Below are 45,134 nucleotides of genomic sequence, written 5' to 3'. Positions count from 1 at the left end.
GGTCGTTAACGATGACGCGTATTTACCGAGTAAATGAGGCGTTCTGAAGACCATCGCGAGCAAGCCCGCTCCCACTCTTGAGCAGTGTTGCTCTTAAGTGAACAGCAGGGCCTTAGTATCGGGGACTGACCAAGGCCGGGGCAATGGCGGGGTGGTGGGCAGATTCTGCATTGACAAATAAACTGTGATCACATATCACTGTATTCGCATTTTTCAGCAGAACGCCCACACAACAATAAGACAGGTAAAACGCTATGAGCATTGTGAAACGACTCACGCCTTATTCCGGGTTGAAGGTGCTGATTTCCGGGGGCGCGGCCGGTATTGGTGAGGTGATTGCTGCGGCCTATCTGGAGACCGGGGCCAAGGTGCATGTGTGTGATGTCAGCGAGCAGGCGGTGTTGGCCTTCCGCGAGCGCTACCCGCAAGCGCTCGCCACCCTAGCCGACGTGTCAAACCCGGCCGAGGTCAAGCGGGTGTTTGAACTTCAGCGCGAGTGGGTCAACGGCCTCGATGTGCTGATCAACAACGCCGGCATCGCCGGGCCCACCACCGGCATTGAAAAAATCACCGAGGACGAGTGGGAGCAGTCGATCAATATCAACCTCAATGCCCAGTACCGTTTCGCGCATCATGCGGTGCCGCTGCTGGCTGAGTCGGCGCATGCACACATCATTCATATTTCGTCGGTGGCCGGGCGCCTGGGGTATGCCTGGCGCACACCGTATGCGGCGACCAAGTGGGCCATTATCGGGCTGATGAAATCGTTGGCGGCGGAGTTGGGCGACCGGGATATCCGGGTCAATGCGCTGCTGCCCGGCATCATTGAAGGCCCGCGCCAGGATCGGGTTATCCGCGACCGCGCCAAGCAATTAGGCATCTCCGAACCCGAGATGCTGAAGCAAACATTGAACAAAATCTCCCTAGGGCGCATGACGCCCCCGGACGATGTGGCCGCCATGGCGCTGTTCCTCTGCTCGCCCGCTGCGCAGAACATCACTGGCCAAGCCATCAGCATCGACGGCAACGTCGAGTACCTCTGAGCCCGCCTTGCACGGCTTGCCAGCAACCCGCTGGCGAGCCGTGTTTAAGGGTCTTTGAAACCTGTTTTATGCCCCTGCGGCCAATTGTCTGACAATCACCAAAATAGCCTTGTGATCTGTGATCACAACTAATACCATCCGTTTCAAACCACACCGGCATCGACGAGATACGCGGTGTGGATGCGCCAGCTAAAAGCGCAACTCCTGACCATAAATACAAAAATGTGGAGAACAGCATGCAACGTACCTCCCCACCTGAGCGTGGCCCCGTCGCCATTGTCGGCGCCGGATTGATTGGCAGAGCCTGGGCCATCGTGTTTGCGCGGGCGGGCCACCCCGTGCGCCTGCACGATATGGACCTGCACACCCTGCACAGCAGCCATGCGTACATCGAAGCGCGGCTCGGTGAACTCGCAGAATTTGAACTGATTGATGAAGCCCCCGGCACCGTGCTGGCGCGCATTACCTGCGTTGCGGACTTGGCAGAAGCGCTGCGTGACGTGGTGCTCGTGCAGGAAAACGTGCGGGAAACCGTCGAGGCCAAAATCGAGATTTTCAGCCAACTGGACGCGCTGGCCCCCAAGGACGCGCTTCTGGCCAGTTCGACCTCATGGCTACCGGCGTCGGAGTTCACTAAAGACCTGCCGGGGCGGGCCCGCTGCCTGGTGGCGCACCCGACCAACCCGCCCTACCTCATCCCGCTGGTAGAACTGTGCCCGGCGCCCTGGACCTCGGCGGATGTGATGCTCCGCGCCCACGCGCTGTACAGCGCAGCCGGGCAAAGCCCCGTGACGTTGTCACGTGAGATCTACGGCTTTTTGCTCAACCGGGTTCAGGCCGCAGTGCTCAACGAGTGCTTCAACTTGCATGAAGACGGCCTGGCCAGCGCGGCAGACATTGACCGCGTGCTTAAAGAAGGACTGGCCCTGCGCTGGTCGTTTATGGGCCCCTTCGAAACCATCGACCTCAACGCCCCGGCGGGCGTGCAGGATTACGCCCGGCGCTACGGCCAGCAGTACCGGCACACCGCAGCGTCGCAACAGACATTCAGTTGGTCGGACGAAGCGGTTGCCCGAGTGGACGAAGAGCGCCGCCGCACCCTTGAGCTTGAAGACATCAACCAGCGCTCAGCCTGGCGCGACAGACGCCTGATGGCCCTGGCCGCGCACAAGCGTCACGCCCCGGACGCTTGATCGCGGCTTGATCCTGAACAACAAAACCAAGACACCCAGGAGATCCCCATGGCTCGTAAAGTCATCATTACCTGCGCTGTGACCGGCGCCATTCACACCCCGTCCATGTCCCCTTACCTGCCGGTGACACCGGGGCAGATTGCCGAAGCTGCCATTAGTGCAGCCGAGGCTGGCGCGGCAATCGTCCACCTGCACGCCCGCAACCCGGTAGACGGCAGCCCTTCGCAAGACCCGGAATTGTTCAAACAATTTTTGCCGGCCATCAAAGAAGCCAGCGATGTAGTGATCAACCTGACCACCGGCGGTGCGCCGACCATGTCGCTTGAGGACCGGCTGCGCCCGGCGCGCCAGTTCAAGCCCGAAGTGGCGTCGCTGAACATGGGCACGATGAACATGGGTCTGTACCCCATGCTCAATCGCTTCAAGGAATTCAAACACGCCTGGGAGGAACCCTATCTGGCGGGCAGCCATGACCGTATTTTCAAAAACACCTTCACCGACATTGCCCACATCCTGGAGTCGTGCAGCGAGAACGGCACGCGCTTTGAGATCGAGTGCTATGACATCGGGCATCTGTACACGGCGGCGCATTTCATTGATCGCGGGCTGATCAAGCCACCGTTTTTGATCCAGTCAGTGTTCGGCATTCTGGGTGGTATCGGTGCTCACCCCGAAGACGTTCTGCACATGCGCCGCACCGCCGACCGGCTGTTTGGCGACGACTACCAATGGTCGGTGCTGCCGGCCGGCAAGCAGCAAATGAGCATTGGTGCGCAGTCGGCCACCCTGGGCGGGCACGTGCGCGTGGGCCTGGAAGATTCGCTGTGGGACGGGCCAGGCCAGTTGGCCAAAAGCAACGCGGAGCAAGTGTCGCGCATGCGCACCATTCTGGAAGGTCTCTCACTGGAAGTGGCGACCCCTGACGACGCGAGAGAAATCCTCAAGCTCAAAGGTGGCGATAACGTCAACTTCTAAGCACCGGCACTCACCTGACTAAAAACAATAGAGAGGATATTGCCGGCACCGACGGGCGCTGAACACCCACAGCGCCCTGGAACCCTATCCTCATGAGGAGACTTGAGCCATGTTCGCAACGACCCATACAAAAACAGAAAAGGGACAGTCGCTGAACGCTTTAATGTTTCGCAAGTTAATGCCGATGTTGATTTTTGCTTACGTCATCAGCTTTTTGGACAGGACCAATATTTCGCTGGCCAAAACCCACATGGCCGTCGATTTGGGGATCTCCGCGGCGGCCTACGGTTTTGGCGCCGGGCTGTTCTTCCTCACTTATGCCCTGATGGAAGTGCCCAGCAACTTGATCATGCACCGCGTGGGCGCGCGGCTGTGGATCACCCGGATCATGATCACCTGGGGCATCTTGTCGGCGGGCATGGCTTTTATCACCGACGAGACGACTTTTTACATCGCCCGTGCCCTGTTGGGCGCTGCGGAAGCGGGGCTGTTTCCGGGCGTGATGCTGTACCTCACCTATTGGTTCGGCAAGGAACAAAGGGCGCGGGCCAGCGGTTACTTTTTGATCGGCGTGTGCCTGGCCAACATCATCAGCGGCCCTATTGGCGGGCTCTTGCTGGAAATGGACGGCATCATGGGCTGGCATGGCTGGCAGTGGCTGTTCTTTCTGGAGGGCATCCCGGCGGTGCTGTTCTCGGTGGTGATCTGGAAAAAACTCCCGGACAAACCCTCCAAGGCCCGTTGGCTGACCAAGGAGCAAGCCGACGAAGTCGAGCAGGCCCTGAAAAAAGAAAACGATGAAGAAATCGCCTCGGGCAATGTGGGCCACTCCTTTAAGGGCGTGTTCAAAATCCCCCAGTTGTGGCTGGCCATTGCGGTGTACTTTCTGCACCAGATCAGTGTGTATTCGGTCATCTTCTTTTTGCCGGGCATCATCGGCACTTACGGCGGGCTGACCTCGGTTGAAATCGGCCTGCTCAACTCCATCCCCTGGGTAGCAGCCGCGCTGGGCGCCGCCTTTTTGCCTAAATACGCCACCACACCCAAGCTGTCGCGCAAGATCATGTTTGGCGGTTTGATCCTGATGTCGGCTGGCCTGACCCTGGCCGCCTACACCCCGCCGATGATTGCACTGATCGGCTTTACCCTCACCGCCTCGATGTTCTTTGTCGTGCAGCCGGTGGTGTTCCTCTTCGCCAGTTCGAGGCTCGCCGGAGCGGGCATGGCGGCCGGGCTGGCGCTGGTCAATACCTGCGGCATTACTGGCGGCTTTTTCGGGCCGTCCTTGCTGGGGTTTGTCGAGCAAACCACTGGCAGCACCAAAAACGGGCTCATTATTGTGGCCGCGCTGCTAACCCTCGCCGCCTTCCTGAGCACCCGCCTGCGCCAAGCCCAGGAATCTGCCTCTACAAAAACACGGGACAACATCGTATTGCCCCACGTCGCACCGTGCCTGACTGAAAACTCGAGGATCAAATGAACACTCTGTCCCTGGCCCGTGCGCCGCACAGAGGTAAGCGCCCATAAAAAAACGAAGCGGACTGTTCAGTCCGCCTCGTTTTTTGCATCTGCCGCCGGGTTAATCCGCGTCGACAGGCTTGATCGCATCCGCCACCACCAGCGCACCGGTGTTCACAATAAATTCGGCGGCACTCTTGATGTCGCCTTGCAACGCCGCACACGCCGCCACCGGATCGCGCGCCTTCAGGGCCTGCACCAACGCCGCATGGTGACTGGCCTGCACCCGCTGAATCACCCGCTCGGTGCCAGAACGCAAATCGTAATTGAGGATTGGCCCGATCCGGAGCCACAGCGACTCAACGATCTGCAGCAAAATCGGCATGTCCGCCTGGCCATAAATGGCGAAGTGCAGCGCCTTGTTCAGGGCAATAAGCCGCGACTCATCGGGCGGGTTCTGCGCAAACTCTTGGCAAAACGCATCGTGAATCCCTTGAATCTCCTGCAATGCCTCAGCACTCACCAACTGCGCCGCACGAGCAGCCGCCTGCCCTTCCAGGTTCAGGCGAATACTGGTGATCTCGCGAAACTGGCTGACCGTCAGCACCGGCACCCGGATATACCGATTGGCCGCCATCTCCAGCGCCTGCTCAGCGACCAGGCGATGCACCGCCTCACGCACCGGCATCACACTCACGCCCAGCGCATCGGCAATGGACCTGAGCGACAGCTTCTCGCCGGGCATGACACGGCCACTGATCAGCAGATCACGAAGCTGGGAATAAACGTCCGCACTGAGAGTCTGGCGGATCATGGGCGACACGAGTTTGGATAGATTCATGGGCGAGGATTATAGGCGGATTGGGGCGTTGGGTGTAGGTGGTTGGAGGGGGTGTGATCACAGTTTTTTGCGGGGATGGCAGAGCGTGCTGAACAGGCCGTCGGAGGGTATCTGCACACGAAAACAGGCCTGATGCCGAATAAACCTCTGTAGACGCGGTCACAGCAACACTTATGGAGAGGAAGGGCCCCATGTCGACACGCTCAACACTCTGCTTACTGCTGTTGCCAATGTTCGCAGGTTGCCAGTATCTACCCCACACGGATTACTTCGTCGCTCCGGCCAATGAGCCGAATCCGGCATGGATCCGGGTCGTCAACTTCACCCAGCATGCGGCCATTTATCAATCGGCAAACGGTGTGAAGACGGGGGGCGTGGTCCGTACCGGGCCTCTCCCATTTATCCATACCCAGGACATCGGCATGCCCAAAGCGGGGCAAAATCTGACCTGGGACTACTATGAGTCAACGCTTCGGCCGGGCCTCGAAACGAGTGTCTACATGTCGTGGGAGGGTACGCGTACCCGGACTTGTTTTGTCACAACGACCTTCACTCCAGAAGCCGGGCGCTACTATCAGTTCCTCCTTACCTCAGGCGACGGTGGGACCTGCACGCTTTACCCCACCCTGATCGAGCGAGATAAAGACAGCACAGGCTGGCATTTAGTCCCCAACAAGGACGTGACCTACAAGTACGACGGCCCCACAGCCAAGAGCTTCTATACCAACAGCCAGTTCGAAGATCCCAACTACCAGCCACCGCCCGAGCGCTATCCCGGCATAGATGTCAGGTAGGCGATTGAAGAAGTCATGCTCCTGCTTGGCCCGCGGCAAAATCGGCGGCGCACATCGGGGGATGACCAGATCGATATCGTCGTACTTCAGGTTGCAACAGGACGAGCTATTCGCCGACTGGCGCCGGGTGGCTGGCCGGTGATGCGCTTAAAGGCACGACTGAAGGCCGCTTGAGAGGTGTAGCCCAGACGCTGCGCCACGGCCTCAATGGGCAGGCGCTCAAGACTTAGCCATTGACTGGCGAGACGCATCCGCAGCTCCGTTGCATAGCGCAGCGGGGGGATGCCAATAGTCGCCTGGAAGCGTTCCGCGAAGACCGAGCGAGAGGTATTACAGTGCGCTGCCAGTTGCGCGACGGTCCAGTCGCGCGCGGGCTCCCGGTGCAAGGCCAGTAGCGCACTGGCCAGCTTGGGGTCGCGCAATGCGGCCACCAACCCTGAGGCGTTGCCGCAGGCGCACTCAACCCAGCCACGAACGATCATCGCCGCCACTACGTCAGCGAGGCGAGCGAATATGCCTGCGAAGCCGATGCGCGCAGAGCGGACTTCGCGCTCCATGGAAGCAAGAATCGGCATAAGCCCAGGGTAACGCTGCCCCCTGGCATCAATCAGCATCAGATCTGGCATCAATCCGCCAAGGCCATGCAAACTTGTGAGTTCGAACTCCATGCAGGCACTGAAGATAATGCTACTGGGGCTGACATCGGCACCGGGGGAAGCATCCACGGCACAGATCGCGTCGCCAAGAGGGACCGCGTCGAAGCTGCTGATGTCTTGGGCGGGTGCATCCTGGCTTGAGAACAGTTGATGGGCTTCACCCTGGGCGATGAACACCGCGTTGCCGGCCGACAACTCGTACACAGTGCCGTCCTCCGTACGCAGGGCGGCGGTACCCACGGCGAGGAAGTGGAAGTAGGCGTGCCCTGGTTTGGCAGCAAAACCCAGCCCGAAAGAGGGACCGGCCTGGATGCGATGGTACTTGACGCCCCGCAGGCGCATGCCGCGCAACAGTTCGTTGATGAGGTCGGACGATAAGACGAACTGATCCTGGGATGTCATGTCGGGGTTTCGGTCAAAAACTAAAGATTTTGCATCATAGAACATCCTCACCTGCATCCATAGACTTCTGGTTGAGATAACTTCCAGAGGTATTGCGTGATGAGTAATGGGGTGTGTGACGTTGTAACTGATGCGCGCGTTGGCAACGAAGCTGATTTAGAGCCCACGACACCGGCATGGATGGCGGTATTTTCGCTGGCGATGGGCGTGTTTGGATTGTTGACCGCGGAGTACCTTCCGGCCAGCTTGCTGACGCCGATGGCCGCTGAACTGGGGGTGTCGGAAGCCTTGGCCGGGCAGGCGGTGACCGTGACGGCAGTCGCGGCGCTGTTCTCAGGGTTACTGCTGCCCGGCTTGACGCGAGGGATCGACCGGCGAGTGGTATTGCTGGGCTTTTCCGTGCTGATGATTGCCTCCAACTTGTTGGTGGCTTTCTCTTCCAGCCTGATAGTGCTGCTGGTCATGCGGATTTTGCTGGGTATCGCACTGGGCGGCTTCTGGAGCATGGCGGCGGCCGTGGCGATGCGCCTGGTACCGCCGACGCTGCTGCCGCGAGCCCTGTCGATTATTTTCAGCGGTATTGCAGTGGGTACGGTGGTCGCGGTGCCGCTCGGCAGTTATTTGGGCGGGCTGTATGGCTGGCGCAGCGCTTTTGTGGCGGCCGCCGCCGTAGGGGTAGTCACGCTGGTTTTCCAGCTTTTCACCCTGCCACCTCTGGCTCCGCGCAGGCCTGCGCGCTTAAGAACGGTACTTGAAGTGCTGCTGCGTCCGGGCATTGCCGTGGGTATGTTGGCTTGCGTGCTGGTGCATACAGGGCACTTCGCGTTGTTCACTTACATCCGGCCGTTTCTGGAAAGCACATCCGGCGTGGGGGCTGAAGGATTGGCGCTGATGCTGCTGGGGTTCGGCGCGGCTAACTTCGTCGGCACGCTGTTGGCAGGCTGGCTGCTTGAAAAAAGCCCGCGCGGGACGATGGTGCTGATGCCTGCGCTGGTCGGCGTTACAGCTTTAGCCTTGGTAGGGCTGCCTGCTTCTGTGCCGGGTCAGGTGGTGTTATTGGCACTTTGGGGCATGGCTTTTGGCGGTGTACCCGTGGCGTGGTCAAACTGGGTAGCCCGAGCGGTGCCAGATCAGGCTGAAAGCGCGGGAGGCATGGTGGTGGCATCGGTTCAGTCGGCGATCGCTGCGGGTGCCGCTGCCGGGGGCGCCATGTTCAGTTTCAGCGGCATCGATGGTGTTTTTGTCGCCGCCGGCATTCTGATGCTGTTGGCAGCACTGTTGATCGGTATGCGGGTCAAGGTCCAAGCGCCAGGGCACGGCGCAGGAAAAAGTCCGGGCCTGCATCTTTAACCCGATCGGGCGCCCATGAAGGCGCACTCGCCCTCTCCCTTTTCTGAAATTAATGAGAAATGCTCATAAACCCTTGCCGATTTAACCGTCTAGTCCCCACTCGCTAGGTCACCTACTGTTCTCCCATCGCCAAATGGGAGATCCACATGCACAAGCGCTCACTCGGAACAAGTTCACTCGAAGTGTCAGCCCTGGGCTTGGGTTGCATGGGCTTGAGCCATGGCTACGGCCCGGCGACTGACACACAACAAGCCGTTGCGCTGATTCGTTCGGCGGTTGAGCGAGGCGTCACGTTCTTCGATACCGCCGAGGTTTACGGCCCTTATCTGAACGAGCAAGTGGTAGGCGAAGCCTTGGCACCGGTGCGCGATCAAGTGGTCATCGCCACCAAGTTCGGCTTCACCTTCGGCGACGACAATAAACAGCAGATTCTCAACAGCCGCCCCGAGCACATTCGGGTCGCGGTTGAGGGGTCGCTGCGTCGACTAAAGACCGATTACATCGATCTGCTTTACCAGCACCGCGTCGACCCGGACGTGCCGATCGAGGACGTCGCCGGGGCGGTGAAGGACTTGATTGCTGAAGGCAAGGTCAAGCACTTCGGCCTGTCGGAAGCCGGGGCGCAGACCATTCGCCGGGCGCACGCGGTACAGCCGGTCACCGCCTTGCAGAGCGAATACTCGTTGTGGTGGCGCGAGCCTGAAAAAGAGATTCTGCCGACGCTGTGGGAGTTGGGCATCGGCTTCGTACCGTTCAGCCCATTGGGCAGAGGTTTTCTGACCGGCACGGTGTCGGCACAGACCACGTACAGCAGCGACGATTTTCGCAGCATCGTCCCGCGTTTCAGCCCGTCGGCGCTGCAAGCCAATCAGGGCCTGGTGGTGCTGATCCGTCAGATTGCTGCGCAAAAACAAGCGACTCCGGCACAAATCGCGCTGGCCTGGCTGCTTGCGCAGGCGCCGTGGATTGTGCCGATTCCGGGCACGACCAAACTGTCGCGCCTGGAAGAAAACCTCGGCGGCGCAGACATCACGCTTGATGCCAGCGAACTGAATGCCATTGATAGCGCATTGGCGCAGATCCGCATTGAAGGCGAGCGTTATCCAGAGGCCCTTAAGGCGCGTGTCGGTCGATGAGCACCGATCACGATCCGCTGCGGCGTACGGTAATCGCCGCACTGGCCAGCGCCCCGCTGCTGTCGCTTGCCGACACGCAAGATGCCAGTGCAACACCGCGTTCAGGCTCACGGATTCTGGTCGCGTATTTCTCGCGCTCGGGTAATACCCGCGTGAACGGCTGGCTGAACGATCACCCTCTCGCGCGTTAACTGAGTTCTGTACGGAGTGACACCATGAAAATCCGCACGTTGGGCAATGGCCTGGAAGTGTCCGCACTGGGCCTTGGTTGCATGAGCATGACCTCGGCCTATGGCCCGGCTGCCGACAAAGCCAGCATGATCAAGCTGATTCGTTCGGCTCACGAACAAGGCATCACTTTGTTCGACACTGCTGAAGCGTATGGCCCGTTCGCCAATGAAGAACTGCTGGGTGAGGCCTTGCAGCCGATCCGCGAACAGGTGGTCATCGCCACCAAGTTTGGCTTCGATATCGACCTGAGCACTGGCGTGCGAGGCAGTGGTACCAACAGCCGCCCGGAACATATCCGCGCCGTGGCCGAGGCGTCGTTGAAGCGTTTACGCACCGATCACATCGACCTGTTCTATCAGCATCGCGTTGACCCGCAGGTGCCCATCGAAGACGTCGCCGGCACCATCAAAGATCTGATCGCCGAGGGCAAGGTCAAGCATTTCGGCCTGTCTGAAGCGGGCGTGCACACCATTCGCCGGGCGCACGCTGTGCAACCGGTTACGGCAGTGCAGAGCGAATATTCACTGTTCTGGCGCGGCCCGGAAGTGGAACTGCTGGCAGTGCTCGAAGAGCTGGGTATCGGGTTCGTGCCGTTCAGCCCGCTGGGCGCGGGTTTTCTCACCGGTCAGATTGATGAGCACACGCAGTTCGACGCCAGCGATTTCCGCAATTTTGTGCCGCGTTTTTCACCGCAAGCGCGCAAGGCCAACCTGGCGTTGGTCGATGTGGTGAAAGCCGTCGCGCAGCGCAAACACGCCACACCGGCGCAAGTGGCGCTGGCCTGGTTGCTCGCTCAAAAACCATGGATTGTGCCGATCCCTGGCACGACCAAACCCCATCGGCTGGAAGAGAACCTGGGCGCAGTCGACCTGCAATTGACCGGTGACGATCTGCGCGAGATCAACGAGCAAATGGCGCAGATTCACGTGCACGGCGATCGCCTGCCGGAATCGGCACTGAAGATGACCGGACTCTGAGCCTGCCCGACGCGGCGCTGCATTGGGCGCTGCTTTCACTATGTGACCGGAGTTGATCCGATGAATCGATTGATCGCCCCCCTCGTTGCGTTGTCACTGATGACGGCAGAAACCCAAGCCGCCAGCGAAATCCGCATTACCCCAAACGGTTCGCAGCCCTCGGTCAAGGGCGCGGCGCAAAACTTTACGGGCACCGTACGCGTTGATGGCCTGTTCAAAGGCGATGCGCCGGCGCGCATCGGCGGCGCCACAGTGACCTTCGAGCCCGGCGCACGCACGGCGTGGCACACCCATCCGCTGGGGCAAACGCTGATCGTCATCGCAGGCGTCGGCTACGTGCAGCAAGAGGGTGGCCCGCGACAGGAAATCCGACCGGGCGACACTGTCTGGATTCCACCGCACACCCGCCACTGGCATGGCGCTACACCCAGCAACGGCATGACCCACATCGCCATTGCAGAAGCCGAGGACGGCAAGACCGTCACCTGGGCAGAGCAGGTCTCGGAGGCGCAATACGCCGGCCATTGAAGTTACGAAATGTGTCGAAGCGGCTCGTTGGCACTTTCTGCGCAAACCGTCACCCGGCGTCCATCCCCAACACCCGCGGTGGCGCGCCGTGATTGCAGCGGCCATGGCACTGGCGACTCATGAGTTCTGCTCAGGAGTCCTTGCGCAATTTCGGGGTTAATCACCCCTTTCATACTCCGTACGATCCAGTGACACCGCAGTGACCCGTAATGGACGGAGCCTTTCACGATGACCACTGATGCACGCAACTGCCCAGCCCTCCCCGCATTCATGGCGCTTTGTCTGGGCATCGGGGCGATGTTCAGCATGACCACTCAAGCAGCCGAGGCATCCCAGAACATGACCAGCCCACCAACCAGCGCAACGACCCTGTCGATGCCACAACAAACGATTCCACTGATCGCCGCATTCATGGCGAGCAGCGACATGCCGGGCCTCAACACGGCACTCAACCAGGGACTCGATGCCGGTTTGAGCATCAGCGAAATCCGCGAAATTCTGGTGCAGCTCTACGCTTATGTCGGCTTTCCGCGCAGCCTCAACGCCTTGAACGAGTTGATGACGGTGGTGCAGGCACGAAAGCAACGGGGCATTGAAGATGCGCCGGGGCGTGAACCGGGCCGGGCGATTCCCGTCGGGGATGAGCTGCTGGCTGCCGGTACCGCCAATCAAACCAGGATCTCGGGCGCACCGGTCAAGGGCCCCGTGTTCGAGTTCGCCCCGGTGATCAACCGGTTCCTGCAAACCCACCTGTTCGGCGACATTTTCGAGCGCGACAACCTCGACTGGCAAAGCCGCGAGCTGGCAACGGTCGGGGCGCTGGCGGCAACGCCAGGGGTCGAGCCGCAATTACGCTCCCACATGGCGGCGAGCCTGCGCGTCGGGCTTGGCGCGGCACAGTTGCGCCAAGTCACCGAGTTGTTGAAAAAGCATGGCGATCCACAGACGGCCGAGCGAGCCCACGCAGCGCTGACCCAAACCCTTTCGCAACTGCCAACCTTTTAATTGCTCAGGAGCTTCACATGAAAAACATGCTTAAAGCCACGTTCATGTCGGCACTGGTCGGCCTCTCGGCGGGTGAAGCCTTGGCCGCCGACTACCAAAAGAACCCGTTCACCCTCGCCTATGATGGCGCGATCAGCACCAACGAAGCGGGCAAGGTCAACATCCATCCGGTCAGCTACAAGCTCAATGGTCTGGACATCGCCGCCAACGTCTACACCCCGGCTGGCTATGACGCCAAGAAGACTTACCCGGCCGTGGTCGTTGCACACCCCAATGGCGGCGTGAAGGAACAAGTTGCCGGTTTGTATGCCCAACGCCTGGCCGAACAGGGCTACATCACCATCACTGCCGATGCGGCGTATCAGGGCGCCAGCGGTGGTCAGCCGCGCAGCATCGATAAACCGGCGTACCGTATCGAAGACATTCATGGCATGGCCGACTTTATCAGCCAGTTTGCCGGCGTTGATGGCGAGCGTCTGGGGCTGCTCGGGATCTGTGGCGGCGGTGGTTATTCGTTGGCGGCGGCGCAAACCGACAAACGCTTCAAATCGCTGGCAACGGTGAGCATGTTCAACTCGGGCCGGGTGCGCCGCAACGGCTACAACGACTCGCAAATGGACAGCATCCAGCAACGCCTGCAACAAGCGTCAGCTGCCCGCGCGCAAGAAGCGGCTGGCGGCGAAGTGCTGTATTCGGGCGATGCCAACCTCACCGAAGAGCAAATTGCCAAACTGCCCTTCGAGCTGTATCGCCAAGGTTATGAGTACTACTGGAAGACCCACGCGCACCCGAACTCGACCTTCAAATACACCACCAGCAGCCTGATCGACTTGATGCGTTTCGACGCCACTGACCATATCGAGCTGATCAACCAGCCGTTGCTGATGATCGCCGGCAGCAAAGCCGACAGCCTGTACATGACGCAGGACGCCTTCTCCAAAGCCACCGGCACCACCGACAAAGAACTGTTTATGCTCGACGGCGCGACGCACATCGAAACCTATTGGGTGCCGCGTTATGTCGATGCCGCGATTGGCAAACTGAGCGCATTTTACGCCCGCACCTTGTAATCAACTCTCTTGGGGGTCGCGCATCGGTGTGCGACCTGCTTTTATGGATGAATCCCGCGCCCCTCATGAGAGGTTCTCATCAATGTCCCGCGCCAACCTTAACGACCTGCAAGCCTTCGTGATCATCACCCGCGAAGGCAGTTTCACCCGCGCAGCCGCCCAGCTTGGCGTCTCGCAGTCGGCGCTGAGCCACACCATGCGCGCACTGGAAAGCCGATTGGGCGTGCGCTTGCTGACGCGCACCACGCGCAGTGTTTCACCGACCGAAGCGGGTCAGCGGCTGTATCAGTCGATGGCGCCGCGGTTCGATGAAATCGAACTCGAACTGGCCGCGGTCAGCGAGTTTCGTGACACCCCGGCGGGCACTGTGCGGATTCAAGCGTCCGAACATGCCGCCAACAATATTCTGTGGCCCAAGCTTTCAAAGGTGCTGCCCAACTATCCGGACATCCATGTCGAAATTACCGTCGACTACGCCCTCTGCGACATCGTCGCGCAACGCTATGACGCCGGTGTTCGCTTGGGAGATCAGGTGGCCAAAGACATGATCGCAGTGCCGGTCGGGCCATCCTTGCGCATCGCCGTCGTGGGCTCACCCGAGTACTTCAAACAGCGGCCAATACCGAAGGTGCCCGGTGATCTGGCGGGACAAAATTGCATCAACCTGCGCCTGCCCACCCATGGCAGCCTGATGCAATGGGATTTTGAAAAGGATGGTCACGAACTGAAGGCCCGTGTCGAAGGGCAATGGACGTTCAACAGCAGCGTGCCGATCCTGCGGGCGGCCGTGGCGGGGTGTGGTTTGGGCTTTCTGCCGGAGGACATGGTGGCGAAGGAACTTGCCGACGGTAGCCTTGTGCGGGTACTGGAAGACTGGTGCCAACCCTTCGCCGGTTACCATCTCTACTACCCCAATCGCCGTGAACATTCATCGGCGTTCGGGGTTGTCGTTGAAGCGTTACTTTACAAGCCTTGATGTATTGATAAATCGGCAGCGCTTAAACATGCCGCCCGGCATCGACGGCACACTGTTTGAGGACACGTCAGCGGGCTTGGCCCCTGGCCAGGCAATGTGAATTGACGAACGTTGCAGTGTGCTGCAAAGACTGACGTATCTCTGGCTTGGCTATTCCATGCCTGTTGGCAAATTGCTCGACCGCTGTTGTATCGAAACGCGTGGTCTGAATAAAGTCCAAGGCTTCGGGCTGGGTATTCAACCTCCGCGCGACGGGAGGAATACGCAGCAGTAATTTCAGTAATCGCAGTGAAATAAAGTAGTTGGGAGACTTTATGCCCAAAGGGTGTGCCAACTGCTTCAAGAGTTCCCGCAAATCAGGCGTTTGGTCATCAAGCGCGAGTAGTTCCTGACCCGCCATGGCAGGATCAAAAGCACACGCCGCCACCAGCTCAACCAGGTAATCCACGGTGACCAGTGGCAGCCAGTGCCTGGCGGTCCCCGGCACTGCCGTCAGTTTTCCCTGCACAAGGTTGCGTATCAGCTCCACTAGCGGCTGACCGTCAACGATATGCCCCGTGCGGCTGTGACCACAGACCGTCGCGGGGTGGACAACCGTCATCTCCCCTCCCTTGGCGGCCATGACATCTAAGGTCGCAAAATGCGCTTCCAGCTTGCTCGCCTCGTAACCACCGACTTGCCGGTAGACGGCAGGCCAATTCGTGCGCTGCGGATAACGTGGATCAATACCGATGCGTTGCAGATGTTCATGGTTTTGCAGCATGTAGCCGCCGATCATCACTAACCGGCTTTTTTGCTCAGCCGCCAGAAGCGCAACGCGCTTTGCCCCTTCTACGTTCACCGCACGAGAGTGCTCGATTGAAAGCCCCCACGCGAAGTGGGCGCCCAGATGGAACACGACGCTGGCGTGCCTTAGCACTTCGCGATCAGCAAGACTCAGCCCGAGAGTATCCCGTTGCAGATCACCCGCTACGGCAAATACCCGGCTTGCACACCCGCCCAACGTGTCGATTTGCTCGCGCAGTTCAGCCAGTCGCTCCGGGCGACGCATCAACACCCGAATGGTGTGGCCTTGTGCACTCAGATACGCCACTAAATGCTGACCGATAAAACCGGTCCCCCCCGTGACAAAGCACTCCACGCCCATTTCCCAGTTCCTTGTTTGAGGTAAGGAGCCGAGCGTAAACTGTCGACCCAACTCTAGGGTCAAGCGGTGTTTTCATGAAAATCGGCGAACTCGAAGCCCGCAGCGGTGCCAGCCGCCATACGCTACGTTACTACGAGCAAATCGGCCTGATCTCACCGCAGCGGCGGACCAACAACTACCGCGATTACACAACGCAAACGCTGCACGACCTGGACTTTATCAAGCGCGCGCAAAGCATGGGATTTTCCCTGGGGGAAATAGGCGAGATTCTGGATGCGCAGCGCAATAAGCTGATCGATTGTGCTGACGGCGCCAAGCTCATTGAAAAAAAGATGGCAGAAGTCCAACTGAAAATCGCCAACCTCCAAAGTATTTATCGGTATCTGGATGAAGAGCGGGCAAACCTCGAAGCTAGTGCTGCGAAACAGCTTGAGTTGGAGCGGTTGAATAATTCAGCCGGGCAACAGGGGTTGGGGGGGTGAGGTGGCGTCCATCTAGGCGGCACCCACTCGATAATCTGTGGCCGTTTGGCGGTGGCCGTTAGCTGCCTGTCGAGAAGGGCCGCTTTCGGCCAGAAGCAGCCCCTCCACCTAAGCCCTTTCCGACAAAAGCTTACCTTAGGAACTCACCAGCCCAAGCGGATGGGACCATAACGCCTTCAGAGCAACCGAGATTAAGGTGCGCTGACCTTTTCATAACGTGAAAGTAATAGTAGCATAGTGCCATGTATGGTTATTTATTCACGTATTCTAAGAACCGAAAACTAAGGAATGGTCAGAATGTACATATCGGTTGAGCAGTCTTTGGAGTTGGATCGAGCGGTCAAGAGTAGCGAAGTAGCCTTGAGAAGCTATATATCGGATGTGATTTCCGATGCATATAAGGATGAGAGCACCTTTAAGTCAGCACTAAAATCGACTTCTATTTCAGACAAGTTAATTTACTCGAAAAGATTCTCAGCAAAACTTGTAAAATTCTCTGCCGATTCTAAAAATATATATAATTTGATATCGCGATCTAAAGCTTCGCTCATGCATCGCAAGTTTGACAACGATGTGCCGTATGTTTCGGATCTGATTGATTTGTTGCTGATATTCTTCAATGCGCATTTTTCCGACACAAGCATCCTGAAAAACTTTAGCTCTGTGGAGGAATTTCATTATTGCTGCACTCTTTACCATAAAGTAAGAAATAACTTATCGCATCCAGCATCTAAACCAACTACGTTTCTGGATGCGAATAAAGTTATCTATTTTATAGAAAACGTTACTGCATCACTTGATGATAAATATTTCTGGTACTACACAAAAGAGAAAATATCTAGTGATGTAGTACAGTACAAGCAAATGCACCTGACCGGTAATGTTAAGTTCCATAATCTTAACGCAGCAGCTTCCACACATAAAAGTTTGTTATGCCGTGATTTTGAAATACAGGCTCTTTACAACTGTCTTCTGGGGGACGAGGTTCGTCAGCGGCTCGCTGGCTCTGTAGTTTTGTATGGGTACGGGGGGGTGGGGAAAACGGCGATAACTACTGAATTCTTATATAGATTACTGAGAGATAAAGCTGACGGAAAATACCCAGAGTTAGAATATTTGTTGTTTTACTCGAGTAAAGATGAATATCTTCGAGAGAACCAAACCACCGGCGAGCTTTACATCGACTCTGCGAAACCAGAATTTTCAAACCTGCTAGAGCTAAAGAAACTTATCTGTGCGTCATTAAAGTTAAATAATGTAACTGATATATCCAGCTTTTCAGGCCGCGGCATTATCGTAATAGATAATATAGAGAATATAGAGCCGGAAGAAAAGTCAAAAATAATTGAGTTTATCAGGTCTCTTCCTAGAAGCGTTCACTTTATCGTCACATCAAGAAATGAAGAGGCGTGCGAAGAAAAAATACATGTTGAGGAGTTTAAAAACAACGAAATTGGAGTGAAGTTTTTAGAACAGATTATTGAGTCTGAAGGATTTAACGTCGCACTTAATCGGCCTAGTATTAACACAATACTTAAAGTATCTAAAGGTAATGCGCTAATTATTGTCCAGGTTCTTAATATATTAGATCGTGGGGTATCAACCTTCGATGAAATTACATGTTCACTTGAGAGTTTACGATCAAAAAACTCTGAAATGATTGCAAGTTTTATGTATAAAAACACTTTTGATACCGCGTTGAAATACCTTAAGGAAAGTGGGCGTCCGGTAAATGACGTTATGCAAATCATTTCTTTATATGATGAGAGGATTGAGTTGTATTCAATTAGCAAACTTTCTAAGGTTGATATTTCAGATGCGGAGAACTTATGTAACTATCTACTTGAAAGATTAATACTTACAAAATCTGGAGAATACTACGAGCTTAATGAGTTTGCAAAGAGGTTTGTGTTTATTAAGCTTCTGCCTGATCGGTTTGAACTGAGTAAAATCAAGGATAAGATCAAGAATCATAAGGAGAGAATGAAGGCAAAGCTTGCAGAACTTGACTCTACCTTGGAAAACAACTCCGATCTTCATAAAAACGTAAACGAATGGCAGCCTAGAAATTACATTGATAAAATTGTCATTGCAGAACTATTTTCTTTATATGGCGAAGCTATAAAGTGCGTGAGCAATAGAGACAAAATAGCTTTTGATAAATACGTAAAAGAGCTCAACGACCATTCCTTTATCACAAGCCATCCATATGTGCCTGTCCAACGCGCTCGTTTGCTAAAGCAAGGGGAAAGAGTTTTTTATCCAGGTGACAGAAAAATTTTATCTGAAATTGAGCATGCATATGAACAAGCAATCGAGTCAGTTGAGTACGATTATCGTTATTTAATAGGGACAGTAGCTCATGCATCATTGTTTATGCTGTTTGGAGTATTTCTTTGTCAGCAACTTAATCAACATGGGCGTGCGATTAGATTTCTTGAGCAGGCAAAAAAGACGATTGCTCTTTCAGATAGCAAAGGATGGTTCATAACACGGAACTACCTATCTGCAGCATATGAGAAAAAATTCAAAGAAACGAAAGATCAGGCCTACAGGGATCAACTAAAGAAAGTTGTTAAAGAAGTTATAAAAGCAAGCGAAAGCTCGACAAGTTTAAATTTTGATATTGGCCGTTACAAGAGAAGGTTTTCAAAGTGGGCCGAATGATAGTGAAATAAACTTTAAACTTTTGAGTATGTCAAGGTTGTCTCGGGCTTTTGATGAGCGGGCAAAGGTACTAACACTAGTAGTCCTTCTGTTCGAAGGAAATCGATGCAAGGGGGGATGAGGGAGTAGAATTTTACCTATGCAACTTAATAAACTAACAAGAATATAGTCTGCAGACTACAATAGTCGATTTGGCGAAAAAGCTCTCCTTGATAAATCGCGACTATTGGCCGATAGGAACCTGTCACGAAAGGCGGCATTCGAGCAGAAGCTGCCTTTCATCTGGCCACAGAAAGACGCTTAATTTATCCTGCTGGAAGAGAACATTGAAAAGGAATTCAAATGAAAACTGATTGGCAACAATTCGAGAAATGAAGAGTACTGTCATCGATAGCTGTGAGCAGATCGAAACGGCAGGGTTTAATGAAGAACATCGCTCCGCGACCTTAGAAATCAAAGGCGTTGATTACTCCGTTCAGGACTTTTTAATCAGTGCTTGGACGCTCCCGGAAAACATTCGATACCAGATTATTCGTGAGCGTCATGAGGCAGGAAATAACCTTCCTTACGTTCCCGAAGCAGCACGTACTCTTGTCTCAATGGCGCAGGCTTGCACGGAATTGGTCGGAGCAGCGGATACAGCACCAGCCCAAAAAGCTATTGCGGGCATGAATCATTGGTACAAGGCCTACGCTGTACCGCATATGACTACAGCCATCAAGTTAGCAAAAAAAGAATCTGACGCTTAGATTCACCGGCGAATACCGATGTTTCATCTAGGCAACGAAAGTCTTGAATGGGGCAGAAGTGGTTGCTGGTGGGGACCGTTTTTGGCCGATGTCTACCTGTCCTCAAGGGCTTTAAACCACCCGAATGCATCCGGCTAAAAGAAAACGCGTGGATCAGCTTCTGATCCAAAGCATCGTCTGCACCGTAATATGCGGATGGCTTTCTAACGGCTCCCATTCATCCATGAAGGTAAAGCCCTGCTTGAGATAGAAGTTCGACGCTCTGGCATTGTCGGGTGAAACATCAAGAAAAACGCGATCAAATCCCTGCGAGGTAGCGCGAGCTTTCACGGTCTCTACCAGTTGAGTTGCCACGCCAGAGCCCCGTGCAGCAGGTTCAACCCACATCCCGATCAAGTTAAAGCGCTGCGCGCTACTGACTGCGGCACCAATCATTCCCACAGGCCTGTCTTGCTCGAATGCCAGCCAAAAGGCTGTGCCAGTGGATGATGCTCTCACTTGCCACTGTTCGTCAGTGTAAGCAGCGGCAGTGTGATAACTGACACCAAATGCCGTCGGCGTGTCCAAAAGCGCGGCAAGTCGGACTTGCCTCAATAGCTTCCAGTCTTCTGTTTCTGTCGATCGAATATCCATGATATTCCTTGAGGTATTAGCTTCACCTCAACGTGTCACAAGTATGTCTAGGGAGCAACCAAGCCATGCGTTACGTACGTTCGTTTTGGCCAATAGCAGCCTGTCACAAAAGGCTGCTTCCGGCCAATACTGGACGTTCAATCTGGGTGTGCGGTCGGTTCAAAGTTGATCCCCTTCAGCGTAAAAATAGTCACAGTCCACAGACGGAAAACGGTCATGTCATCTAGCCTGTACGATGGCCGTTTGCTTCATGACGTAGACAAATACGACTCCATCAAGGTGGTTTGCGAGTTTAGCGAGATCAGTTAGATGCGGTGTATATCCTTCTAAATCAAGGATTTTTTCAAGCGCGACGGTTTCACTGTTTCCGCTAACCCCAAGACCACCTACTAAATCCAAATTTTTTTGCTTGAAAACTCTTAATCCTTACAGTAGTTGCAGGTTGTCATTTTTGACCTTTGCTGATTGAGCAGACAACTCTGCAAATCCATAATTATTCATATTATTCTACAATCAAGTGTTTTTTCAGTTTTTCTAAAACGTAAATTGCCACTGCACCTGCAAGATTATTTGAAAGACGAGCCTCATCAGCATTCGCAGTCTTGTCACCTCCATGAGCAGTTCCCAAATGCGTTCTTAATGCACCTGTGCTTTGGGAAATCCCCTTAACGCCACCGAAGAAAGCACGAACATCTGCTGTGTGGTCTTCACCATTAGGAACTTTCAGTGCTGGTAAATCGCTAACCACAGCATTTATCAACTCAGTGATAGTCTTTGTTTTACCGATAGTAATCTTTCTTTTTTCAAGATAATGGCGACAAACTGACTCAAGGAATTGATTTGTGCGTGTAAGAGAATCACTCGCGTCAGAATCAATCGTTAGACGAGCTTTAATCCATTGCTTTTCAAAATAATCACCATCCATTAATTCAACAAGTTTTTCATGGATGCTTTCACTTTGCACGTCGGAAAATTCAGACAAAAGCTTTGCTGAGCTTTTTGCTTCTCCAAGCATTTCGTTGGCCTTTTCCTCAACAGCACTCCATATTGAGTTAATTGATTCTGGAGAAGCCAGCTTTATTATTTTTTCGTCATCCTTGATCTCGCTGATATGACGGGATGTCATCATTCCTTGGTATGGGGTTCCATAGTTTTGGGCGTCCTCTATTATTGAAGAAGTCAGCACTCTTAAGTTTGTTCCATCAAAATTCAACATACCGTACTCCCAGTCATCCTCATCGATCTGACCGAAAGTAACTCGCTTACCAGTTGCGTAAAGACTTAAGCCATTCAAGCCCTCACGCAATTCTCCCTCTACAACTTCAAGCCCTGCGCGTACCTCACTTCGAGTCTCCAGCACCTGCTTAGTCAAACGGGAAAGCGCTTCTTTTCTGCTAGTCATAAGGCACCAAATCAACGAGGCCACAAGGTCGTGTTGTGCAGGACAATACCCCACAATTCAAAGTCTTCCCACTCTCCCATCTCAACGCTTACGTGAGGGGGGTTGTGAGCCAAGAAAATGGTGGTGCTGGCCTCAGGAGTGTCACCAATCCGACGTCATTGGCATGAGTAGCGTTCAGCCACCGTGATTTGATAGGGTGCCTCGGTACCGGCTAAAGTCGGCCTTTAACGAAACGTTAGCCACTGCACTCGAGACTTCGCCGATGACCAAGGAAAGCCCTCTGAGAAAAATAATTGCCAGCCTTCAGAATAAGATTTCTGTGGGTGGCTTGGACAAGGCCGCAATTGAGGAAGCAACGAAAGAACTAGCTAAACTTGGGTATCAATACGACGATGATCGTTTCCCTCCGCTCGTAGGCACGGAAAATTTCTCGAACAATAGTTCGGATTCTCCACAACACCTTGCAGAGGCTCTTTTGTGGAAGCTAGGGAAATGGAAGGCATATAAGAAGTTCTGTGAGAACTATGCCGCAGAGCACCCAGCGCCAACCAAGACCGACGTGGTGTTCTATGCCTTTGCAATGCATCTGAAAGATAAGAATAATCCGATTTATGACCAGCACTCAGTCAGGTCGCTTTGGGCTATATTCGGAAAATTAACTGCCGACGAAAGGCAGAAGTGTAAGTCGCTACTTTTCGATACGAAAAAAAAGTGGAAGCAGTCTGGCTCAGGGAAGAGTGCAATTGATTGCTACTCAATTTTCGTCAAATACGTTAATGACCTAGTTTCGGCTAGCGGTGGAGCAAGCAAGTCTGAACTTGACCGCTTACTCATGCCTCTAGGTCAGGCAATCAAGGAATCTACGCAAACATATATTGAGTTTCACGCCCTTTGTGGTTGGTCTAGCAGTGGCTAACAATTCGCTGCAGGCGCGACGGCCCTTAAGGTCTGAGGCCTGTGCAGACGCTAGTGTCCGCTTTTGGCCGTTAGCTGCCTTTCGTTACAGGTAGCTAACGGCCAGAAGCGGACTTTCACGACAGCCATTTAAGACGTGCGGACGCCCCATCCATCTTTTGATAGAGCACGCAAAAATGTTGGGGTTACTTCAACATCACAAGCCCCCGAAAATATCAGCCTACGCCTGCGCTTATATCCGGTGATGTTCCAGCAAGAAGTCCACGAACAATCGCACCCGCGCCGGCATGGCCGCCCCGCCGACGAACACCGCATGAATCGGTTCGCGGTCCCCGGGGTTCCATGCTTCCAGCAGCGCAATCAGGTCGCCGCGCTGCAGGTCCTCGCTCACGCTGAACTCACCGATACGTGCAATGCCGGCACCGACGCGCGCGAGTTGTGCCAGCGCTTCACCACTGCTGCATTCGATGTTGCCGCTGACCTTTAGGGAGAACTCTTCTCCATCGCGGATGAACGGCCAGTTGGGTTCAGCACGCCGGAAGTTGAAGCGCAAGCAGTTGTGCTGCAACAGGTCTTCCGGTGCCTGGGGGATGCCGTGGCGCTGCAGGTACTCGGGCGATGCCACCACGACCTGGCCGGTGTCGCCGATCCTGCGCGCGGTCAGCGGGCTGTCGGGCAGATGGCCAAAACGGATCGCGACGTCGGCCTGCCCGCCGAGAATGTCGACCACTTCGTCGCCCAAGGTGAGGTCGACGACGATGTTGGGGTAACGGGCGCTGAATGCGGCAACCAAGGGAACGATGGCCAGCCGCCCATGGCCAAGGGCGGCACTGACCCGCAATCGACCCCTGGGTACGCCCTGGTCGGCGATGGCTTCTTCGACTTCGTCCATGTCGGCCAGGATACGCCGGGCGCCGCGCAGGAACGCTTCGCCCTCGGCCGTAAAGGTGATCGCTCGAGTGGTGCGCAGCAGCAGACGGGTGCCAAGGCGTTGCTCAGTACGCGCGATGATCCGACTGACTGCCGAGGGTGTCAGGCCCAGTGCTCGCGCGGCGGCCGAGAGGCTGCCTTCCTGCGCCACGGTGGTGAACACGCTCATTTCACCTGACCTGCCGTTGAAGTCCACTTGTGCCTCCCGCGCAAAGGTGATTGCCAAAAATGCTATCTACCGCTTGAAAAGACGGGATCGTAGCATTAGCGGCATAGATAAGGAGCCTTTCATGCGTATCAATCCACCCCTAGTAGCGCTCGCCATCGGTGCCTTTGGCATCGGCGTAACAGAATTCGCCCCCATGGGCATGTTGCCGGGTATCGCTGCGGACCTAGGCGTTTCCATTCCCGCCGCCGGTTTGCTGGTCAGTGCGTATGCGCTGGGCGTATTGCTCGGCGCACCGTTGATGACCCTGACCACCGGCAAAATTCCTCGGCGCTATCTGCTGATCGGGCTCATGGCGATTTTCACCCTGGGCAATCTGATGTCAGCCCTGGCCACCGATTACTACAGCCTCATGATCGCCAGGGTGGTGACCTCACTCAACCATGGTGCATTTTTTGGCGTTGGCTCCATCGTCGCCGCCAGCGTGGTCGCCCCGGAAAAACGTGCCGGGGCGGTTGCGGCGATGTTCATGGGCCTGACCCTGGCGACCATCGGCGGTGTGCCGCTGGCCACCTGGTTTGGTGAGCTGTTCGGTTGGCGCACCGCGTTCTGGGGCATCACGGGTCTCGGCTTGTTGACCATGGCCGCGCTGTGGTTCGCCCTGCCTAACCTGAAGGCGCCGCAAAGCGCCGGTGTCATGGCCGAAATTCGAGTACTGGGGCGCGGTCCGGTGCTGAGCGCGCTGGCCCTGACCGTCGTCGGATCGAGCGCAATGTTTACCGTCTTCACTTACATCGCGCCGATCCTCAGCAGCGAGACCCAGGGTTCCACCGCCTACATCACCGCCATGCTGGTACTGTTTGGTGTGGGGTTGACGCTGGGCAATATGTGGGGCGGCAAGGCCGCCGACCGCTCAATAGATCGCACTTTGATCGTGTCGCTAAGCGTGCTGATTCTCGTCTTGCTGGCGTTCACCCTGCTGATGCGCTGGGAGGTGCCGGCTGCACTGACCATCCTGATATGGGGCATCGCCAGCTTCGCCCTGGTGCCGCCGCTACAGATGCGCGTCATGGAAGCAGCCAAGGACGCGCCCAACCTTGCCTCTGCGGTGAACATTGGCGCCTTCAACTTTGGCAACGCGATTGGCGCAGCGCTGGGCGGAGCGGTGATCAACGCGGGTTGGGGTTATCCGGCGATTTCCTTGGCCGGGGCAGCGATGGCGGGTTTGGGGTTGTTGATGGTCTTGGGTTCGGTGTGGCGTTCCAGGATGGTTGAGGCGGCGGTGGTGTGAGGGGGATGAGGGGCGGCAATCAGCCAGATGTGGACCACCAGAAGTCCGTCCCCTCTATCCAGTTATGCGCAATGCATTGGCAACCAGCGTAAAGGCGGGTGATGGCTGTCTACGGCTGGGGTAATACAAATAGTAGCCAGAGAACGGTGGGCACCAATCTTCCAGCACCCGCTCCAGCTTCCCTTCGCGCAGGTGCGGCTCAAACTCCTCTTCTGGCAGGTACGCAATGCCAAGCCCGGCCAAGGCCGCCTCCACGATATGGTTCGACGTGTTGAAAATGAGCTGGCCGTCTACACGAACGTTTACTTGCTTGCCTCGCTGCTCAAAGTCCCACACATAGAGCCCGCCAGATGTCGGCATGCGCTGGTTGATACAGCTATGGTTCATCAGGTCACGCGGTTTTTCGGGAATGCCACGGCTGGCAAAGTACCCTGGCACGGCGACAGCAGCCATCCGCAATGGCGGGCCTATCGGGACTGCAATCATGTCTTTGTCGATGGTGTCACCCAGGCGCACGCCTGCATCAAAACGATCCGCCACAATGTCCCTGAATCCGTAACTCACGTCGAACTCAACGTTGATATCCGGATATTCGTGGAGCAGCGCAGTGAGCTTGGGTAGCAGCGTGGTGCGCAGAACATGATCGCCGCAGGTGATACGGACGGTGCCCGCAGGCTTGTCGCGCATTTGCGTGAGGTTATCCAGCTCTGCCTCGATTTCATCGAAGCGATTACCGATCGCTTGCAGCAGTCGTTCGCCCGCGACAGTCGGCGAGACGCTGCGGGTAGTGCGCGTCAGTAACCTGATTTGCAGACGTGCTTCCAAACCACTGATGGCTTGGCTCAGTGCCGACTGGGTAACGCCCAGCACCCCGGCGGCACGGGTGAAGCTGCCTTCGCGCGCCACTGTCACGAATGAAAGCAGATCGTTGAGATTTCCTCTGACCATGGTATGGAGAACCTTTTACAGCTATTAATTAGCTGACCTTATAGCCTTGTTAAGTATTCATTAGCTAGTCGCGTGAGTATTCGTTCGTCACCATTACCGGTATGAATACGATTAACCGCAAGGCCCCGATGGCCACCGTTTCAACCAGCAACGAGGCTCCTGCCTACTGGAGCGGTGTCTTTGCAATGACGCTGTGTGTTTTCGCCCTGATTGCTTCTGAGTTCATGCCTGTCAGCCTGCTGACGCCGATGGCCGTTGATCTTCAGGTTAGCGAAGGAATGGCCGGGCAAGGCATTGCGATTTCCGGAGCATTTGCCGTGCCGACCAGCCTGTCGATCTCGTGGCTTGCCAGAACCCTCGATCGCAAGCTGCTGCTGTTGGCATTGGCCGGGTTGATGGCTATCTCGGGCTTGATCGTCGGGCTGGCACCCGACTATCAAACTTACATGGTCGGCCGTGCGCTCATCGGTGTGGTCATTGGCGGTTTCTGGGCGATGTCCGCGGCGACGGCCATGCGCTTGGTACCCGCCCCGCAAGTGCCGAAAGCGTTGGCCATCTTCAATGGCGGTAACGCGCTGGCTACCGTAGTTGCCGCACCGCTGGGCAGTTATCTGGGCTCCATTATTGGCTGGCGCGGGGCTTTTTTCTGTGTGGTGCCCGTCGCATTGATTGCTCTCGTCTGGATGCTCATCAGCCTGCCGCCCATGCCGGTGGAACCGCGCAAACCAGACTCCGGAAATGTGTTCAAACTGTTCAAAAATCGATCAGTAGCGCTGGGCATGGTCGGTTGCGGGGCGTTCTTCATGGGGCAGTTTGCGCTATTTACCTACCTGCGGCCCTTCCTTGAAACGGTAACGCGCGTCGATGTGTACACGTTGTCGTTGATCTTGCTGGTGATCGGTGCGGCAGGCTTTATCGGGACCCTGATTATCGGCCGATTTCTGACGCGCAGCCTGTTTCACACATTAATAGTCATTCCGGTCTTGATGGCCTTGATCGCTCTGGCACTGATCCCTTTTAGCCACTCGATCATCGTGGTTGCTGCACTGCTGGGCTTATGGGGGCTGTTGGCGACTGCGGCCCCAGTGGGCTGGTGGAGTTGGATCGCACAGGCCATGCCGAATAATGCCGAGGCTGGCGGCGGCCTGATGGTGGCCGTGATTCAACTGTCCATTGCTCTGGGCTCAACCGTGGGTGGAATGCTGTTCGATAGTCACGGCTATCAGAGCACGTTTGTCGCTAGTGCAATCGTGCTGCTGCTGGGTGCAGCGGTAACCGTACTAACGTCACACGCGCCCCCCTCTCGAACTGCTTGAACCCCGCAACGATCCAGGAGACAGGTTATGACCGGGAGCATTCACTGCGCCGCACATGCCGAGCAGCGCGAAGGCAGGAGCAAGCGGCCATTTCGTTGGCCTGGCGTGCTGTATTCAACACTCGTGCTGGGCAGTTACAACCTAACCAATGATGCCGCGTCGGCGTCTTCGATCACGGAGAAATCTCGCATGTGGATGACAGTCGGCGAACAACGCTTCGCCATCACCTTGGCCGACAACGCAGCCGCTCGTACGTTTGCCACGCTCCTGCCACTGACGCTGGAGATGAGCGATCTCAACAGCAATGAAAAATACGCCAGCCTTCCTGGAGCCTTGCCCTCCAATGCGATCAAGCCGGGAACGATCCACGCAGGTGATCTGATGCTGTATGGCAATGACACCCTGGTTATTTTCTATTCGACCTTTGAATCGACATACGCATACACACGCCTTGGGCATGTGGACGAAAACGGGAACCTTGCACAAGTGCTGGGCCGACATGCCGTGAGAGTGACCATCTCTCAAAACTGACTACCCTGCATCGATAAGGCTACCAATGAAAAAACTCATTGTTTTACTAACGCTTCTTGTCAGTTCACTCTCAGCAATAGGAGCCGATATGTCCAACGACGCGGATAATTTCTATACCAGCGACAAAGTGACAGTACAGAAGGTGACCTTCAAAAATCAGTACCAAATGAACGTGTCAGGTAATCTTTTTATCCCCAAAAACCTCGACGCCAACACCAAAAGTCCTGCGATTGTTGTTGGTCACCCGATGGGCGCGGTCAAGGAACAAAGCGCTAATCTGTATGCCACGAAACTGGCAGAAAAGGGCTTTGTGACACTGTCTCTGGATCTGTCATTCTGGGGCGAAAGCGAGGGGCTGCCACGCAATGCAGTTTCGCCGGATATTTATGCCGAAGACTTCAGTGCTGCGGTGGATTTTCTTGGCACCCGGCCTTTTATCGATAAAGAGCGGATAGGCGCACTCGGCATCTGCGGGAGCGGCAGCTTTGTTATCAGCGCGGCCAAGATCGACCCACGCATGAAAGCCATCGCAACGGTCAGCATGTATGACATGGGCGCCGCCAATCGTAATGGCTTGAAGCATGGGCAGACGCTTGAGCAACGCAAAGAGACCATCGCGCATGCCGCACAGCAGCGGTATGTAGAGTTCACGGGTGGTGAAACACTCTACACCAGCGGCACAGTGCACCAACTGGACGAAAATACGCACCCGATCCAGCGAGAATTCTATGATTTCTATCGCACGCCACGGGGCGAATACACGCCAGCCAGTTCGTCCAAAGAGCTGACCACGCACCCGACGCTTACTAGCAATATCAAGTTCATGAACTTCTACCCTTTCAATGACATTGAGACGATTTCACCTCGTCCGATGCTGTTCATTACCGGAGCCAACGCGCACTCAAGAGAGTTCAGCGAAGAAGCTTACAAGCTTGCTGGCCAGCCCAAGGAGCTCGTTATCATTCCTGGCGCAGGCCATGTTGACCTTTATGATCGTGTCGACCTCATTCCTTTTGACAAGCTGGCGAGCTTTTTCCAAAGTAATTTGAAGTGATGATACTGAGATCGAATTAAGCGTCTGGGCTTAAACGGTGTTTGTTTAAAGTCCGCTTCTGGCCGACAGCAGCCCTTTGTGACTGGTTGTTATCGGCCAGAAGCAGACGCTCCCTCTCAGCCGTTCATCTCAGAGATCCGCCAGACGGTACAGTGCTTGGGCATGGGATGCCGTGAACCCGGCACGCTCCAGATTTCGGCGGCTTTGGGAGCTGGCCAGCGCGGTCGCAGCCACCCATTGACCGCCATGTTTCTTTGCTTGCTCTATTCGGTGAGAAATCAGCGCTGCGTGGTAGCCGTAGCCCCGAGCATCTTTTCGAGTTGCCGCCGTTCCAAGGTAAGCAACACCATTGCTGGCCAAGTACATCGAAGCCCCTGCTACCACCACTCCCTGCGCTTTCAAGACATAGATTTTCAGACGTCCATCAGGCCTCTGCCCTGCAAAGGAAGCCTGATTCAGCAGCCGATGCTCCGGCTTGGTATGAAAGCCAGCCGCGTGCACTTCTGCGAATAGAGCCAGAGTCTTCGGCGTGACCTCTTCAATTTCGAATGAGTGATAACTCAAAATCACGTTTTCAATAGCACACGCTAATTGCAGGTGAGTCCAGCCCCTCAAACGCTCAAGCCGTTCCTCGCCCAAAATGGCGTATTGCTCCAGCGACGAAGATTTTCCGAAAAGAGGGGTGACAGCCGATCGCTCCGCTGACTCATTGAGCAATTTCAACACTGCCAGAGGGGCGCTGGAGATGTCACCGTAGATGCGGTTGAACATCGGGCTAGGCGATGCTTTTACTTGAAAGCACGGATAGTCTTCGTTGAAAAAAACACGTGCACCATATGGATTGCCGCTGACATCTGCCAGATTCTCAACGCGCGAACGTAAATACTCGCATTCTGCGGCCTCAATCTTATGAGCCAATTCCACATCCATGTTCGTCGCCCTTTTTCAGGATTTTCTGGAGGGGTAAAACGCATCGAGCAATACGCTTGTATCCGGCACGCACAGTGGCGGTTTCAGCTTAACTGCCCGCTTTGGGTTATTAGTAGTTATTCGCGAGCCACAAGCAACATCCATCACTTTTACGAAGCGCGTGGGCAAAATCCGACCTTGGGGATCAGAGAAGTGGGGGCTTGAGAGAAACCCATTCGAGGGTCTATCAGGAAATATAGCTAACCAACTGAATGTGGTGGTGTCCCAGGCGGGGTTCGAACCTGCAACCTTCCCCTTAGGAGGGGGATGCTCTATCCAATTGAGCTACTGAGACAAACGTTTGCGCCACACGCTGATGGCGTGACGCAGAGGACGGCGTGCATGTTAACGGGCATGCCTTTGTTTGTCATGTCGTCCGTTGGCTTTTTGCGTGTGGGGGGGTGCGCTACAGGGTGGTGGGTGGGTGGTTGGGTCTCGCAGCCTCGCTGCGCGAGCCAGCGACTACGAGGTGGTTGGGTTGGCGGGATTTTTGCGGGGAATCAAAAGATCGCGAGGCAAGCTCGCTCCTACCGTTTGATTGGGGATGGTGGCGGGGGTTGGCGCAAAATAAGGCTTTTCGTACGACGCTTCGCTTTCCATCTGGTGAAACTTCCGAGAAAATCCCATTCGCTTGCGCCTGTTCAGTCCGGGGAATAGTCTCGGCCCATCGCTGTCTTTCAGCGGTCGGGTTTAGTAGCCCTACGATGTGAATTTGGCGCAAGGCGCCACCTCAGCGAGGCGCTTTTTTACGGCCTGCGTTTTATGGTGGCCGTGCGCAGGGCGCCTTCGAGCGCGCCGGTTTTGCCAAGTTCACCGGTCTACTAACCTGCGCACGGCTGCCACCTCTCGTTTAGTAGCGATATGTGACAGCTCCTTTAATGAAATTGGAGTTGTGCCATGAAGAAGATTGTTCCCGATCCACCTACCCTCCCCTTGCACGAGGCTGCTCAGTGCAGTGATGTGTCGTTGGACCGTGCCGCCGCTGAGCGTGCACTGGATTTTTATTTGCTCGACCCTAAGCCTCCACGACACGTGGATCAGGCCACGTATGTCATCCCCGACAGTGTCAATTTAGAAGCGGCTTTGGCCCAGGCGTCAGACTTGTTGCGCTGCGCGGGCGCTTCGGCGAGTGAGGCGGGGAATGGTTTGAGCGGCCATGCACGCAGTTTGGTGTTGTCGAGCATGCACTTGGTGGAGCTGGCCAAGGCGTATGTCGATAAGTCGCTGGATGGTTTGACGACGCACTAGAGCAGTACGTGCCTGGGTGCAAGCAGGCACGGTTTTCAAGATTAAGAGCTCGCGAGGCAAGCTCGCTCCTACAGTTAAAAATCGTATACAGGTTGTCACATAACGGTGCACTCATTGGGTGCGACGCGGGGGGCGTGCATCAAAAAGTAACAGCCTTTTTGGGGCGCACACTTTTGGGCGTTTGTTGATTTTTCCTGCCTTACGCATTTCACGCTTTTTTATACTTTTTAAATTAATCTTATTTTTCAAACTGTTACAGAAATATTCGAAGTTTCTGAGTACACGAACGCTGCCGCGGCGCGGTTGGCTGGCATGAATATCGCTTTGAGCTAAACGACACTTGTATACAAATACGTACGAAATTAAGTACACGTTGTTTAGTAGCTTGCACCCTAACTGCAGGCATAACGCGGACTTCATCACCAGTGATTCCACCCTGTCATGACGCAGGTATGGGGTCAGGAGCTTGCCCAGAATGCGCACAAGACTCTCCAGCACTATCGCTCTGGATTTACCCTCTTCCGTTTCTACCCCGCAACCGCTGGCGGACAGTTCGTCTACCACGCTGGCGATTAGCCCACGCCTGCATAACAACGATCTGGCACCGACCAAAACTGAAGGTCGGCGCTGGGGGCGTTACAGCATTTTTGCGCTGTGGACCAATGATGTGCACAACATTGCCAATTACTCGTTCGCCATCGGTTTGTATGCACTGGGGCTGAATGGTTGGCAGATTCTGCTCTCACTGGGCATCGGCGCAGGGCTGGTGTTTATGTTCATGAACCTGTCCGGCTATATGGGCCAGCGCACCGGGGTGCCGTTTCCGGTGATCAGCCGTATCAGTTTCGGTGTGCATGGGGCGCAGATTCCCGCGTTGATTCGTGCAGTTATCGCGATTGCCTGGTTCGGGATTCAGACGTATTTGGCGTCGGTGGTACTGCGCGTGCTGCTGGTGGCGGTGCACCCCGGCTTTGCGGCGTATGACCATGACTCGATCCTGGGGCTGTCGAGCCTGGGTTGGGTGTGTTTTGTGGCGATCTGGCTGGTGCAACTGGCCATCCTGGCGTATGGCATGGAGATGGTGCGCCGTTATGAGGCGTTTGCCGGGCCGGTGATTTTGCTGACGGTGATCAGCCTGGCGGCGTGGATGTATTTTCAAGCCAACGGCACCATCGCCTGGTCTAACCGGGTGCCGCTGAGCACCGCCGAGGTGTGGCGCAATGTGTTTGCTGGCGGGGCGTTGTGGCTGGCGATTTATGGCACGTTGATTTTGAATTTCAGCGACTTTTCCCGCTCTTCGCCGTGCTGCAAAACCATCAAGGTCGGTAACTTCTGGGGCCTGCCGGTGAATATTCTGGTGTTCGCCGGGATCACCGTGCTGCTGTGCGGCGCGCAGTTTCAAATCAATGGGCAAATTATCGAAAGCCCGACGCAAATTATCGCGTCCATCCCGAATACGTTTTTCCTGGTGTTGGGCTGCCTGGCGTTTCTGATTGTGACGGTGGCGGTGAATATCATGGCCAACTTTGTCGCCCCGGCGTTTGTGCTGAGCAACCTGGCGCCCCGCCATTTGACGTTTCGCCGCGCCGGGATGATCAGCGCCACCATTGCGGTGCTGATTCTGCCGTGGAACCTCTACAACAGCCCGTTGGTGATTGTGTACTTTCTGTCGGGCCTGGGCGCCCTGCTCGGCCCGCTTTATGGGGTGATCATGGTCGATTACTGGCTGCTGCGAAAAGGCCAGATCGATGTGCCCGCGCTGTACAGCGAAGACCCACGTGGCGCTTATTTTTACTCACGCGGGGTCAATATGCGCGCCGTAGCGGCCTTTATTCCGGCGGCGCTGATCGCCATCGTGCTGGCGCTGGTACCGGGGTTTCATGAGGTGTCGCCGTTCTCCTGGTTGATTGGTGCGGGCATCGCGGCGCTGTTGTATCTGATTTTTGCCAAGCGCCAGGCGCATTACGCCAGCGTCAGCGGCGAGTCGATTGCGGTTGATAACGTCAGCCACTGAGTGTTGTGCGGCCCGCGGATGGCGGGCCGTGTTTTTACTTTTTTGTTGCAGGAGCTTGCATGCGAATTCTCGTGGTCAACGTCAATACGACTGACAGCATCACCCAGGCCATTGCGCGACAAGCGCAGGCGGCCGCGGCGCCCGGGACTGAGATTATCGGGCTGACCCCGGATTTTGGGGCTGATTCGGTTGAAGGCAATTTTGAGAGTTATCTGGCCGCCATTGCGGTGATGGACAAGGTCATGTCCTACGACCAGCCGTTTGATGCGGTGATTCAGGCCGGTTATGGCGAGCACGGGCGCGAAGGTTTGCAGGAGTTGCTCAACGTGCCGGTGGTGGACATTACCGATGCGGCGGCCAGCACGGCGATGTATGTGGGCCGCGCGTATTCGGTGGTGACCACGCTGGATCGCACGGTGCCGTTGATTGAAGATCGCCTGCGCCTGTCGGGGTTGTGGGATCGCTGTGCGTCGGTGCGGGCCAGCGGCCTGGCGGTGCTGGAGCTGGAGGAGTCCCCCGAGCGCGCACTGGAGGCCATTGTGCGCCAGGCCGAGCTGGCGGTGAGTGAGGACCGTGCTGAGGTGATTTGCCTGGGCTGCGGCGGTATGGCCGGGCTGGATGAGCAGATTCGTCAGCGCACCGGGGTGCCGGTGATTGACGGCGTGAGCGCGGCGGTGACGGTTGCTGAGTCGCTGGTGCGCCTTGGGTTGTCGACGTCCAAGGTGCGCACGTATGCGCAGCCGCGCCCCAAGGTGATTTCGGGGTGGGCGGCGAAGTTTATGCGGTAGTTTTAGGTTAGATTTTTAGAGCAAAAGCCCCTCACCCTAGCCCTCTCCCGCAGGAGAGGGAACTGATTGGGGGATGCTGAAGATAATTGGCCATTAACCCCTTGCGTTGAATCCAACGCCGCGAGAGCGTTTGCGTCAGGTTTTTAATCACTTCCCCGCCTGGTTTTCCAGCATCGTGCATTTTGCATTGCACCAAAAAGCCATCATTGCAATTTGCAATTGATCGGTCCTCACAAAACACATCAAACCATTGATTTATAAGGATTTTATAAACAAAAAGAGTTGGCATGATGCCTGCTCTATTCATGGCATCACCTAATTCTAAGAGATGACCGCCATGACCATGAACAGAACCCTTTTCTTGTTGAATGTTCTTGCCCTGGCGGTTTTGACTGGCTTTCACTTTTACGCCGACCCGGTTGCCGCCGAGCCCGGTATGGATGTGGCCGGCACGTACAGCAAACCTCATACGCCGATACCACAACGGGCCGTGATGATGGGTAACAGCCACGTTACCCCGCATTTGGCCACCGAGCGCTCAACCACCCCTGCCGCCTTCGAGAACACCCAGGGCGATCGCTGGGTTTTCTGAAAAAAGAGATGTCTAATCCATGTCCAAAATTGCTTTCGGCTTGTTGATGCTCGCCCTGCTGAGCCTAGCTCTGGGTCTGTTCTCTCAGGACGAGTTGGGGAATACGCCGTTGATTGCCGCCACCGTGTTTTTTGCTGGCTGGCTGGTGGCCCGCGCACTGGGGCGCCGCTTCAAGTTTGACCCTCAGTTGCGCTGAGGCGTCGCGATGGCGGCATCTATGAGCGCGAGCAAGCGCTGAACGCCAATCTGCAAGGCGGCCGAGTTATCCAGCAGGTGCACACGGTCAGCGACCAACGCTTCTACAGACTCCAAAAAGAGTTCATTGCGCGCCAAGCGGGCGTTTATTTCTGCCGGGGTTTCTCGGCCACGGGCTAGCAAGCGCTGACGCAAGACGTCGGTATCAACCCGCAACATAATCGCCAGCAAGTTCGGGTAGCGTTCGCGGGCCTGTTTGAGGTGCCCTCTCGATCCGTTGACCAGCACGTGGCGCCCGGCCGACAGCCAGTGATCCAGCTGCACGGGTATGCCGTATTCCAGACCATTGGCTTGCCAGTCCAGAGCAAAGGCGCCGCTGGCCTTGAGTGCCTGGAACGCTTCGCGGCTAACGCCAATCGCCTCTTCACCTGCCGACTCTGCCGAACGGGTGATCACCCGCTGGATCACTTCACACCCGCGCGCCGCCAAATCAGGGCGTGCAGCTTCGATCAGGCTGTCTTTGCCTGAGCCTGAAGGCCCCATCAAATAGATCAATTTACCTGGCACTCGGTGGATCTCCGGGACGCGGCTGCGTAAGGCTGGGTTCACCCGCACAGGGTGAGGAGGCAACAAGATGGGGGCTGCTAAGAAGCATTCAAGTCAGTCAATGATGGCCTTTACACATAATGGTTCCTTTTAGAAAAGCCGATAGCCTGTAAACTACGTAGGACAACGCACATTTTTGACAATAGGTGCTGGCTTATAGCCTTTATCCCGTTCAATATTTGTCACAGAATTGACGCCAGGGAAGTGGCAGATATGAGGCATGATGCGCGCCTCTTTGCAATTCAGGTTGAACATTTGGCCACAAGCCTGGTCTGAAACCATAGCTTGCGGCCAATTTCCGAGAACCGCTCCCCTGAACTAACCGGTTAACTATAATGCGCCCATTGAAACAGGCAATTTACTCAAGCCGTACGGCTGACAAGTTCGTCGTTCGCCTGCCAGACGGAATGCGTGAACGCATTGCCGAAGTGGCTCGCAATCACCACCGCAGCATGAACTCCGAGATTATTGCTCGCCTTGAGCAAAGCCTCATTCAGGAAGGCGCACTGGGTGATGAACCTAGCCTGCGTCTGGACAGCCCTGAGCTTTCCCTGAACGAACGCGAGTTGCTGCAACGCTTCCGCCAACTGTCTCACCGCCAACAAAACGCTTTGGTTTCCTTGATTGCTCACGATGTTGAAGCCACATCCGACGCGTCTTGATTTAACCCAGGCAACAAAAAAGCCAGCGCTCTGCTGGCTTTTTTATGGGCGCTGTTCAGGCGCCAATAAAAAGGCCTGACGGGCTAGTTGCCGGTCAGGCCTTTTTTGGTCAGAGCAAGAACAACGTTGCCAGCCCCAGGAAGATAAAGAACCCGCCGCTGTCGGTCATGGCGGTGATCATTACACTCGCACCCATGGCCGGGTCACGCCCGAAGCGGGCCAGTGTCATGGGGATCAACACGCCCATGAGCGCCGCTAGCAGCAAGTTGAGCGTCATGGCGGCTGTCATCACCACCCCCAGCGACCAGCTGCCGTATAGCAGGTAGGCGACCACACCGATCACCCCGCCCCACACCACGCCGTTGATCAAGGCCACGGCCAGCTCTTTGCGCATGAGGCGCTTGGTGCTGCCGGTGTTCACCTGGTCCAGCGCCATGGCGCGCACGATCATGGTGATGGTCTGGTTACCGGAGTTACCGCCGATACCAGCCACGATGGGCATCAGGGCTGCCAGGGCCACCAGTTTTTCAATCGAGCCTTCAAACAGGCCGATCACTCGTGAAGCAATAAAGGCGGTGATCAGGTTGATCGCCAGCCAGGCCCAGCGGTTACGCAGAGATTTCCACACCGAAGCGAAGATGTCTTCTTCTTCGCGCAGACCGGCCATGTTGAGGACTTCGCTTTCACTTTCCTCACGGATCAAGTCGACCATTTCGTCGATGGTCAAACGGCCAATCAGTTTGCCGTTTTTGTCGACCACCGGCGCCGAGATCAAGTCATAACGCTCAAACGCCTGAGCGGCATCGTAGGCGTCTTCGTCCGGATGAAAACTCACCGTGTCGGTGGCCATGACGTCAGCCACTTGTTTTTCAGGGTCGTTGACCAGCAGACGTTTGATCGGCAGCACGCCCTTGAGCACGCCGTCGTAATCGACCACAAACAGTTTGTCGGTGTGGCCAGGCAATTCTTTGAGGCGACGCAGGTAACGCAAGACGACTTCAAGGCTGACGTCTTCGCGGATCGTCACCATCTCGAAGTCCATCAGGGCGCCGACCTGGTCCTCGTTATAGGACAACGCAGAGCGAACGCGCTCACGCTGTTGCGCATCGAGGGTTTCCATCAGCTCATGGATGACGTCTCGCGGCAGCTCAGGGGCCAGGTCAGCAAGTTCGTCGGCGTCCATCTCCTTGGCGGCGGCCAGGAGCTCGTGATCGTCCATGTCGGCGATCAGGGTTTCACGCACAGAGTCAGACACTTCAAGCAGGATGTCGCCATCACGGTCAGCCTTGACCAACTGCCAGACGGTCAGACGATCGTCCAGGGGCAAGGCTTCCAGAATGTAGGCAACGTCTGCGGAGTGCAGGTCTTCCAGCTTGCGCTGGAGTTCAACAAGGTTTTGGCGATGAACCAGGGTCTCGACGCGATCCTGGTGCTGGCCTTCCTGACGGTGCGTCAGGCCCTCAACCACGCGCTGGCGGTTGAGCAGCTCAATCACTTGAGCCAGGCGGCTTTGGAGGCTGTCTTGTGCTTTCTTTACTTCAACTTCGGTCATAGGCGAACTCCACTCCCAGCAGCAGGGCACGCCGGAAGGATCAATCAGTCAATTCATGATTGGAAAAACGGGATGCTGAGTTACTACTGGGTAAGTCCATGGAGGTATTCCACAAGCCCCGGCGGGGCTGACGGGCGCAATCATACACGGCTTAAAAATTAATGACGCTATAAATCTGTGGAGATAACAAACGTTTACGGCTGCGTCTGGACCGCTGAATCTGCGACGCTAAAAGCGCTTGGCAGAGCACACCTTTTTTATGAATCTTCGTGCGGTCTGGCAATTTTTAGAAGATCAACAGATCGCGAGGCGAGCTCCTACAGACAGACATCGCCCGGCTCGGTTAATTCCTGGGGGCGGGTTCACGATAAACAGAAGATAAGTCGGGGACGTGACAAAAAAGGCTGCTTGCCGGAGCGATTCGACATTTCATAAATCGCAGACAGCAAAAAGCCCGCATAAAATGCGGGCTTCTTGGTGTATGGTGCACTCGACAGGATTCGAACCTGTGACCGCTCGGTTCGTAGCCGAGTACTCTATCCAGCTGAGCTACGAGTGCAAGTTGTGTTTGTTAAACCAGACCACCCTGGTTGAAGCAAAGTTAACTACCGGAGCAACTAACTTATAAATGGTGCACTCGACAGGATTCGAACCTGTGACCGCTCGGTTCGTAGCCGAGTACTCTATCCAGCTGAGCTACGAGTGCAAGTTGTGTTTGTTAGACCAGCCCACCCTGGTTGAAGCAAAGTTAACTACCGAAGCAACTAACTCTTAAATGGTGCACTCGACAGGATTCGAACCTGTGACCGCTCGGTTCGTAGCCGAGTACTCTATCCAGCTGAGCTACGAGTGCATTTGAAGCTGCGTATTATAGACCGTTGAATCTCTCTGCCAAGTGTTTTTTTCAATAAATTCAACAACTTACTGAAGTGGCTAGATTCTAACGTGCTACATGAATAATGGCGGAGAAGGGGGGATTCGAACCCCCGACACCCTTTTGAGATGTACTCCCTTAGCAGGGGAGCGCCTTCGGCCACTCGGCCACCTCTCCGCAACACGGGGCGTATAATAACCAGCCTTTTCCCCGTATGCAACTAAAAACTTAAATAAAATTAAAGACTTGGTTCCTCGTCCTTTTCTTTCTTGATCCGCAGGTAGATTTCCTCGCGGTGCACGGCCACTTCCTTGGGCGCATTCACACCAATTCGCACTTGGTTTCCTTTGACGCCGAGCACGGTCACAGTAATTTCACCATCGCCTATGATCAGGCTTTCTGCGCACCGGCGAGTCAGAATCAGCATACGTTTCTCCTCACACTTACATTCAGGGACAACAGTCTGCAAAAAAAAAGGGCTTGGGCTTGCGGCTATATAGCGACAAAACCCTGCGCCCTTAGTATTGACCAACATGGCAAAAGATAAAGCCCTGTGCCACATCCATCAAAAAAACAAAGGGCGCGGGTTCACCGCGCCCTCTGGGCAACGCTTACTCGCCCTGCCGGGCAGGTGCGTCCAAATCAAAAGCCGTGTGCAGGGAACGCACTGCGAGCTCCAGGTACTTCTCTTCGATCACCACCGACACTTTGATCTCGGAGGTCGAGATCATCAGGATGTTGATGTTCTCTTTGGCCAGCGATTCAAACATGCGGCTGGCAACGCCTGCGTGCGAGCGCATGCCCACACCGACAATCGACACCTTGGCAATGTTGGTATCGCCGACCACTTCACGGGCACCGATCTCGCGGGAGGTGTTTTCCAGGACCTCAAAGGCGGCCTGGTAGTCGTTGCGGTGCACGGTAAAGGTGAAGTCGGTGGTGTTATCGTGCGCAACGTTCTGCACGATCATGTCGACTTCAATGTTGGCCGCGCTGATCGGGCCGAGGATTTTGAATGCAACACCCGGGGTATCTGGCACGCCACGGATGGTCAGCTTGGCTTCGTCGCGGTTGAAAGCGATGCCAGAAATGATCGGCTGTTCCATGGATTCCTCTTCATCGATAGTAATGAGGGTGCCCGGACCCTCTTTAAAGCTGTGCAATACGCGCAGCGGAACGTTGTACTTGCCGGCGAACTCAACGGCACGGATCTGCAACACCTTGGAGCCCAGGCTGGCCATTTCCAGCATTTCTTCGAAGGTGATCTTTTCCAGGCGCTGAGCCTTGGCCACAACCCGTGGGTCGGTGGTGTAGACGCCGTCAACATCGGTGTAGATCTGGCATTCGTCAGCCTTCAGGGCTGCCGCCAGCGCCACGCCGGTCGTGTCCGAGCCACCACGGCCCAAGGTGGTAATGTTGCCGTTTTCATCCACGCCCTGGAAACCAGCAACCACCACTACGCGTCCTTCCTTCAGGTCGGCGCGAATTTTCTGGTCGTCAATTTTCAGAATGCGGGCTTTGGTGTGCGAACTGTCGGTCAGGATGCGCACCTGGCTACCGGTGTAGGACACCGCTGGAACGCCGCGCTTGTTCAGCGCCATGGCCAGCAAGCCAATGGTGACTTGCTCGCCGGTGGAGACAATCACGTCCAGCTCACGAGGCAACGGCTGATCGCTGATCTGTTTGGCCAGATCAATCAAACGGTTGGTCTCGCCGCTCATCGCAGACAGCACAATAACCAGGTCGTTGCCGGCTTCGCGAAACTTCTTAACTTTATCGGCGACCTGCTCGATTCTCTCGACAGTGCCGACCGAGGTGCCTCCAAATTTTTGTACGATCAAAGCCATTTCAAAGCAGCCTCAGCCCATAAAGGGCGCCCATTTATCATTCAAACGACGCGCCGCCACTAGACGACGGCGCGTACTGGACCTCAGATACCCTGCTCGACAAATGGCACAGTCAGGGCCAGCGCGGCGTCCAGGGCTGCGGCATCAACACCGCCGCCTTGCGCCATGTCCGGACGACCACCGCCCTTCCCGCCCACTGCTGCAGCGGCCTGCTTCATCAAATCACCGGCTTTGAGTTGGCCAGTCAGGTCTTTGGTCACGCCTGCAACCAGTACGACCTTATCTTCATGAACACTGCCGAGCAGGATCACTGCGCGGCCGAGCTTGTTCTTCAGCTGATCTACCAGCGCCAACAGCGCCTTGCCATCTTGACCGTCCAGGCGGGCGGCCAACACGTTCACGCCTTTTACATCGACTGCCGAGGATGACAGATCATCGCCCGCAGCGCTTGCGGCCTTGGCCTGCAATTGTTCCAGTTGTTTTTCCAGCTGGCGGTTACGCTCCAGCACGGCCGACAGTTTGTCGACCAGGTTGTCACGCGAGCCTTTAACCAGGCTTGCAGCTTCTTTGAGCTGCTCTTCGGCGGCGTTCAAGTAAGCCAGCGCCGCAGCGCCGGTGACCGCTTCAATACGACGAACGCCCGAGGCCACACCGCCTTCGCTGGTGATTTTCATCAGGCCGATGTCGCCGGTGCGCTGAGCGTGGATACCACCGCACAGCTCAACCGAGAAATCGCCACCCATGCTCAGCACGCGCACGCTGTCGCCGTATTTCTCGCCAAACAACGCCATGGCGCCTTTTTGCTTGGCGGTTTCGATATCGGTTTCTTCTGTCTCAACCGGGGTGTTCTTGCGAATCTCGGCGTTGACGATGTCTTCCAGTGCCTTGATCTGCTCAGGCTTGATGGCTTCAAAGTGGCTGAAGTCAAAACGCATGCGCTGACTGTCGACCAGCGAGCCCTTCTGCTGAACGTGCTCGCCCAGCACCTGGCGCAAGGCGGCGTGCAGCAAGTGCGTGGCCGAGTGGTTCAGCGACGTGGCGTGACGCACGTCGGCATCGACTTGCGCTTCAACGGTTTCACCGACCTTCAGGCCACCGGCAGCCACAACGCCGTGGTGCAGGAACGCGCCGCCGGTTTTGGTGGTGTCACGCACATCAAAGCGCGCAGCACCGGCTTGCAAGTAACCGCAATCGCCAACCTGGCCACCGGATTCTGCGTAGAAAGGCGTGCGGTCGAGTACGACCACGCCCTCGTCGCCTTCATTCAGGCTGGTAACCGACTGGCCTTCTTTATAGAGGGCAATCACTTTGGCCGAGCTGTGGGTCGCGCCGTAGCCGATAAACTCGGTAGGCACGTCAACTTTAACCAGGGTGTTGTAGTCCAGACCGAACGAGCTGGCCGAACGTGCACGCACACGCTGGGCTTCCATTTCGCGCTCGAAGCCTTCTTCGTCCACGGTCAGGTTGCGCTCGCGGGCGATGTCGGCAGTCAGGTCCATCGGGAAGCCGTAGGTGTCATACAGCTTGAACACCACGTCGCCCGGCACCACGGTGCCTTTAAGCTCAGCCAGATCCTGCTCGAGGATTTTCAGGCCCTGCTCCAGGGTTTTGGAGAATTGCTCTTCTTCGGCTTTAAGTACGCGCTCGATGTTGGCCTGCTCGCGCACCAGCTCCGGGAAGCTCTCGCCCATCTCGGCCACCAGGGCCGCGACGATCTTGTAGAAGAAGTTACCGGTTGCGCCCAGCTTGTTGCCGTGACGGCAAGCGCGACGAATGATGCGACGCAGCACGTAGCCACGGCCTTCGTTGGAAGGCAGCACGCCATCAGCAATCAGGAAGCTGCACGAACGGATGTGGTCAGCCACAACCTTCAGCGACGCCTGGCCTTCGTTGGCGCAGCCGATCGCTTGGGCGGCGGCTTTCAACAGGCTCTGGAACAGGTCGATGTCGTAGTTGGAGTTCACGTGCTGCATCACCGCACTGATCCGCTCCAGGCCCATGCCGGTGTCTACCGACGGCGCTGGCAACGGATGCAACACGCCGTCGGCGGTGCGGTTGAACTGCATGAAAACGTTGTTCCAGATCTCGATGTAACGGTCGCCGTCTTCTTCTGGCGAGCCCGGTGGGCCACCCCAGATCTCAGGGCCGTGATCGTAGAAAATCTCGGTGCACGGACCGCACGGGCCGGTATCGCCCATGGTCCAGAAGTTATCGGAAGCGTACGGCGCGCCTTTGTTGTCGCCAATGCGGATCATGCGCTCGGCAGGCACGCCCACGTCTTGGGTCCAGATGTCATAGGCTTCGTCATCGCTGGCGTACACCGTAACCCAGAGCTTTTCTTTAGGCAGCTTCAATACGCCGGTCAAAAAGGTCCAGGCGAAGTTGATCGCGTCTTTCTTGAAATAATCGCCAAAGCTGAAATTGCCGAGCATTTCAAAGAAGGTGTGGTGACGTGCGGTGTAACCGACGTTTTCCAGGTCGCTGTTCTTACCACCGGCACGCACGCACTTCTGGCTGCTGGTTGCACGGGTGTAAGCACGTTTTTCTTGACCCAGGAAGCAGTCCTTGAACTGGTTCATCCCCGCGTTAGTGAACAGCAGGGTTGGGTCGTTATTCGGGACCAAGGAGCTCGAAGGGACACGGGTGTGACCTTGCTCCTCGAAGAAGCGAAGGAAGGCTTCACGGATTTCTGCGCTTTTCATAGGTTCTTCCACGGAGGCTGCGGCCAGAGGCAAATCATTGCTGTCAATTGATGGCTATTGCTCAGAAGCCGGACGGATCGGAACCCTTCCTGCCCAGGCAAACAATTCTCATCAATTGACAAATGACTCGCAAAGGGCCGCATTATATCGGCCCTTCGCCTTGGGTACAGTGTGTTTATACGATAGCTGCAAGCAATTGGACAGATTGCAAGCTTATTGACGGATAAAGTCGCGGAAAACCTCGATGGTTTGCTCGATTTGGCTGCGGCTGACGTCCATGTGGGTGACCATGCGCAAGCGCGGCGCCGCACTGAGCTTGATGCCCCGCTCCCCCGCAAAGGCTTTAAGTGCCGCCGCCTGCCCATCAACTTGCACGTAAACCATGTTGGTCTGTACCGGCTCAACGCGATAACCGGCCTCACGCAGGCCATCGGCCAGCCGTTGCGCATTGGCATGGTCATCGGCCAGACGCGCCACTTGATGGTCCAGCGCATATAAGCCCGCCGCGGCCAGCTGCCCGGCCTGGCGCATGCCGCCGCCGACCATTTTGCGCAGGCGCCGGGCCTTGCCGATCAATTCAACGGTGCCGCACAACACAGAGCCCACCGGCGCGCCCAAGCCCTTGGACAAACACACCGAAACCGAATCGAAATGGCGGGCAATTTCACTCGCATCCACCCCCAGCTTCACCGCCGCGTTGTACAGCCGCGCGCCGTCCAGGTGCAGCGCCAGGCCGTGTTCACGGGTCAAGCGGCTGGCCTGCGCCAGATACTCGACCGGCAGCACCTTGCCCTGCATGGTGTTTTCCAGGGCCAGCAAGCGGGTGCGGGCGAAGTGAAAGTCGTCAGGCTTGATTGCCGCCGCTACCTGTTGCAAATCCAGCGAGCCGTCGGCCTGAACCTCCAGCGGCTGGGGCTGAATAGAGCCCAACACGGCCGCACCGCCGCCTTCGTATTTATAGGTGTGCGCCTGCTGCCCCACGATGTATTCGTCACCACGCCCGCAATGCGCCATCAGCGCCAGCAAGTTGCTCATGGTGCCGGTGGGCACAAACAGTGCCTGTGCAAACCCCAAGCGCGAGGCCAGTTCAGACTCCAGCTTGTTTACCGTCGGGTCTTCACCGTACACATCGTCGCCCAGCGGCGCGCTCGCCATGGCGTCACGCATGCCTGTGCTGGGTTGGGTCACGGTGTCGCTGCGCAGATCGATAACACTCATGCAAAAGTCCTCGGCCGTCGGCTCATCAAAGAAATCCTTGTGGCGCAAGAATAGCCTTATACAGGCATCAGAAAATACGATGGCTATTAGCAAAAAGCAGCGATGCATCTTTGAAACATTTGTGATACAAAATGCCCGCTGCCCTGAAACACGGGCGGCAACGTTCTCAGGGCGGGGTGTAACTCCCCACCGGCGGTAATTACGCGCAATGCGTATAGCCCGCGAGCGCTTGGCGCATCAGACAGCTTTTAAGCTGATGATGGGGCAAGGTCAGCAGACCCGGTGTGATCCCGGGGCCGACGGTCATAGTCCGGATGAAGAGAGAACGGGATTGGCGCCAAAGGGCCGTTACCAGAGGGGGGAGTACCCGTCTGCACGTACCCTTAAATCCCATTCGATTCATATGCCCTGTTTTTCACACAAACAGGAGTCAGAACATGCAACCTACCGCTATTCATCACAACGAACGCGTCGCTTTCATCCAGGCCAGCTGGCACAAAGAGATCGTCGATCAGAGCCGTAAAGGCTTCCTGGCCGAGATGCTTGAACAGGGCTATCAAGAAAGTGACATCGACTTCTTTGAAGTCGGCGGTGCGTTCGAAATCCCGTTGCACGCCAAACTGCTGGCCAAGACTGGCCGCTACGCCGGTATCGTCGGTGCCGCACTGGTGGTCGACGGTGGCATTTATCGTCACGATTTCGTGGCACAGTCCGTGGTCAGCGGCCTGATGCAAGTGCAGCTGGAAACTGAAGTGCCGGTGTTCTCGGTCAGCCTGACCCCGCACCACTTCCACGCGGGCGAAGAGCACCAGAAGTTCTTCTTCGAGCACTTCGTGCACAAAGGTCAGGAAGCGGCGAAAACCTGCGTAGACACCCTGCAGAAAATCCGCGCTATCAAGCGTCTGGACAACCAGCAAAAGCGCGCGGTTTAACTAGCCGACCTTGTAGGAGCGAGCTTGCCTCGCGATCTTTTGATCTTCAAAAAGATCGCGAGGCAAGCT

At 55.9% G+C, this 45,134-nt stretch carries 42 protein-coding genes, 5 tRNA genes, 1 pseudogene and 1 riboswitch; of the genes and pseudogenes, 28 read left to right on the top strand and 20 right to left on the bottom strand.

Going from position 1 to position 45,134, the window contains the following annotated elements; genetic code table 11:
* Positions 1-254: 254 nt before the first annotated feature.
* The 4 genes from QMX84_RS14310 (at position 255) to QMX84_RS14295 (ending at position 4,691) form a co-directional block, all read left to right on the top strand.
* Positions 255-1,043 carry an SDR family oxidoreductase gene (locus QMX84_RS14310; protein WP_282364087.1) on the top strand — a complete coding sequence of 263 codons (789 nt, stop codon included), beginning with the start codon at positions 255-257 and terminating at the stop codon, positions 1,041-1,043.
* Between the two features lie 236 nt (positions 1,044-1,279).
* The gene (locus tag QMX84_RS14305; protein WP_282364086.1) at positions 1,280-2,236 is read left to right on the top strand and encodes a 3-hydroxyacyl-CoA dehydrogenase; all 957 of its coding nucleotides are present in this window, start codon (positions 1,280-1,282) and stop codon (positions 2,234-2,236) included.
* A gap of 48 nt (positions 2,237-2,284) precedes the next feature.
* Positions 2,285-3,211 carry a 3-keto-5-aminohexanoate cleavage protein gene (locus tag QMX84_RS14300; RefSeq protein WP_282364085.1) on the top strand — a complete coding sequence of 309 codons (927 nt, stop codon included), beginning with the start codon at positions 2,285-2,287 and terminating at the stop codon, positions 3,209-3,211.
* A 109-nt stretch (positions 3,212-3,320) separates the two neighbouring features.
* Positions 3,321-4,691, top strand: a complete 1,371-nt coding sequence (locus tag QMX84_RS14295; protein ID WP_282364084.1) for an MFS transporter — start codon at positions 3,321-3,323, stop codon at positions 4,689-4,691.
* Between the two features lie 99 nt (positions 4,692-4,790).
* On the opposite strand, the gene QMX84_RS14290 is transcribed toward QMX84_RS14295, so the two are convergent.
* A complete protein-coding gene (locus tag QMX84_RS14290) occupies positions 4,791-5,483 on the bottom strand; it encodes a GntR family transcriptional regulator (RefSeq protein WP_282364083.1) in 693 nt (230 codons plus the stop codon).
* 218 nt (positions 5,484-5,701) lie between these two features.
* Between QMX84_RS14290 and QMX84_RS14285 the strand changes: the two genes are divergently transcribed.
* The gene (locus QMX84_RS14285; RefSeq protein WP_048391174.1) at positions 5,702-6,304 is read left to right on the top strand and encodes a hypothetical protein; all 603 of its coding nucleotides are present in this window, start codon (positions 5,702-5,704) and stop codon (positions 6,302-6,304) included.
* Positions 6,305-6,390: 86 nt separating this feature from the next.
* On the opposite strand, the gene QMX84_RS14280 is transcribed toward QMX84_RS14285, so the two are convergent.
* Positions 6,391-7,362 (bottom strand): AraC family transcriptional regulator, encoded by a 972-nt coding sequence (locus QMX84_RS14280; RefSeq protein WP_282364082.1) that lies wholly within the window; start codon positions 7,360-7,362, stop codon positions 6,391-6,393.
* 99 nt (positions 7,363-7,461) lie between these two features.
* Between QMX84_RS14280 and QMX84_RS14275 the strand changes: the two genes are divergently transcribed.
* The 8 genes and pseudogenes from QMX84_RS14275 to QMX84_RS14240 all read left to right on the top strand — a co-directional run bounded on the left by QMX84_RS14275 (position 7,462) and on the right by QMX84_RS14240 (position 14,635).
* Positions 7,462-8,712 carry an MFS transporter gene (locus QMX84_RS14275; protein ID WP_282364081.1) on the top strand — a complete coding sequence of 417 codons (1,251 nt, stop codon included), beginning with the start codon at positions 7,462-7,464 and terminating at the stop codon, positions 8,710-8,712.
* A gap of 146 nt (positions 8,713-8,858) precedes the next feature.
* Entirely contained in the window at positions 8,859-9,848 is a 990-nt protein-coding gene (locus QMX84_RS14270) for an aldo/keto reductase (protein ID WP_282364080.1), read from the top strand.
* A pseudogene (locus QMX84_RS14265) lies at positions 9,845-10,003 on the top strand (flavodoxin); the annotation flags it as partial. The gene QMX84_RS14270 and the pseudogene QMX84_RS14265, both read left to right, overlap by 4 nt.
* A 60-nt stretch (positions 10,004-10,063) precedes the next feature.
* A complete protein-coding gene (locus QMX84_RS14260; protein ID WP_282364079.1) occupies positions 10,064-11,056 on the top strand; it encodes an aldo/keto reductase in 993 nt (330 codons plus the stop codon).
* A gap of 60 nt (positions 11,057-11,116) precedes the next feature.
* Complete coding sequence (locus QMX84_RS14255; RefSeq protein ID WP_048370781.1) at positions 11,117-11,584, top strand: cupin domain-containing protein; 468 nt, start codon at positions 11,117-11,119, stop codon at positions 11,582-11,584.
* A 228-nt stretch (positions 11,585-11,812) separates the two neighbouring features.
* Positions 11,813-12,589, top strand: coding sequence for a carboxymuconolactone decarboxylase family protein (locus tag QMX84_RS14250; protein WP_282364078.1), 777 nt, complete (start codon positions 11,813-11,815; stop codon positions 12,587-12,589).
* A 17-nt stretch (positions 12,590-12,606) separates the two neighbouring features.
* Positions 12,607-13,659 carry an alpha/beta hydrolase gene (locus QMX84_RS14245; RefSeq protein WP_282364077.1) on the top strand — a complete coding sequence of 351 codons (1,053 nt, stop codon included), beginning with the start codon at positions 12,607-12,609 and terminating at the stop codon, positions 13,657-13,659.
* An 82-nt stretch (positions 13,660-13,741) separates the two neighbouring features.
* Complete coding sequence (locus tag QMX84_RS14240) at positions 13,742-14,635, top strand: LysR family transcriptional regulator (RefSeq protein ID WP_282364076.1); 894 nt, start codon at positions 13,742-13,744, stop codon at positions 14,633-14,635.
* A gap of 67 nt (positions 14,636-14,702) precedes the next feature.
* On the opposite strand, the gene QMX84_RS14235 is transcribed toward QMX84_RS14240, so the two are convergent.
* Entirely contained in the window at positions 14,703-15,782 is a 1,080-nt protein-coding gene (locus QMX84_RS14235; protein WP_282364075.1) for an SDR family oxidoreductase, read from the bottom strand.
* A 74-nt stretch (positions 15,783-15,856) separates the two neighbouring features.
* Here QMX84_RS14235 and QMX84_RS14230 point away from each other — a divergent pair, with 74 nt between their 5' ends.
* The 3 genes from QMX84_RS14230 to QMX84_RS14220 all read left to right on the top strand — a co-directional run bounded on the left by QMX84_RS14230 (position 15,857) and on the right by QMX84_RS14220 (position 19,680).
* Entirely contained in the window at positions 15,857-16,264 is a 408-nt protein-coding gene (locus QMX84_RS14230; RefSeq protein WP_278938806.1) for a MerR family transcriptional regulator, read from the top strand.
* Between the two features lie 297 nt (positions 16,265-16,561).
* Positions 16,562-18,931 (top strand): ATP-binding protein, encoded by a 2,370-nt coding sequence (locus tag QMX84_RS14225; RefSeq protein WP_282364074.1) that lies wholly within the window; start codon positions 16,562-16,564, stop codon positions 18,929-18,931.
* A gap of 353 nt (positions 18,932-19,284) precedes the next feature.
* The gene (locus tag QMX84_RS14220; protein WP_282364073.1) at positions 19,285-19,680 is read left to right on the top strand and encodes a hypothetical protein; all 396 of its coding nucleotides are present in this window, start codon (positions 19,285-19,287) and stop codon (positions 19,678-19,680) included.
* A gap of 153 nt (positions 19,681-19,833) precedes the next feature.
* On the opposite strand, the gene QMX84_RS14215 is transcribed toward QMX84_RS14220, so the two are convergent.
* Together QMX84_RS14215 and QMX84_RS14210 are read right to left on the bottom strand one after the other, a co-directional pair.
* A complete protein-coding gene (locus QMX84_RS14215) occupies positions 19,834-20,313 on the bottom strand; it encodes a GNAT family N-acetyltransferase (RefSeq protein WP_282364072.1) in 480 nt (159 codons plus the stop codon).
* 502 nt (positions 20,314-20,815) lie between these two features.
* Positions 20,816-21,715: an abortive infection family protein gene (locus tag QMX84_RS14210; protein ID WP_282364071.1), complete on the bottom strand. Its 900-nt coding sequence runs from the start codon at positions 21,713-21,715 to the stop codon at positions 20,816-20,818.
* Positions 21,716-21,977: 262 nt separating this feature from the next.
* Between QMX84_RS14210 and QMX84_RS14205 the strand changes: the two genes are divergently transcribed.
* The gene (locus tag QMX84_RS14205; protein WP_282364070.1) at positions 21,978-22,631 is read left to right on the top strand and encodes a hypothetical protein; all 654 of its coding nucleotides are present in this window, start codon (positions 21,978-21,980) and stop codon (positions 22,629-22,631) included.
* 231 nt (positions 22,632-22,862) lie between these two features.
* Here the strand turns inward: QMX84_RS14205 and QMX84_RS14200 are convergent, their stop codons facing one another.
* Positions 22,863-23,756, bottom strand: a complete 894-nt coding sequence (locus tag QMX84_RS14200; protein WP_282364069.1) for a LysR family transcriptional regulator — start codon at positions 23,754-23,756, stop codon at positions 22,863-22,865.
* A 94-nt stretch (positions 23,757-23,850) separates the two neighbouring features.
* On the opposite strand from QMX84_RS14200, the gene QMX84_RS14195 reads away from it, so the two are divergent.
* On the top strand, positions 23,851-25,017 hold the full coding sequence (locus tag QMX84_RS14195; protein WP_282364068.1) for an MFS transporter: 1,167 nt from the start codon (positions 23,851-23,853) through the stop codon (positions 25,015-25,017).
* A 54-nt stretch (positions 25,018-25,071) separates the two neighbouring features.
* Here QMX84_RS14195 and QMX84_RS14190 read toward each other — a convergent pair whose 3' ends face one another.
* A complete protein-coding gene (locus QMX84_RS14190; protein WP_282364067.1) occupies positions 25,072-25,965 on the bottom strand; it encodes a LysR family transcriptional regulator in 894 nt (297 codons plus the stop codon).
* Positions 25,966-26,093: 128 nt separating this feature from the next.
* On the opposite strand from QMX84_RS14190, the gene QMX84_RS14185 reads away from it, so the two are divergent.
* Genes QMX84_RS14185 through QMX84_RS14175 form a run of 3 tightly spaced genes read left to right on the top strand, consistent with a single transcriptional unit; the run spans position 26,094 to position 28,866 of the window.
* A complete protein-coding gene (locus QMX84_RS14185; RefSeq protein WP_282364088.1) occupies positions 26,094-27,281 on the top strand; it encodes an MFS transporter in 1,188 nt (395 codons plus the stop codon).
* Between the two features lie 27 nt (positions 27,282-27,308).
* Positions 27,309-27,812, top strand: a complete 504-nt coding sequence (locus tag QMX84_RS14180; RefSeq protein ID WP_282364066.1) for a cyclophilin-like fold protein — start codon at positions 27,309-27,311, stop codon at positions 27,810-27,812.
* Positions 27,813-27,837: 25 nt separating this feature from the next.
* Complete coding sequence (locus QMX84_RS14175; RefSeq protein WP_282364065.1) at positions 27,838-28,866, top strand: alpha/beta hydrolase; 1,029 nt, start codon at positions 27,838-27,840, stop codon at positions 28,864-28,866.
* A gap of 129 nt (positions 28,867-28,995) precedes the next feature.
* Here the strand turns inward: QMX84_RS14175 and QMX84_RS14170 are convergent, their stop codons facing one another.
* Both QMX84_RS14170 and QMX84_RS14165 read right to left on the bottom strand, forming a co-directional pair.
* A complete protein-coding gene (locus QMX84_RS14170) occupies positions 28,996-29,796 on the bottom strand; it encodes a GNAT family N-acetyltransferase (RefSeq protein ID WP_282364064.1) in 801 nt (266 codons plus the stop codon).
* Positions 29,797-30,053: 257 nt separating this feature from the next.
* A tRNA-Arg gene (locus tag QMX84_RS14165) sits at positions 30,054-30,130 on the bottom strand.
* Between the two features lie 602 nt (positions 30,131-30,732).
* Between QMX84_RS14165 and QMX84_RS14160 the strand changes: the two genes are divergently transcribed.
* The 3 genes from QMX84_RS14160 (at position 30,733) to QMX84_RS14150 (ending at position 33,885) form a co-directional block, all read left to right on the top strand.
* Entirely contained in the window at positions 30,733-31,083 is a 351-nt protein-coding gene (locus QMX84_RS14160) for a DUF3077 domain-containing protein (protein ID WP_153376044.1), read from the top strand.
* 475 nt (positions 31,084-31,558) lie between these two features.
* Positions 31,559-33,097 carry an NCS1 family nucleobase:cation symporter-1 gene (locus QMX84_RS14155; protein WP_282364063.1) on the top strand — a complete coding sequence of 513 codons (1,539 nt, stop codon included), beginning with the start codon at positions 31,559-31,561 and terminating at the stop codon, positions 33,095-33,097.
* A 59-nt stretch (positions 33,098-33,156) separates the two neighbouring features.
* Positions 33,157-33,885 (top strand): aspartate/glutamate racemase family protein, encoded by a 729-nt coding sequence (locus QMX84_RS14150; RefSeq protein WP_048367851.1) that lies wholly within the window; start codon positions 33,157-33,159, stop codon positions 33,883-33,885.
* A 31-nt stretch (positions 33,886-33,916) separates the two neighbouring features.
* Here QMX84_RS14150 and QMX84_RS14145 read toward each other — a convergent pair whose 3' ends face one another.
* A complete protein-coding gene (locus tag QMX84_RS14145; RefSeq protein WP_282364062.1) occupies positions 33,917-34,192 on the bottom strand; it encodes a hypothetical protein in 276 nt (91 codons plus the stop codon).
* A 36-nt stretch (positions 34,193-34,228) separates the two neighbouring features.
* Here QMX84_RS14145 and QMX84_RS14140 point away from each other — a divergent pair, with 36 nt between their 5' ends.
* Both QMX84_RS14140 and QMX84_RS14135 read left to right on the top strand, forming a co-directional pair.
* The gene (locus QMX84_RS14140) at positions 34,229-34,477 is read left to right on the top strand and encodes a hypothetical protein (protein ID WP_282364061.1); all 249 of its coding nucleotides are present in this window, start codon (positions 34,229-34,231) and stop codon (positions 34,475-34,477) included.
* A gap of 19 nt (positions 34,478-34,496) precedes the next feature.
* Positions 34,497-34,673 carry a PA3371 family protein gene (locus QMX84_RS14135; RefSeq protein WP_173430620.1) on the top strand — a complete coding sequence of 59 codons (177 nt, stop codon included), beginning with the start codon at positions 34,497-34,499 and terminating at the stop codon, positions 34,671-34,673.
* Here the strand turns inward: QMX84_RS14135 and phnN are convergent.
* On the bottom strand, positions 34,661-35,239 hold the full coding sequence (gene phnN, locus QMX84_RS14130; protein WP_282364060.1) for a phosphonate metabolism protein/1,5-bisphosphokinase (PRPP-forming) PhnN: 579 nt from the start codon (positions 35,237-35,239) through the stop codon (positions 34,661-34,663). The genes QMX84_RS14135 and phnN overlap by 13 nt on opposite strands.
* A 374-nt stretch (positions 35,240-35,613) precedes the next feature.
* Between phnN and QMX84_RS14125 the strand changes: the two genes are divergently transcribed.
* Positions 35,614-35,940: an Arc family DNA-binding protein gene (locus tag QMX84_RS14125; RefSeq protein WP_048367856.1), complete on the top strand. Its 327-nt coding sequence runs from the start codon at positions 35,614-35,616 to the stop codon at positions 35,938-35,940.
* A gap of 109 nt (positions 35,941-36,049) precedes the next feature.
* On the opposite strand, the gene mgtE is transcribed toward QMX84_RS14125, so the two are convergent.
* The 9 genes from mgtE to ltaE form a co-directional block, all read right to left on the bottom strand.
* On the bottom strand, positions 36,050-37,492 hold the full coding sequence (mgtE, locus tag QMX84_RS14120; RefSeq protein ID WP_282364059.1) for a magnesium transporter: 1,443 nt from the start codon (positions 37,490-37,492) through the stop codon (positions 36,050-36,052).
* Positions 37,493-37,974: 482 nt separating this feature from the next.
* Positions 37,975-38,051 (bottom strand) — tRNA-Arg (locus QMX84_RS14115).
* Between the two features lie 70 nt (positions 38,052-38,121).
* A tRNA-Arg gene (locus tag QMX84_RS14110) sits at positions 38,122-38,198 on the bottom strand.
* 70 nt (positions 38,199-38,268) lie between these two features.
* Positions 38,269-38,345 (bottom strand) — tRNA-Arg (locus tag QMX84_RS14105).
* A 107-nt stretch (positions 38,346-38,452) separates the two neighbouring features.
* Positions 38,453-38,543 (bottom strand) — tRNA-Ser (locus tag QMX84_RS14100).
* A gap of 61 nt (positions 38,544-38,604) precedes the next feature.
* Positions 38,605-38,793 carry a carbon storage regulator CsrA gene (gene csrA / locus QMX84_RS14095; RefSeq protein WP_003175645.1) on the bottom strand — a complete coding sequence of 63 codons (189 nt, stop codon included), beginning with the start codon at positions 38,791-38,793 and terminating at the stop codon, positions 38,605-38,607.
* Positions 38,794-38,977: 184 nt separating this feature from the next.
* Positions 38,978-40,213 carry an aspartate kinase gene (locus tag QMX84_RS14090; RefSeq protein WP_048367860.1) on the bottom strand — a complete coding sequence of 412 codons (1,236 nt, stop codon included), beginning with the start codon at positions 40,211-40,213 and terminating at the stop codon, positions 38,978-38,980.
* 83 nt (positions 40,214-40,296) lie between these two features.
* On the bottom strand, positions 40,297-42,915 hold the full coding sequence (alaS, locus tag QMX84_RS14085) for an alanine--tRNA ligase (protein ID WP_282364058.1): 2,619 nt from the start codon (positions 42,913-42,915) through the stop codon (positions 40,297-40,299).
* Positions 42,916-43,128: 213 nt separating this feature from the next.
* Complete coding sequence (gene ltaE, locus QMX84_RS14080; RefSeq protein ID WP_048367864.1) at positions 43,129-44,133, bottom strand: low-specificity L-threonine aldolase; 1,005 nt, start codon at positions 44,131-44,133, stop codon at positions 43,129-43,131.
* Positions 44,134-44,291: 158 nt separating this feature from the next.
* A riboswitch (FMN riboswitch) is annotated at positions 44,292-44,464 on the top strand.
* Positions 44,465-44,570: 106 nt separating this feature from the next.
* On the opposite strand from ltaE, the gene QMX84_RS14075 reads away from it, so the two are divergent.
* On the top strand, positions 44,571-45,065 hold the full coding sequence (locus tag QMX84_RS14075) for a 6,7-dimethyl-8-ribityllumazine synthase (RefSeq protein WP_282364057.1): 495 nt from the start codon (positions 44,571-44,573) through the stop codon (positions 45,063-45,065).
* Positions 45,066-45,134: the final 69 nt, after the last annotated feature.

This window comes from Pseudomonas sp. PS01297, from assembly GCF_029959305.1.
In the GTDB taxonomy this organism is placed as follows: domain Bacteria; phylum Pseudomonadota; class Gammaproteobacteria; order Pseudomonadales; family Pseudomonadaceae; genus Aquipseudomonas; species Aquipseudomonas helleri.
This window is presented reverse-complemented; position numbering and strand designations above follow the sequence as displayed.

Excerpts from the sequence above, each read along its gene's own strand:
- QMX84_RS14310 (WP_282364087.1), top strand. The coding sequence starts at position 255 with ATGAGCATTGTGAAACGACTCACGCCTTATTCCGGGTTGAAGGTGCTG.
- QMX84_RS14305 (WP_282364086.1), top strand. The coding sequence starts at position 1,280 with ATGCAACGTACCTCCCCACCTGAGCGTGGCCCCGTCGCCATTGTCGGC.
- QMX84_RS14300 (WP_282364085.1), top strand. The coding sequence starts at position 2,285 with ATGGCTCGTAAAGTCATCATTACCTGCGCTGTGACCGGCGCCATTCAC.
- QMX84_RS14295 (WP_282364084.1), top strand. The coding sequence starts at position 3,321 with ATGTTCGCAACGACCCATACAAAAACAGAAAAGGGACAGTCGCTGAAC.
- QMX84_RS14290 (WP_282364083.1), bottom strand. The coding sequence starts at position 5,483 with ATGATCCGCCAGACTCTCAGTGCGGACGTTTATTCCCAGCTTCGTGAT.
- QMX84_RS14285 (WP_048391174.1), top strand. The coding sequence starts at position 5,702 with ATGTCGACACGCTCAACACTCTGCTTACTGCTGTTGCCAATGTTCGCA.
- QMX84_RS14280 (WP_282364082.1), bottom strand. The coding sequence starts at position 7,362 with ATGACATCCCAGGATCAGTTCGTCTTATCGTCCGACCTCATCAACGAA.
- QMX84_RS14275 (WP_282364081.1), top strand. The coding sequence starts at position 7,462 with ATGAGTAATGGGGTGTGTGACGTTGTAACTGATGCGCGCGTTGGCAAC.
- QMX84_RS14270 (WP_282364080.1), top strand. The coding sequence starts at position 8,859 with ATGCACAAGCGCTCACTCGGAACAAGTTCACTCGAAGTGTCAGCCCTG.
- QMX84_RS14260 (WP_282364079.1), top strand. The coding sequence starts at position 10,064 with ATGAAAATCCGCACGTTGGGCAATGGCCTGGAAGTGTCCGCACTGGGC.
- QMX84_RS14255 (WP_048370781.1), top strand. The coding sequence starts at position 11,117 with ATGAATCGATTGATCGCCCCCCTCGTTGCGTTGTCACTGATGACGGCA.
- QMX84_RS14250 (WP_282364078.1), top strand. The coding sequence starts at position 11,813 with ATGACCACTGATGCACGCAACTGCCCAGCCCTCCCCGCATTCATGGCG.
- QMX84_RS14245 (WP_282364077.1), top strand. The coding sequence starts at position 12,607 with ATGAAAAACATGCTTAAAGCCACGTTCATGTCGGCACTGGTCGGCCTC.
- QMX84_RS14240 (WP_282364076.1), top strand. The coding sequence starts at position 13,742 with ATGTCCCGCGCCAACCTTAACGACCTGCAAGCCTTCGTGATCATCACC.
- QMX84_RS14235 (WP_282364075.1), bottom strand. The coding sequence starts at position 15,782 with ATGGGCGTGGAGTGCTTTGTCACGGGGGGGACCGGTTTTATCGGTCAG.
- QMX84_RS14230 (WP_278938806.1), top strand. The coding sequence starts at position 15,857 with ATGAAAATCGGCGAACTCGAAGCCCGCAGCGGTGCCAGCCGCCATACG.
- QMX84_RS14225 (WP_282364074.1), top strand. The coding sequence starts at position 16,562 with ATGTACATATCGGTTGAGCAGTCTTTGGAGTTGGATCGAGCGGTCAAG.
- QMX84_RS14215 (WP_282364072.1), bottom strand. The coding sequence starts at position 20,313 with ATGGATATTCGATCGACAGAAACAGAAGACTGGAAGCTATTGAGGCAA.
- QMX84_RS14210 (WP_282364071.1), bottom strand. The coding sequence starts at position 21,715 with ATGACTAGCAGAAAAGAAGCGCTTTCCCGTTTGACTAAGCAGGTGCTG.
- QMX84_RS14205 (WP_282364070.1), top strand. The coding sequence starts at position 21,978 with ATGACCAAGGAAAGCCCTCTGAGAAAAATAATTGCCAGCCTTCAGAAT.
- QMX84_RS14195 (WP_282364068.1), top strand. The coding sequence starts at position 23,851 with ATGCGTATCAATCCACCCCTAGTAGCGCTCGCCATCGGTGCCTTTGGC.
- QMX84_RS14190 (WP_282364067.1), bottom strand. The coding sequence starts at position 25,965 with ATGGTCAGAGGAAATCTCAACGATCTGCTTTCATTCGTGACAGTGGCG.
- QMX84_RS14185 (WP_282364088.1), top strand. The coding sequence starts at position 26,094 with ATGGCCACCGTTTCAACCAGCAACGAGGCTCCTGCCTACTGGAGCGGT.
- QMX84_RS14180 (WP_282364066.1), top strand. The coding sequence starts at position 27,309 with ATGACCGGGAGCATTCACTGCGCCGCACATGCCGAGCAGCGCGAAGGC.
- QMX84_RS14175 (WP_282364065.1), top strand. The coding sequence starts at position 27,838 with ATGAAAAAACTCATTGTTTTACTAACGCTTCTTGTCAGTTCACTCTCA.
- QMX84_RS14170 (WP_282364064.1), bottom strand. The coding sequence starts at position 29,796 with ATGGATGTGGAATTGGCTCATAAGATTGAGGCCGCAGAATGCGAGTAT.
- QMX84_RS14160 (WP_153376044.1), top strand. The coding sequence starts at position 30,733 with ATGAAGAAGATTGTTCCCGATCCACCTACCCTCCCCTTGCACGAGGCT.
- QMX84_RS14155 (WP_282364063.1), top strand. The coding sequence starts at position 31,559 with ATGCGCACAAGACTCTCCAGCACTATCGCTCTGGATTTACCCTCTTCC.
- QMX84_RS14150 (WP_048367851.1), top strand. The coding sequence starts at position 33,157 with ATGCGAATTCTCGTGGTCAACGTCAATACGACTGACAGCATCACCCAG.
- QMX84_RS14145 (WP_282364062.1), bottom strand. The coding sequence starts at position 34,192 with ATGAATAGAGCAGGCATCATGCCAACTCTTTTTGTTTATAAAATCCTT.
- QMX84_RS14140 (WP_282364061.1), top strand. The coding sequence starts at position 34,229 with ATGAACAGAACCCTTTTCTTGTTGAATGTTCTTGCCCTGGCGGTTTTG.
- QMX84_RS14135 (WP_173430620.1), top strand. The coding sequence starts at position 34,497 with ATGTCCAAAATTGCTTTCGGCTTGTTGATGCTCGCCCTGCTGAGCCTA.
- QMX84_RS14125 (WP_048367856.1), top strand. The coding sequence starts at position 35,614 with ATGCGCCCATTGAAACAGGCAATTTACTCAAGCCGTACGGCTGACAAG.
- mgtE (WP_282364059.1), bottom strand. The coding sequence starts at position 37,492 with ATGACCGAAGTTGAAGTAAAGAAAGCACAAGACAGCCTCCAAAGCCGC.
- csrA (WP_003175645.1), bottom strand. The coding sequence starts at position 38,793 with ATGCTGATTCTGACTCGCCGGTGCGCAGAAAGCCTGATCATAGGCGAT.
- QMX84_RS14090 (WP_048367860.1), bottom strand. The coding sequence starts at position 40,213 with ATGGCTTTGATCGTACAAAAATTTGGAGGCACCTCGGTCGGCACTGTC.
- alaS (WP_282364058.1), bottom strand. The coding sequence starts at position 42,915 with ATGAAAAGCGCAGAAATCCGTGAAGCCTTCCTTCGCTTCTTCGAGGAG.
- ltaE (WP_048367864.1), bottom strand. The coding sequence starts at position 44,133 with ATGAGTGTTATCGATCTGCGCAGCGACACCGTGACCCAACCCAGCACA.
- QMX84_RS14075 (WP_282364057.1), top strand. The coding sequence starts at position 44,571 with ATGCAACCTACCGCTATTCATCACAACGAACGCGTCGCTTTCATCCAG.